The organism is Bartonella vinsonii subsp. arupensis OK-94-513 (genome assembly GCF_000278235.1).
GTDB lineage: Bacteria > Pseudomonadota > Alphaproteobacteria > Rhizobiales > Rhizobiaceae > Bartonella > Bartonella arupensis.
This window is the reverse complement of the sequence record NZ_JH725037.1, coordinates 161,069-218,739: the sequence shown is the minus strand read 5'-3', so window position 1 is coordinate 218,739 and position 57,671 is coordinate 161,069. Positions and strand designations below refer to the sequence as shown.

At 37.6% G+C, this 57,671-nt stretch carries 48 protein-coding genes and 1 pseudogene (1 of these 49 cut by a window edge); 25 read left to right on the top strand and 24 right to left on the bottom strand.

Annotated elements, in window-relative coordinates:
- The 9 genes from ME1_RS00940 to ME1_RS00900 form a co-directional block, all read left to right on the top strand.
- Positions 1-351, top strand: the 3' portion of a protein-coding gene (locus ME1_RS00940; RefSeq protein WP_004862176.1) for a nicotinate-nucleotide adenylyltransferase. The gene continues 243 nt to the left of window position 1, outside the view; 351 of the gene's 594 nt are visible here — the last part of the coding sequence; the start codon falls outside the window, past its left edge; it ends in the stop codon at positions 349-351.
- 42 nt (positions 352-393) lie between these two features.
- On the top strand, positions 394-837 hold the full coding sequence (gene rsfS / locus ME1_RS00935) for a ribosome silencing factor (RefSeq protein ID WP_004862175.1): 444 nt from the start codon (positions 394-396) through the stop codon (positions 835-837).
- 1 nt (position 838) lies between these two features.
- Complete coding sequence (gene rlmH, locus ME1_RS00930; protein WP_004862172.1) at positions 839-1,321, top strand: 23S rRNA (pseudouridine(1915)-N(3))-methyltransferase RlmH; 483 nt, start codon at positions 839-841, stop codon at positions 1,319-1,321.
- 96 nt (positions 1,322-1,417) lie between these two features.
- A complete protein-coding gene (locus tag ME1_RS00925) occupies positions 1,418-2,704 on the top strand; it encodes a murein hydrolase activator EnvC family protein (protein ID WP_035008991.1) in 1,287 nt (428 codons plus the stop codon).
- The gene (locus ME1_RS00920; protein ID WP_004862170.1) at positions 2,694-4,004 is read left to right on the top strand and encodes a S41 family peptidase; all 1,311 of its coding nucleotides are present in this window, start codon (positions 2,694-2,696) and stop codon (positions 4,002-4,004) included. The genes ME1_RS00925 and ME1_RS00920 overlap by 11 nt, the downstream gene beginning before the upstream one ends.
- 34 nt (positions 4,005-4,038) lie before the next feature.
- Complete coding sequence (locus tag ME1_RS00915) at positions 4,039-4,557, top strand: RNA pyrophosphohydrolase (protein WP_004862168.1); 519 nt, start codon at positions 4,039-4,041, stop codon at positions 4,555-4,557.
- A gap of 116 nt (positions 4,558-4,673) precedes the next feature.
- On the top strand, positions 4,674-5,234 hold the full coding sequence (locus ME1_RS00910) for an invasion associated locus B family protein (protein ID WP_035009112.1): 561 nt from the start codon (positions 4,674-4,676) through the stop codon (positions 5,232-5,234).
- Positions 5,235-5,582: 348 nt separating this feature from the next.
- Positions 5,583-5,876 carry a YggT family protein gene (locus ME1_RS00905; protein WP_004862164.1) on the top strand — a complete coding sequence of 98 codons (294 nt, stop codon included), beginning with the start codon at positions 5,583-5,585 and terminating at the stop codon, positions 5,874-5,876.
- A 24-nt stretch (positions 5,877-5,900) separates the two neighbouring features.
- Positions 5,901-6,218, top strand: coding sequence for a DUF167 domain-containing protein (locus ME1_RS00900; RefSeq protein ID WP_004862163.1), 318 nt, complete (start codon positions 5,901-5,903; stop codon positions 6,216-6,218).
- A gap of 40 nt (positions 6,219-6,258) precedes the next feature.
- On the opposite strand, the gene ppa is transcribed toward ME1_RS00900, so the two are convergent.
- The 3 genes from ppa to mgtE form a co-directional block, all read right to left on the bottom strand.
- Positions 6,259-6,789, bottom strand: coding sequence for an inorganic diphosphatase (gene ppa / locus ME1_RS00895; protein ID WP_004862161.1), 531 nt, complete (start codon positions 6,787-6,789; stop codon positions 6,259-6,261).
- 67 nt (positions 6,790-6,856) lie between these two features.
- Complete coding sequence (gene typA / locus ME1_RS00890; protein ID WP_004862159.1) at positions 6,857-8,683, bottom strand: translational GTPase TypA; 1,827 nt, start codon at positions 8,681-8,683, stop codon at positions 6,857-6,859.
- Positions 8,684-9,655: 972 nt separating this feature from the next.
- Complete coding sequence (gene mgtE / locus ME1_RS00885) at positions 9,656-11,032, bottom strand: magnesium transporter (protein WP_004862157.1); 1,377 nt, start codon at positions 11,030-11,032, stop codon at positions 9,656-9,658.
- A gap of 354 nt (positions 11,033-11,386) precedes the next feature.
- On the opposite strand from mgtE, the gene ME1_RS00880 reads away from it, so the two are divergent.
- Positions 11,387-13,411 (top strand): M3 family metallopeptidase, encoded by a 2,025-nt coding sequence (locus tag ME1_RS00880; protein ID WP_004862156.1) that lies wholly within the window; start codon positions 11,387-11,389, stop codon positions 13,409-13,411.
- Between the two features lie 154 nt (positions 13,412-13,565).
- Here ME1_RS00880 and ME1_RS00875 read toward each other — a convergent pair whose 3' ends face one another.
- Both ME1_RS00875 and ME1_RS00870 read right to left on the bottom strand, forming a co-directional pair.
- Positions 13,566-14,633 (bottom strand): SGNH/GDSL hydrolase family protein, encoded by a 1,068-nt coding sequence (locus ME1_RS00875; protein ID WP_004862153.1) that lies wholly within the window; start codon positions 14,631-14,633, stop codon positions 13,566-13,568.
- Positions 14,634-14,648: 15 nt separating this feature from the next.
- Positions 14,649-15,905: a lytic murein transglycosylase gene (locus ME1_RS00870; RefSeq protein ID WP_004862152.1), complete on the bottom strand. Its 1,257-nt coding sequence runs from the start codon at positions 15,903-15,905 to the stop codon at positions 14,649-14,651.
- A gap of 275 nt (positions 15,906-16,180) precedes the next feature.
- Between ME1_RS00870 and galU the strand changes: the two genes are divergently transcribed.
- Positions 16,181-17,071, top strand: coding sequence for a UTP--glucose-1-phosphate uridylyltransferase GalU (gene galU, locus ME1_RS00865; RefSeq protein ID WP_035009110.1), 891 nt, complete (start codon positions 16,181-16,183; stop codon positions 17,069-17,071).
- A 41-nt stretch (positions 17,072-17,112) separates the two neighbouring features.
- Positions 17,113-18,105 (top strand): KpsF/GutQ family sugar-phosphate isomerase, encoded by a 993-nt coding sequence (locus tag ME1_RS00860; RefSeq protein WP_004862148.1) that lies wholly within the window; start codon positions 17,113-17,115, stop codon positions 18,103-18,105.
- 527 nt (positions 18,106-18,632) lie between these two features.
- On the opposite strand, the gene omp10 is transcribed toward ME1_RS00860, so the two are convergent.
- Positions 18,633-18,992, bottom strand: coding sequence for an outer membrane lipoprotein Omp10 (gene omp10 / locus ME1_RS00855; RefSeq protein WP_004862145.1), 360 nt, complete (start codon positions 18,990-18,992; stop codon positions 18,633-18,635).
- A gap of 253 nt (positions 18,993-19,245) precedes the next feature.
- Between omp10 and ME1_RS00850 the strand changes: the two genes are divergently transcribed.
- The 3 genes from ME1_RS00850 (at position 19,246) to guaB (ending at position 24,222) form a co-directional block, all read left to right on the top strand.
- The gene (locus ME1_RS00850; protein ID WP_004862143.1) at positions 19,246-20,625 is read left to right on the top strand and encodes a sigma-54-dependent transcriptional regulator; all 1,380 of its coding nucleotides are present in this window, start codon (positions 19,246-19,248) and stop codon (positions 20,623-20,625) included.
- A 376-nt stretch (positions 20,626-21,001) separates the two neighbouring features.
- On the top strand, positions 21,002-22,573 hold the full coding sequence (locus ME1_RS00845) for a phospholipase D family protein (protein ID WP_004862142.1): 1,572 nt from the start codon (positions 21,002-21,004) through the stop codon (positions 22,571-22,573).
- A gap of 149 nt (positions 22,574-22,722) precedes the next feature.
- Positions 22,723-24,222, top strand: coding sequence for an IMP dehydrogenase (gene guaB, locus ME1_RS00840; RefSeq protein WP_004862140.1), 1,500 nt, complete (start codon positions 22,723-22,725; stop codon positions 24,220-24,222).
- Between the two features lie 158 nt (positions 24,223-24,380).
- Here guaB and ME1_RS08035 read toward each other — a convergent pair whose 3' ends face one another.
- A complete protein-coding gene (locus ME1_RS08035; RefSeq protein WP_196792789.1) occupies positions 24,381-24,530 on the bottom strand; it encodes a hypothetical protein in 150 nt (49 codons plus the stop codon).
- A 521-nt stretch (positions 24,531-25,051) separates the two neighbouring features.
- Here ME1_RS08035 and ME1_RS00835 point away from each other — a divergent pair.
- From ME1_RS00835 to ME1_RS00825, 3 genes are all read left to right on the top strand, one after another.
- The gene (locus ME1_RS00835; RefSeq protein WP_004862137.1) at positions 25,052-26,338 is read left to right on the top strand and encodes an RsmB/NOP family class I SAM-dependent RNA methyltransferase; all 1,287 of its coding nucleotides are present in this window, start codon (positions 25,052-25,054) and stop codon (positions 26,336-26,338) included.
- A gap of 133 nt (positions 26,339-26,471) precedes the next feature.
- Positions 26,472-28,028 carry a glutamine-hydrolyzing GMP synthase gene (guaA, locus tag ME1_RS00830; RefSeq protein ID WP_004862135.1) on the top strand — a complete coding sequence of 519 codons (1,557 nt, stop codon included), beginning with the start codon at positions 26,472-26,474 and terminating at the stop codon, positions 28,026-28,028.
- A 195-nt stretch (positions 28,029-28,223) separates the two neighbouring features.
- On the top strand, positions 28,224-28,946 hold the full coding sequence (locus ME1_RS00825; protein ID WP_004862132.1) for a glycerophosphodiester phosphodiesterase: 723 nt from the start codon (positions 28,224-28,226) through the stop codon (positions 28,944-28,946).
- Between the two features lie 265 nt (positions 28,947-29,211).
- Here ME1_RS00825 and ME1_RS00820 read toward each other — a convergent pair whose 3' ends face one another.
- The 7 genes from ME1_RS00820 to ME1_RS00790 form a co-directional block, all read right to left on the bottom strand.
- Positions 29,212-30,258, bottom strand: coding sequence for a sn-glycerol-3-phosphate import ATP-binding protein UgpC (locus tag ME1_RS00820; protein WP_004862130.1), 1,047 nt, complete (start codon positions 30,256-30,258; stop codon positions 29,212-29,214).
- Between the two features lie 2 nt (positions 30,259-30,260).
- Positions 30,261-31,112: a sn-glycerol-3-phosphate ABC transporter permease UgpE gene (gene ugpE / locus ME1_RS00815; RefSeq protein WP_004862128.1), complete on the bottom strand. Its 852-nt coding sequence runs from the start codon at positions 31,110-31,112 to the stop codon at positions 30,261-30,263.
- Positions 31,113-31,122: 10 nt separating this feature from the next.
- Positions 31,123-32,007, bottom strand: coding sequence for a sn-glycerol-3-phosphate ABC transporter permease UgpA (gene ugpA / locus ME1_RS00810; protein ID WP_004862127.1), 885 nt, complete (start codon positions 32,005-32,007; stop codon positions 31,123-31,125).
- Positions 32,008-32,113: 106 nt separating this feature from the next.
- Complete coding sequence (gene ugpB, locus ME1_RS00805) at positions 32,114-33,439, bottom strand: sn-glycerol-3-phosphate ABC transporter substrate-binding protein UgpB (protein WP_035008987.1); 1,326 nt, start codon at positions 33,437-33,439, stop codon at positions 32,114-32,116.
- Between the two features lie 1,032 nt (positions 33,440-34,471).
- On the bottom strand, positions 34,472-35,407 hold the full coding sequence (locus ME1_RS00800; RefSeq protein WP_004862123.1) for a metal ABC transporter solute-binding protein, Zn/Mn family: 936 nt from the start codon (positions 35,405-35,407) through the stop codon (positions 34,472-34,474).
- Position 35,408: 1 nt separating this feature from the next.
- Positions 35,409-36,290 (bottom strand): metal ABC transporter permease, encoded by an 882-nt coding sequence (locus ME1_RS00795; protein ID WP_035008986.1) that lies wholly within the window; start codon positions 36,288-36,290, stop codon positions 35,409-35,411.
- A gap of 3 nt (positions 36,291-36,293) precedes the next feature.
- Positions 36,294-37,046 (bottom strand): ABC transporter ATP-binding protein, encoded by a 753-nt coding sequence (locus ME1_RS00790; protein WP_004862119.1) that lies wholly within the window; start codon positions 37,044-37,046, stop codon positions 36,294-36,296.
- Positions 37,047-37,735: 689 nt separating this feature from the next.
- On the opposite strand from ME1_RS00790, the gene nrdH reads away from it, so the two are divergent.
- The 4 genes from nrdH to nrdF are packed head-to-tail and all read left to right on the top strand — an operon-like array spanning position 37,736 to position 41,476.
- Positions 37,736-37,960, top strand: coding sequence for a glutaredoxin-like protein NrdH (gene nrdH, locus ME1_RS00785; protein WP_004862118.1), 225 nt, complete (start codon positions 37,736-37,738; stop codon positions 37,958-37,960).
- Positions 37,960-38,358: a class Ib ribonucleoside-diphosphate reductase assembly flavoprotein NrdI gene (nrdI, locus tag ME1_RS00780; protein WP_004862115.1), complete on the top strand. Its 399-nt coding sequence runs from the start codon at positions 37,960-37,962 to the stop codon at positions 38,356-38,358. The genes nrdH and nrdI overlap by 1 nt, the downstream gene beginning before the upstream one ends.
- On the top strand, positions 38,340-40,490 hold the full coding sequence (gene nrdE, locus ME1_RS00775) for a class 1b ribonucleoside-diphosphate reductase subunit alpha (RefSeq protein ID WP_035008983.1): 2,151 nt from the start codon (positions 38,340-38,342) through the stop codon (positions 40,488-40,490). Before nrdI ends, nrdE begins: the two co-directional genes overlap by 19 nt.
- A gap of 11 nt (positions 40,491-40,501) precedes the next feature.
- Positions 40,502-41,476 carry a class 1b ribonucleoside-diphosphate reductase subunit beta gene (nrdF, locus tag ME1_RS00770; protein ID WP_004862111.1) on the top strand — a complete coding sequence of 325 codons (975 nt, stop codon included), beginning with the start codon at positions 40,502-40,504 and terminating at the stop codon, positions 41,474-41,476.
- On the opposite strand, the gene prmC is transcribed toward nrdF, so the two are convergent.
- The 4 genes and pseudogenes from prmC to secA form a co-directional block, all read right to left on the bottom strand.
- Positions 41,473-42,339, bottom strand: a complete 867-nt coding sequence (gene prmC, locus ME1_RS00765) for a peptide chain release factor N(5)-glutamine methyltransferase (protein ID WP_004862109.1) — start codon at positions 42,337-42,339, stop codon at positions 41,473-41,475. The genes nrdF and prmC overlap by 4 nt on opposite strands.
- The gene (gene prfA / locus ME1_RS00760; protein WP_004862106.1) at positions 42,332-43,411 is read right to left on the bottom strand and encodes a peptide chain release factor 1; all 1,080 of its coding nucleotides are present in this window, start codon (positions 43,409-43,411) and stop codon (positions 42,332-42,334) included. The genes prmC and prfA overlap by 8 nt, the downstream gene beginning before the upstream one ends.
- A 180-nt stretch (positions 43,412-43,591) precedes the next feature.
- Positions 43,592-44,091 (bottom strand): annotated as a pseudogene (locus tag ME1_RS00755) (Fur family transcriptional regulator).
- Positions 44,030-46,747 (bottom strand): preprotein translocase subunit SecA, encoded by a 2,718-nt coding sequence (gene secA, locus ME1_RS00750; protein WP_004862102.1) that lies wholly within the window; start codon positions 46,745-46,747, stop codon positions 44,030-44,032. The pseudogene ME1_RS00755 and the gene secA overlap by 62 nt, the downstream one beginning before the upstream one ends.
- A 419-nt stretch (positions 46,748-47,166) precedes the next feature.
- Here secA and ME1_RS00745 point away from each other — a divergent pair, with 419 nt between their 5' ends.
- The 3 genes from ME1_RS00745 (at position 47,167) to mutT (ending at position 50,035) form a co-directional block, all read left to right on the top strand.
- Positions 47,167-48,120 carry a peptidylprolyl isomerase gene (locus ME1_RS00745; RefSeq protein WP_004862100.1) on the top strand — a complete coding sequence of 318 codons (954 nt, stop codon included), beginning with the start codon at positions 47,167-47,169 and terminating at the stop codon, positions 48,118-48,120.
- A 129-nt stretch (positions 48,121-48,249) separates the two neighbouring features.
- Positions 48,250-49,488 (top strand): bifunctional glutamate N-acetyltransferase/amino-acid acetyltransferase ArgJ, encoded by a 1,239-nt coding sequence (gene argJ, locus ME1_RS00740; RefSeq protein ID WP_035011662.1) that lies wholly within the window; start codon positions 48,250-48,252, stop codon positions 49,486-49,488.
- Positions 49,489-49,621: 133 nt separating this feature from the next.
- A complete protein-coding gene (mutT, locus tag ME1_RS00735) occupies positions 49,622-50,035 on the top strand; it encodes an 8-oxo-dGTP diphosphatase MutT (RefSeq protein WP_004862096.1) in 414 nt (137 codons plus the stop codon).
- A gap of 472 nt (positions 50,036-50,507) precedes the next feature.
- On the opposite strand, the gene ME1_RS00730 is transcribed toward mutT, so the two are convergent.
- From ME1_RS00730 to ME1_RS00705, 6 genes are all read right to left on the bottom strand, one after another.
- Entirely contained in the window at positions 50,508-51,374 is an 867-nt protein-coding gene (locus ME1_RS00730) for a C40 family peptidase (RefSeq protein ID WP_004862094.1), read from the bottom strand.
- Between the two features lie 163 nt (positions 51,375-51,537).
- Positions 51,538-52,905: a leucyl aminopeptidase family protein gene (locus ME1_RS00725; RefSeq protein WP_004862092.1), complete on the bottom strand. Its 1,368-nt coding sequence runs from the start codon at positions 52,903-52,905 to the stop codon at positions 51,538-51,540.
- Positions 52,906-53,603: 698 nt separating this feature from the next.
- Positions 53,604-54,392 (bottom strand): hypothetical protein, encoded by a 789-nt coding sequence (locus ME1_RS00720; RefSeq protein ID WP_004862090.1) that lies wholly within the window; start codon positions 54,390-54,392, stop codon positions 53,604-53,606.
- A 75-nt stretch (positions 54,393-54,467) separates the two neighbouring features.
- Complete coding sequence (locus ME1_RS00715) at positions 54,468-54,980, bottom strand: hypothetical protein (RefSeq protein WP_004862088.1); 513 nt, start codon at positions 54,978-54,980, stop codon at positions 54,468-54,470.
- An 84-nt stretch (positions 54,981-55,064) separates the two neighbouring features.
- Positions 55,065-55,850, bottom strand: a complete 786-nt coding sequence (locus ME1_RS00710) for an LbetaH domain-containing protein (RefSeq protein WP_004862087.1) — start codon at positions 55,848-55,850, stop codon at positions 55,065-55,067.
- Between the two features lie 1,401 nt (positions 55,851-57,251).
- Positions 57,252-57,671: type ISP restriction/modification enzyme (locus tag ME1_RS00705; protein ID WP_004862085.1), on the bottom strand; the 420-nt coding region annotated here is incomplete at its 5' end.

Below are 57,671 nucleotides of genomic sequence, written 5' to 3'. Positions count from 1 at the left end.
CAGGCGATAGGCAGCAAAGTATCAGTAGATACAATTTCTTATATTCTTACACATTATCGCGGAGTCCATTTTGTGTGGGTGATGGGGGCAGATAGTTTTGCAACGATTCATTGTTGGTGTCGATGGCATGATATCATCTCTATGCTTCCTGTTGCGATTGTTGATCGTCCTTTTGCGCATATACCAGCACTTTCTTCTCCTATGGCACAGATTTACCGTTCTTTTCGTTTAGATGAGAGAGAAAGTATACGATTGCCTTTTATGAAACCACCGGCTTGGACTTATTTGCATGGACCTTTGTCTTTTCAATCTTCAACAAACCTTCGTTTAAAGGAGAATGATTTTTCTTGAATATTTTAGAAGATTCTGCTTCTCTTTTTTTTATATTATCAAATGATAAGAAAGGATATTGGTCTGGAAAACGTTGCACAAAAAAGCTCTTACGGTATTGTATCTGCGACAGAAAAAAAAATCTTTTCTGCCAGTGAGGGTCTTGAAATTATTCTCAAGAGTTTAGAGGATATGAAGGCAGAAGATATCATCTCCATTGATATTCAAGGTAAATCATCTTTGGCTGATTACATGGTGATAGCTTCAGCCCACTCACAACGTCATATAACTGCTGTTGCTGACCATTTGTTACGCACTTGGAAAGACAATGGGTATGGTGTTGCAAAGGTAGAAGGGCTTGTGGGAGGTGATTGGGTATTGATTGATACAGGTGATATCATTGTCCATCTTTTTCGTCCAGAAATTCGTCTCTTTTACAATTTAGAAAAAATGTGGCTTGCTCCAGATTTAAACAATACAAAGTCGGTTCTCTTTGGAGATCATTAACATGCAAATTTCTATTTTTGCTGTTGGGCGCATGAAGAAGGGAGCGGAGCAAAAGTTGGTTCACCATTATTTGGATCGTTTTTCTAAAAGTTCTGGAGCTGTGGGATTTCATTTTAAAAAACTACAGGAGATATCAGAAAGTCGTGCTCAGACAGCATGTCAGCGTATGGAAGAAGAGGGGAAAAAGCTTATCGCTTTTTTGCCTGAGAAGTGTCAATTAATCGTGTTGGATGAGCGTGGACAGTCGATTTCCTCATCTGCTTTTGCTGAAAAATTGGGGTTTTATCGTGATGAAGGTGTCCGTGATCTTATCATTGCTTTAGGAGGGCCTGATGGGCATAATGATCAGATAAGAAATCGTGCTGATTTTCTTTTGTCTTTTGGTTTGATGACGTGGCCGCATCAAATTGCGCGCATACTTCTTACAGAACAGCTTTATCGTGCTGTAACAATTGCAAGCAATCATCCATATCATCGTTTTTAATCTTTTTGTGCAATTTTTAGCACCTATTGATATATTTATTAATATTGTTTTAGCGGACATCATTTAAAGCATCGCTAGTTTATGCGATGATGCTGAATGGTTGGGCAAATGAAGAAGCTTCTTCATAAAAAGATGCGACATTTATATGAGGAATGCGTGATATTTGTTGTGCTGTTCTTGAGTATTATGGGCGGATGCTTTTCTGTATCGCATGCTGAAGATACAATAAATAATGTAGAAGCAGCACATAAAGCGTTGATAGAAACTCACCAAAATATTTCACTCTCGCGTGAGCGTGTTATTTTTCTTACGCGTCAAGTTGAGCGTTTAAAAAAAGATCAGCATGCTTTGAGTGATGCACTCATAAAAGCTGCTAAAGCAGAACGTGCAGCAGCAAATGATATTGCTGAAAGAGAAGAAAAACTAAAAAAAATGATAGAACAGCGGGTACAAGTTCATAAAAATTTGAAAAATAGGCGTGCTGAATTTGCTGAAGTACTTGCCATTTTAGAACGCATGGGATTAAATCCACCTCCTGCTCTTTTGTTGCGGCCCGAGGATGTGTTAGCTTCTATACACAGTTCTGTTTTATTAGGGAGTGTTGTATCTCAAATGCAGGAAAAAACGCAGGCTTTAACAGAAAGTCTGAAGGCATTGACCACTTTAACCAATTCAATTGCTGCGGAATACACAGCATTAAAAAAGAATATGCAAAATCAAGCAGAACAGCGAAAGCGTTTAGAACTTTTATTAGATAAAAAAGCACAATTACAAAAAAAGTCAGAAAAAGAACTGACAGAGCAGAAACAAAAAAACATTATTCTTGCTAAAAAAGCACAGTCTTTAGAGGAATTGATTTTAGAGCTTGATCGACAATCAAAGCTTAATTCTGATACATCAATACAGGTAAAGAAAAATTTACAATTATTAGAGCAGTCCAATTTTGAAAGCCGAAAAGGCTCTTTACTTTTACCTGTTTTGGGAAAACGCGTGCAACATGTTCATAATAGTTCGCAGATGACACGCTTTGGTGAGATGATTGAAACAGAAGCATCAGCTATTGTTATATCACCTTCTGATGCTTTTGTTGCTTTTGCTGGACCATTTCGTTCTTATGGACAATTAATTATTCTCAATGTTGGGAGTGGTTATCATATTGTTCTTATTGGAATGTCGAGAATCAATGTTACTCAGGGGCAGTTTGTTCTTGCAGGTGAACCTCTTGGAACGATGGGAATGCAATTTATTGCGAACAGTGTTGCATTGGATATAGGCAAAACTGCTCCAATGCTTTACATTGAGTTTAGAAAACAGGGGAAGCCTGTAAATCCAACTCCTTGGTGGCGTACTGAAAAAACAAGAAGGAACCAAAATGATTCGTAAAGTTATTCTTTTGGTCGCTGGGGTATTTCTCGGCGCCTGTTCAATGATTATGGTGCAGTCTGTTGCTGCCAATAACGAAGGTGATGTGTACAAAGATCTAGCCATATTTGGCGATGTCTTTGAACGCGTACGTATGCAATATGTGACGGTTCCAGATGATAAAAAACTTATTGAAAATGCTATCAATGGGATGCTGACATCGCTTGATCCCCATTCTTCTTACATGAATGCGCAAGAAGCCAAGGAGATGCGAGATTCTACAAAGGGAGAATTCGGGGGGCTTGGTATTGAAGTAACCATGGAAAAGAACTTAATTAAAGTTGTTTCTCCAATGGATGATACACCTGCTTCAAAAGCAGGTATTTTGGCAGGGGATCTCATTTCAAAAATCGATGGTGTACAGACGAATGGTCTAACATTGAATGAAGCTGTTAGTAAGATGCGGGGTGCTCCTGGAACACCAATTACGTTGACAATTATTCGTTCTGGTGTTGATAAGCCACTCGAAATTAAGGTTGTTCGTGATATCATCAAAGTAAAGGCGGTGAAATATCGTGTTGAGGATGATATTGGGTATTTAAGAATTATTCAGTTTTCTGAACAGACTTTTGGCAATCTTCAGGCTGCTATTAAAGATGTTCAGTCGAAAATTCCTCAAGATAAGTTGAAGGGATATGTTCTTGATTTGCGGCTTAATCCTGGTGGTCTTTTAGACCAAGCTGTGAGTGTTTCGAGTGCCTTTCTTGATAAAGGTGAGATTGTATCAACCCGTGGGCGTAAGAAGAGTGATGTGACGAGATTTGATGCTAAGCCGGGGGATATCATCAATGGAAAACCTCTCATTGTGCTCATTAACGGTGGTTCGGCAAGTGCTTCTGAAATTGTTGCAGGTGCTTTACAAGATCATCGTCGTGCTACAATTTTAGGGACGCAGTCTTTTGGTAAAGGATCTGTTCAAACGATTATCCCCTTAGGTGAAAATGGTGCTTTACGTTTAACAACAGCACTTTATTACACGCCGTCTGGTACTTCAATTCAAGGAACTGGGATCACACCTGATATTATTGTAGAGCAGCCGCTCCCTGAAAAATATAAAGGCTATGATGTAAAGATTGGTGAATCTACATTAAAGGGACATATTAAAGGGAAGCGGGAAAACAATAAAGGGTCCGGATCAGCAGCTTTTGTTCCACAGGATCCCAAGGATGATGTACAATTGCATGAAGCTTATAAGTTGTTACGGGGTGAAATGGCACATGCAGCATTTCCACCAGATCCTCATAAAGATATTTTAAAGTAAGGAAGAATATGCGGTTTATGCTGGGGATAATTGGATGAATGATGCAGTGATTAATTTAAAAACTCTTCCTTATCGGAAAGGTGTTGGGATTGTTGTGTTTAATCATGCAAGTAAAGTTTGGGTTGGGCGCCGTTTAATGACGCCCGCTCATGCCGATACTGAGATGTCTCACCGTTGGCAACTTCCTCAAGGAGGGATAGATGAGAATGAAGAGCCATTAGATGCAGCACGTCGTGAACTGTACGAAGAAACGGGCATCCGATCTGTAAAGTTGATTAAGGAAGCAAAGGATTGGTTCCATTATGATTTTCCACAAGAACTTGTTGGGTGTACATTAAACAATAAATATCGCGGACAAATACAAAAATGGTTCGCTTTTCAATTTACAGGTGATCTCTCTGAAATTACAATTAATCCCCCACCAGATGGTAATAAAGCAGAATTTGACCAGTGGAAATGGATTGATTTGGAAACTCTTCCTTCAATTGTTATTTCTTTTAAAAAGTGTGTTTATAGGAGAGTCGTCAACGAATTTCGAGGTAGCCTTAGGTGATTATAAAAGCTATATAATTATAGAAAGCTTTTTTTTATTAAGAATGCTTTATGTTATATCTACTATTAAAAGATAATAAACGTGTTTCTCTTTTATGTAAAGAACTGGAATATAAAATGAAAAAGTTATTTAATTTACTTATAGTCTTTACTCTTTTGAGTATTTCTTCTGTAGCCTTTGCAACAGGTTCAAAGTCTACTGAAACAAAAAATGCAGCGGCTACATTGCCAAATGGCGCTTCTTCTTTGGCTGAAACCTACGGCTTGTGGACTATTAATTGTGGTATACAAGAGGGAAAAAAAGTTTGTTTCATGCACCGCCAAGAGGTAAATGATCAGGGGCGTGTTGTTGTGGCTATGAATGTTATTCTCAATGCTGATGGTGTGGTATCTGGTAATTTAACGGTTCCTTTTGGCATTTTGGTTTCTAAGCCTGTTCGTTTACAAGTCGATGAAGGAAAAGCTGCTATCGAAACCGGTATTCGGACTTGTGTACCAGCAGGTTGCATTGTTCCTATAGTGTTTGATAAAAATCACGTAGCGGCTTTACGTGCTGGAAAGCATTTGAAATTGGCTATGACGATTGCTGCTCCAGGCGAACCACCTTTGAATGATTTGTTCGTTCAACTGAATGGTTTTAGCAATGCTCTTAACCGTTTGACTGCTTTGCAGAAGTAATTGTAAAATATAATAAAGGCGGCCTTTAAAGGCCGTTTTTAGTTTAAATATTTTTTATAACGTGTTTACGGTTAAAAACGTAATTATTGTATAAAGAATGTTCAGAAATTGTTTGAAAATTTTCTGGACCGTTCCCTGTTGCTTTTATTTTGATAAGCTATTCTTTGTTTCTCATATTTGTTTATCAGGTATCATCACTATAATATAGAGGTGAAGAATAGCGATGTTTAGATTTTCCATTCATGGGAAAAAGAACGCTGAAGTATAAAAGCATTATTCGATAAACAGATTTATTTTAATGATAACTCTTACGCTCTTCTGTTTTTTTAATTGAAAGAGGAATAAGGCATGGTTTATGCATTACTTGAAGTGATTGATCTCATTTTCAGTATTTATATTGATGTTTTAATCGCAAGTGTTATTTTTTCTTGGCTTTATGTATTTAATATCATAAATGCACGCAATCGCTTTGTTGTTTTAATAGGAAGATTTCTGCATCAGCTTACGGAGCCAGTTTTAAGCCGTATCCGGCAGTTCTTGCCAAATCTTGGAACAATTGATATTTCGCCTATTGTAGTGTTTATAATTATTTATTTTATTCGTACTTTCATGTGGCGCGCTTATGCAGGCATGTATCTATAAAAATGCGATATGAGATGAATGAAGATGTTTTATCAAGATGACACTCATGGCTTGATTCTATTTGTTCATCTCACTCCAAAGGCTTGTGCTGATCGAATATTGGGGGTTGAGTGTAGGGATGATGGAAAGCAGTATTTGGCTATACGCCTTCGTGCTGTACCTGAAGATGGAAAAGCAAATAAAGCTCTCATTAAATTTTTAGCGAAGCAATGGAAAATTCCATCTTCTTGTATTTCTCTGAAATGTGGCAGCACATCTCGTTACAAGCAGCTTCATTTTTCAACACACTTGGAAGAATTAAAACAGATATGGAAATCCTTAGAAAATAAGACTGCAAAATAAAAGCCTATTTTAAAAAACAGGCTTTATTCTTTGATAAGAGTTATATTTCTTTATTACGCTCAATAGCTTGTTTAATCAGTTCACGCGCAAAATCTTTATCACGCCAACCTTCAATTTTGGCCCATTTTCCAGGCTCAAGATCTTTGTAATGCTCAAAGAAATGTTCAATTTGCTTTAATGTGATTTCAGGAAGATCTGTATAGTTATGAATATTGATATAACGTTTTGTTAATTTTGGAGTAGGGATAGCAATAATTTTTTCATCTTTACCACCATCATCTTCCATAATCAGAGCACCGATGGGGCAAACATTAATAACGCAACCCGGAATAAGTGGACGGGTGTTACAGATAAGAACATCAATAGGATCACCATCATCTGAAAGTGTATGGGGAACAAAGCCGTAATTTCCTGGATAAACCATTGATGTATGAAGAAAACGATCAACAAATAACGCTTCTGATTTTTTGTCCATCTCGTATTTTATTGGTTGACCACCAAGAGAGACTTCTACAATGACATTGATATCTTCTGGTGGATTTTTACCAACGGGGATTTCCTTAATATTCATGTAAATATCCTTTCCGGAGTATGATTAAGCTAGTATAATGGCGTATTTAACTGAGACAGTCACAAAATTAGTTTGAGACTGTGGCGCGTGTTTTTTCAAAACGTTTGCGTTCATTGGGATCGAGATACAATTTGCGTAAACGAATATTTTTAGGGGTCACTTCTACCAGTTCATCATCCTGTATCCATGCTAGAGCTCGTTCTAGTGTCATTTTAAGGGGAGGGGTTAATTTTACGGCTTCATCTTTTCCAGAAGCGCGCATGTTGGTTAACTTCTTTCCCTTTAAAACATTGACTTCTAAGTCATTATCACGTGAATGAATGCCAATAATCATACCTTGATAGACTTTAACACCGGCATCAATTATCATAGGCCCACGGTCTTCAAGATTAAAAAGAGCATACGCGACAGATTCTCCGTTATCATTTGAAATCATAACACCATTGACACGGCCATTAATGTCCCCTTTATAAGGTTCATAAGCATGGAACAGACGATTCATAATGGCTGTACCACGTGTATCAGTTAAAAGCTCGGATTGGTAGCCAATGAGCCCTCGCGTTGGTGCATAAAAAACAAGACGGACACGATTTCCTCCAGAAGGGCGCAATTCAATCATTTCACCTTTACGTTCAGACATTTTTTGCACAACAGTCCCAGAATATTCTTCGTCTACATCGATGACAACTTCTTCGACTGGCTCAAGAGTTGTTCCGTTTTCATCTTTTTGCATAACAACCCGTGGACGCGAAACACTAAGCTCAAATCCTTCACGGCGCATATTTTCAATGAGAACTGCAAGTTGCAATTCTCCTCGTCCTGAAACATAGAAAGAATCTTTATCAGCCGATTCTTCAATTTTAAGAGCTACATTGCCTTCTGCTTCTTTTAACAAACGATCACGGATGACACGGCTTGTTACTTTATCACCTTCCGTTCCTGCAAGGGGGCTATCATTGACGAGAAAGCTCATAGTAACAGTGGGAGGATCAATTGGTTGAGCGGTGAGAGGTTCGTTGACCGTGGGATCACAGAAAGTATCCGCAACGGTACCTTTTTGTAGACCGGCAATTGCTATAATATCACCGGCAACACTTTCTTCAATAGGCTGTCGTTCCAACCCACGAAATGCCAAAATTTTTGAAATACGCCCAGTTTCTAAAAGCTTTCCATCTTGCCCAAGAACCTTGACACTTTGATTGGGCTTTATAGAGCCTGAATGAATACGGCCTGTAATAATTCGCCCAAGAAAAGGATCTGCTTCAAGAATAGTTCCGATCATACGAAATGGTCCTTCTGCTACACTAGGAGAAGGGACATGGCGCGTTACAAGATCAAACAAAGGGCTCAATCCTTGATCTTTTGGTCCTTCAGGGGTTTCTGCCATCCATCCATCACGGCCTGAGCCATAAAGAATAGGAAAATCAAGTTGTTCATCGGTTGCATCAAGAGCAGCAAAAAGGTCAAAAACCTCATTGATAACTTCATCAGCTCGTGCATCAGCACGGTCAATTTTATTGATAGCAACAATTGGGCGTAAACCCACTTTCAATGCTTTTCCAACAACAAATTTTGTTTGCGGCATTGGGCCTTCAGCAGCATCAACAAGTACAATTGCTCCGTCAACCATGTTCAAAATACGTTCAACTTCTCCACCAAAGTCAGCGTGACCTGGTGTATCAACAATGTTAATTCGGGTGTCTTTCCAAACCACAGATGTTACTTTTGCTAGAATTGTAATTCCGCGTTCTTTTTCAATGTCGTTTGAATCCATCATACGCTCACTGGTACGCTGGTTATCGCGAAAGTTCCCTGATTGTTTGAGAAGCTCGTCTACGAGTGTTGTTTTGCCATGGTCAACGTGGGCAATGATGGCGATATTGCGCAATTGCATAAATTTTCTTCTTTTCGTTTAATGAGATTTCATTTGAGGTAACGTCTTTGCGTTCCTTACCTTAACTATTACAAAACCTTTTACATGTTTTTTTATAATTTTGGAAGGGGGGAGAGAAAACAATTAAATCAATTACTGTTTCTTAGAAATAAGGGATTTCATGATTATTGTTTCCATTACATTTTTTGAAGCATTATTCCTGATTTTTATGACCTTTTTACGATCTGCATTTTTGTATAAAAGGTTTTTGATGTTCTGTTGGTTTGAAAAAAGCCCATTTTTTTGAGTATGGGGATATTTCATATGAGTTTTGTACTAGAAAAATGAAGAATGTAATTTTGCTCGTTTATAATAAAATTTCTCTCTAATAACTGTTATCTGTAAATCAATGTTAAAATTCAATGAAGTCATGTATTACAAGATATTGATTTATAATAATAAAGTTATAATTTTTTTTGTAAGTGAGAGTGTTAAATACAAAGAATTGTTTCTCATTTATACCCCTTTTGTTATGAAGCAGAAGAAATCACTTCTTTGCAGCGTACATAGAGAGATTGATGTGTGAATAAAATTCGTTTGAAAAAAGACGGGATATGCTTTCATAAAGAACCACTCTGAATACAAGAGTAATTATAATACTAGAATTTTGCAAATAGAGTGATGATATTTTCTTATACTTATCTCTTCTTACGTTGTATTTGCTCGCATATTTAAACAGTGTATTAAACGATTATGAGATTTTTTCTAAGACTGTTTTATAGATACGCTAAACTCTTTTTTGCCTTTTGATTCGTCATTAAAAAGTGCTCACTTCTTCATAAGAAGAGTATTCTAAATAATAAATTGTGATAGTCTTTAAGGGTCTTATTTAAAGTGTGTGATGCTATTTATGTTTAAAAAAACTTAGTATGTTGCATAGTTATGTCTACAGAGCAGAAATTCTAAGTTGCATGGGATGTGTTTTTTTCCATATTAGAGGAGAGTTCCAGACAGAATAAAAGAGGCAACAGAAAAATAGATCACAATTCCCATAACATCCACCAAAGTTGCTACAAGAGGAGCTGAAGCACTTGCTGGATCAAATCCAAAACGTTTAAGGATAAAGGGAAGCATGGAGCCGGATAAAGAACCAAAAGTGACAATCCCAACTAAAGCTGCACCCACTGTTATGGCAATAAAAATCCAATGCTCACCATAGTTGTAAATACCGAGTTCTTGCCAAAGAGCAATACGCATCATTCCAATAATTCCAAGTAAAAGGCCAAGGGATATTCCTGCTGGAATTTCACGAAGGATAATTTTCCACCAATCTTTAAGTGTGAGTTCACGTAACGCTAAAGCGCGAATAATAAGTGATGTTGCTTGAGAACCAGAGTTTCCTCCCGAACTCATGATAAGAGGAATGAAGAGTGTGAGAGTAATGACTTTTTCAAGTTCTGTTTCGAAATATTGCATAGCGCTTGCTGTGAGCATTTCACCAAGAAAAAGTAATGCGAGCCAACCACCGCGTTTTTTCATCATCCCTAGAAAGTTGATCTGCATATAAGGCTTATCAAGAGCTTCCATACCTCCGAACTTATAAGCATCTTCACTCATTTCATCAACCATTGTATCAAGTACGTCATCGACTGTTACAATACCAATGACATGATTACTATCATCAATAACCGGTACAGAGAGAAGATCATGGCGCTGAAAAAGACGAGCAATATCTTCATGATGTGTAAAGGGAGATATTGTAATGGGTGTGTCATGTGTAGAGACATTGAGAATTTGATCATCAGGTGAGGCAAGGATAAGGTTACGCAGGGAAACAGCTTTAAGAAGAGTGCCTGTTTTAGGGTCAATGACATAGCTTGTATAAACTGTTTCACGTGTTCGTTCAACATCACGAATGTGATCCAATGTTTTTTTTACGGTCCAGTTTGCAGGGACAGCTATAAACTCTGTGGTCATGAGTGCACCTGCTGTATGATCAGGGTAACTCGTAAGTTTTTTCAGTTCGGCGCGCGTTAAAGGCTTGAGCTGTGCATAAAGCTGCTTGCGGGTTTTTTCATCCATTTCCTGAAAGACATCGGCAGCAGCATCAGCAGACATGCCATCAAGAATTTCAACGGAACGCTTCACAGGAAGAAGTTCAAGAATAGCAGCTGGTTGCTCAAGTTCTGGCTTATCAAACAATTCAATGGCATAATCAAGAGGTAAAAGGCTAAGAATAGCTACACGTTCCATGATATCCAGATCATTGATGATATCAATCGAGTCAGCAAAATGATAATTTTTTAATTCTTCGGCGAGAACTTCAGGAGAAGAATTTTTGAAGTCGAAGGTCGTTTTAATTTCAGTCATAACAAAGTACCTTCCGAAGGATTGGAGAATTATAAATTCAGATCATGGATTAGGATAAAACACAAGTTATAGAAGATTTTAAAAAAAGTCCTCCCCGATTGCACTTCTCCAATTGTTAATATTTGAAATAAAGTCAAGGATAGATTGCAGGTTATAAACAATTTCATGAATCAGACATGTAGAGCTTCTCACTTTTGTTTATCTCCTAATGATAAAAATATTCTTTATTTCTGCTCTTAAGAGAGAGGTTTGAAAGGCATTTTTGAAATTCACTAAATAGTTTTAGTATATTATCAATTTGTGTCGTAAAGGTAATGATTATACATTAAATTTATAATGGAGATAGAGAGTATTATGACAAAAGCAGCTGTGCTGGACTGGAAAGGATTTTCAGGACTTCCTGATTTTTCTTCAATAAGAGATGAGGATTTTAAATCCGCTTTTGAACAGGCCCTTCAAGAAGCGGAAGAAGAGCTAGAGGCGGTTGCAATTGTGCAAGAACCACCAACGCTTGAGAATTTTTTGCAACCTTTTGAGCTCTCTGGCAAAGCGCTTGATCGTATATGTTCAATATTTTTCTTGCGTTCAGGTGCGCATAGTAATCCATTGATTCAGAAGTTAGAACAAGAGTTTGTTGTAAAGCTTTCTCATTATTCTTCGAAAATTATGATGGATGCACGGATATTTGCAAAAATAGACATGCTTTATAAACAGTCGCAGCAAGGTATGTATGATAGTGAGACAAAACGTGTACTTGAATTATGGTGGAAAAAGTTCGTTTGTAATGGTGCAAAACTTGATGAAGATGGTAAAAAACGGCTTGTAGAGATTAATGAGAAGCTTGCTTTTTTAAATGCTACTTTTGGCCAGCATGTCTTAAGAGATGAATCTGAATGGATTTTATTTTTAGAACAAACAGATTTGTCTGGTTTGCCTGATGATCTCATTGCTTCAATGAAGGAAATTGCGCGCGAAAGGGGGCATGAGGGAGCCTATGCATTAACATTTGCACGTTCAATTATTGATCCTTTTTTGAAATTTTCTCATCGTCGTGATTTACGTGAAGTAGCATTTAAAGCTTGGTCCAAACGTGGTGAAAATGGTAACGAGAATGATAATCGGTCGATTATTTTAGAGATTGTTGCTCTTCGTGATGAGAAGGCTAAATTGCTAGGATATAAATCTTTTGCAGATTTAAAACTCGATAACACCATGGCTAAAAGTATTGATGCGGTTATGGATTTGCTTACCCCTGTATGGGAACGGGCAAGATCTAAAGCTTTGAGTGAACAAATTGAATTGCAAAATTTTGCACACAATCAGGGAAGCAATGAAACTTTAGAAGCTTGGGATTGGCGTTATTACGCTGAAAAGCTTCGCGCTGAAAAATTTTCTTTCGATGGATCTGAAATTAAATATTATTTTCAACTTGACCGCATGATTGAAGCGGCTTTTGGTGTGGCAGGAAAACTCTTTGGCATTACATTTGAAGAAAAAAGTGCTGTTACACTTTGGCATCCTGATGCACGTTTGTGGGAAGTAAGAAAATCCGATGGAAGCATACTTGGGCATTTTATTGGTGATTATTTTGCACGTTCTTCAAAACGTTCTGGCGCGTGGATGAGTAGTTTACAATCGCAGCATAAATTGAATGGTGGACAGAAGCCTATTATCTACAATGTTTGTAATTTTGCTAAGCCACCCAAAGAAGAGGTTGCGCTTTTATCACTTGATGATGCGCATACGCTTTTTCACGAATTTGGCCATGCGTTACACGGTTTGCTTTCTGATGTCACATGGCCTTCTGTTGCAGGAACATCGGTTTCGCGCGATTTTGTTGAACTTCCTTCTCAACTTTACGAACATTGGTTAACTGTACCAGAGGTCTTAAAATCTTATGCTACGCATACAAAAACAGGGCTTCCTATGCCACAAGCATTGATGGATAAAGTGATAGCGTCACAGACATTTAATGCTGGTTTTTCTGCGGTTGAATTCACTTCATCGGCTCTTGTAGATATGGCTTTTCATCAGGGAAAAACGATAACTGATTCAATACTCTTTGAGCATCAAGAATTAGAAAAGTTGCAAATGCCCAACACAATTATCATGCGGCATCGTCCTTCACATTTTACGCATATATTTTCAGGAGATGGTTATGCTGCTGGTTACTATTCGTATATGTGGTCAGAAGTACTTGATGCCGATGCTTTTCAGGCTTTTGAAGAAACAGATGATGTTTTTAATTCAGAGTTAGCTAATCGTTTAAAGTGTTTTATCTATTCTGCTGGAGGGAGCCGCGATCCAGAGGAGCTTTATAAAGCTTTTCGGGGGCGTTTGCCTTCACCAGAGGCAATGATGAAAAAACGTGGACTGTAATCAGGGACAACGGTATGGTGTGCGCTATACCGTTGTTATAATCTTTTCTGTGGTCGAGATTTACGTAATTTTCAACCTGTCATGACCTATGAACGGAGGATTTTCATTAGTTTTGAATTTGTAAAAAAATGAAGACTCTGTGTTTGAAAAGACATTAGGGGAAAGAAAAATTATCGGCTCGGTCTTTTTGATAACCATTGAGCGGAACCCATAATCTTTCAATGAAGCTTTGGTCTATTTTGTGAAGCAAGCCAGTATTTTGTTGTGCCATGTCATCGAGGCTCATTGCGGCTTGGCGTTCAATAGGGTGCGATTTTTGTGTAAGCTTTGAAGTGTTGATATTGGTTAAAAATGAATTCTCATCAGAAGATGTCTGAGTATTTAAAATATTTTCCAATTTTTTTTCTAAATAAAAGGCAAGTTTTTTCTTTCCTTCAGAGGTAAAATTGATACCATCATGGGTGCGTAATCTAACGACTTTTCCATTTGCATCATAGCTTGAAAAAGAAAATTGACCTTGTCCATCAGTGAAACCGTCCCAAATATCGACAAAATATCCTCCTCTTTCTTCTATTTCTTGTTTATAAAGTTCATTAAAAATTTTCATTTTTTGTGTCAAATTATCATTTCTGAAAGCAGGTTGTCCCATCCATATCCACGGTTTTCCCGAATTATGAAGGCTTTCGGCGATTTCAGTAATTCTTTGCTTGTAGTTTTTTATCCATTCTGGCTCATTCGTATTAAATATGCCCTGAGGCGTTGTGATTGGTTGGTTATCATTTGCACCTATTACCATGATAATCGCATTGGGTTTATTTTTCTCAATGAGTTCAGAAATATTATTTTTCCAAAAGGTCTGATCAGTTCGGACTAAGCCAGAATCTGAGATTGTATTATTTATAATGATGATATTGTTCTTATCGGTAAAAAACTTCTTAAGTGCATCAGCAACAGCAGAAGCTACAAAATCCCCTAGGACGAGAACACGTTGCGCATTTTCTTCTTTTAGTTTTTGTACGGATTTTTGTGTTATAGTTTTTTTTTGTGGTTTATATCTCTTTTGTTCTATAATTTGTGGGTGTTGTTGTGGTTGCACTTGTTTGTTATGTTCTAACAACCATTTAAAAAAGTTTGTCGCTTTGCTTGAAGAGGGTTGCATAACGCTTACAGCGAAGAGAGAGAAAAACAGGAAGATTAAGTGTATAGAGCGGAAATAAGTCAAACACTTTACTCCAGATTATTGTTTTCGCAGAACAGAAAAAACTTCAGGGCTTGGATATCCATCTGCCTTTAAACCGTGGTGTAGCTGAAAAGCTTTAAGTGCTTTTCGAGAGACTGTACCGATTTTGCCATCAACTTCTCCTTTATAATAGCCAAGTGCCTTTAAGCGAGATTGCAGTTCTTTACGCTCATGGAAAGTAAGGGGCGGAAATGGTCGTTGCCAATCTTGAACCAATTTAGGATGTCCAGAAATACGGCTTGCGAGAAGGGCAACAGCGAGAGCATAACGATCTGCATTATTGTACCGTTTAAGCACAAAGAAATTTTTTGTGACTAAAAATATAGGTCCTTTTGGGCCATCTGGGTATTTCAATATTGCTTGTTCAGATGATGAAGGCAAGGGCTGCCCATTTGCCTGTTTTACACCTAGCTTTGCCCATTCTTCAAAGGAATGCCAATCCTCAGGGAGATTTTTTCCTTGTGGCAATTTAATTTCTACTCCCCAAAGGAGGTCAGGTTTCCAACCATTCATGTGGAGAAGATTAGCAGCAGTTGCGAGAGCATCTGGAACAGAGGTCCAAATATCACACCGTCCATCCCCATCCATGTCAATGGCATAAGTGAGATAACTGCTTGGAATAAATTGCGTATGTCCCATTGCTCCGGCCCAAGATCCAATAAGTTGTGCGCGTGTAATTTCTCCACGTTGAAGAATTTCCATGGCAGCAATGAGTTGTGTGTGTGCGTATTTTGCACGTTTTTGATCAGCATAGGCTAGAGTTGCAAGTGAGCGAATGGTATCACGCATCACACCTTTATTGGCTAAAATTTTTCCATAATTGCTTTCCATTGACCAAATAGCTAAGAGAATATTACGGTCTACACCAAAACGTTTTTCAATTTGAAGAAGCCAGTTTTTCCATTTTTTTGCTTGGTGTTGTCCTTCCAAAATTGCAATATCATGAACACGATTATCGAAATAGTTCCATGGATGATCGATAAATTCTGGCTGGTAGGCAGCTTTTTCTAAAACTTCTGGATCAATTGCCTTGACGGTTTTAAAAGCCATGTCAAACGTAGCAGGTGAAATATTGTGAGCGAGAGCTGTTTTTTTAAATTCTTTAATCCAGTTTTTAAAACCACTATCTGCTTGTAGAAATGATGCAAAAAACATTAAAAAAGCAGAAAGAAGAGCGGCTAAACCTATGATAAGAGTTTTTCGATTTATCGATTTTTTGAGAGAGGAGAAAGTTTTAGATTCTGTTTTTTGCATTTTAAATTCCCCTCAATATTTGAGTATTTTGATTGTGCAAGAACTTCACTTTTTTATTTGGTGTTATCAACGATATTATCAAATGAATAAGAAAGGTTGAAACGGATTGTTTATTTTGAAGGAACACTTACAATAAATTATCGTATTCTTGCATCTCTTTCCTGTCTATTATATTAGCAATTAAAAAAATAAGATACCTTTTTTACTATTTAATAAAAACATATGTTAACTGAAATCAGTAGGTTATATGTTTCATGAGGAGCGAGAGGGTGAGAGTGCGTAAAATCCGGAAAGCAGTATTTCCTGTGGCTGGTCTTGGTACACGTTTTCTTCCAGCAACAAAAACAATTCCTAAAGAAATGTTAACAGTTGTTGATAAGCCTATTATCCAATATGTTGTAGATGAGGCACGTGAAGCTGGTATTGAGCATTTTATTTTTGTTACGGGACGCAATAAAGCAGTTATTGAGGATTATTTTGATGCGCAAGTTGAGTTATATACAACTCTTGCTGAGCGTGGCAAAAGAGAAGAGCTTGAACATTTACACGGTTTACAACCTCCACCAGGTACAACTTCTTTTACGCGCCAACAACAGCCTTTAGGGCTCGGGCATGCTCTTTGGTGTGCACGTGAATTAGTTGGGAATGAGCCTTTTGCTTTGTTGTTACCAGATATGCTTATACAAGCTAAAAAAGGTTGCCTTTCTGAGATGATCAATCTTTATGAGAAAACCGGTGGGGGGAATATTATCGCTGTTCAAGAGTGTAATCCTAGAGAAGCGCATAAATATGGTATTGTTGGAAAAGGCGAGCAGATTGCCAACGGTTTTCAAATCACAGAAATGGTAGAAAAACCAACAAAAGGCACAGCGCCATCGAATTTGTATATTAATGGACGTTATATTTTGCAACCAGAAATTTTTAATATTCTTTCCAATCAAGAACGAGGAGCAGGAAATGAAATTCAATTAACAGATGCGATGGTGCAGCTTTCAAAAGAGCAAGATTTTTTTGGTTTTCAGTTGGAAGGGCGTACCTTTGATTGTGGTTCTAAAGTTGGTTTTATTGAAGCCAACGTTGCATTTTCTTTAGCACGTGCTGATATGTATAGCCAAGTTTCTCTCTCATTAAAAAATTTACTAGAAACCATTAAAGTTGAAAAATGATGTAGATCTCTTGTTTAATTTCATTTATATCAAATTCGATTATGACAATACAAGCTCCTCATATGGCTTTACGGGGCGCCATTTCATCGGCGCTTAAAACACTTGCGAGTGAAAAGCAAGGGCTTGAAGCTCTTGAAGCAGCTCTACTTGGAGATCTTTCTTCATCTTTTGAAGCTGCTGTCCAAACCATCAGAAATGCTAGTGGACATGTGGTGATTACTGGTCTTGGGAAGAGTGGTCATATAGGTACAAAAATTGCTGCAACTTTAGCTTCGACGGGGACACCTGCTTTTTTTGTGCATGCTGCAGAAGCCAATCATGGTGATCTCGGTATGATTGGATCTGATGACGTTATTCTTGCTTTGTCATGGTCAGGGGAAACTTTGGAATTAAGTGGTGTTATTAATCATGCTGCGCGTTTTCGTACACCTCTTATTGCTATGACATCGGGTGAGAATTCTGTATTAGGGCGACAAGCTGATATTGTGCTCTTGTTGCCAAAGATAGAAGAGGCTTGCCCCCATGGTCTTGCTCCTACCACTTCAACAGTAATGCAATTGGCAATGGGAGATGCATTAGCTGTTGCTCTTTTAGAAATGCGTGGCTTTACTGCAACGGATTTTAAAATTTATCATCCTGGTGGTTCTCTTGGTGCAAGCCTGAGATATGTGCGTGACATTATGCATGAAGGTGATCGTATTCCTTTGGTTGTCCAAGGGACAACAATGATCGAAGCAATGAATGTTTTGGTCGAAAAACATTTTGGTTGTGTTGGTGTTGTGAATCAGAATGGTGAATTAATTGGGATTGTGACTGATGGTGACCTTGCACGTAACATTCACTTTAATTTATCAAAGTTTAGTGTTGATGAGGTGATGACGAAAAATCCTAAAATTGTGGAGCCAAATACACTAGTTGGTGCTGCGACTGCTTTTATTAATGATCATCATATTGGCGCCTTTTTCGTGGTTGAGAATAAAAAACCGGTAGGCATTGTTCATTTTCATGATCTTTTGCGCATTGGTGCTGCGTAATTTGGAGAGTCCATAAAAATAAAATTTTGTTTCAGGGTAAAAATAAATTCAACAAATAAAAAGGCAAGATTTTATTGGAGGAAGAAGTTGATTTATTATGATAAATCAGTGTGATTGCACTTTGCAACACAACCCCGAATATTGTAGAATTTTCTCCTCATAACCTCCTCATATTGAATCCAAGTCAAATCACTTGCGTGCACGTTATAAGCGGAATTGATGTGTGGCAAAAACTATTTAGAAAGGGAATAAATATGCCTCTCATGAATCGCCTTAATGCACAAGCTATCGCAACATTGGGAGCTGGTAAATATAATGATGGTGCTGGCCTGTACAGCCACTTTATTAATGTTTCTTAGAAAAGATGGTTGTCTTATACATATCCATGATATCTACAAGTTTTTCTAGTAAAGGGTTGTAGGAGTGTCTTTGCTTAGTTTTGAAAAACTTCCCTCCAGAGAACAAATTATCACCTCCTGATATGAATGTATTCACCATTCTAAAAGCGGTTATGGTTTTTCTTTTATTTAAAATTTTCTCGTAAGAGAAAATTGGGTTCCTATATGTGATGTACAGAAAAGATGTGTTACATCACGTGATATCATACAACTTACTCGAGATATTGTTCCACGGAGAATGGAACGTATTTCGATTTCTATATGTTGGGCACTAACATAATTATATGTGCCTTCAGATAGTTTTTCTTCTGTATCTGCTGCACGCGTTTCAAAAACACCATCGCGGAAAGAAGAAATAATACCATTTTCATCAACCCATTTACCATCAATTCCAGTTGGTGTATTTTGGCTATAATATTGCGAAAAACCACAGGCGCCTAATACTAAAGCGGTAATTGTAAGACATAAAATACGGTAGGTATGTTTCATTTATTTACTCTATATTTATATTATATTACTTTCTAGCCTTTATAACATTGTGAAATTATTCTCTGAGTCAATATAAAAAATTTGATGAAAATCAATGAAAAAGCAAAAAAATAGAAAAAAATGCCTTAATGTTGTATTTAATTAACAGCTTGGTAAAATTTGTAGCTGAGACACAAGAGGCAAAATATTTTTTATGATTTACAACAATTTTTACATGAAGCCGTTTAGTAGTTTCAAAGGAGATTATTAAATTATGGTTGGTCCCATTCTTGTTGCGAGTGAAGATTATGGAAGACGTATAGAACTTTCTGCTATGCTCCGAGGTTTTGGTCACCGTGTCATTGAAGCAGAAAATGGTCTCCGTACGATTGATCTTTTACACAGACGTAAAAATATTGTGCTTGCACTCCTTGACGTTGCTATGAGCGATTTGAGTGTAGGTGATTTGATTAAAATGATTAGAGTCGCTGGTGTGTCTGTTCCTATTGTTGTAATAGCACAACAAGAGAATCAAACTTTACTTCAGAAAGCTTTAACAGCTGGAGCTATTGATTATTGGATTCATCCAGTGACATCATTACGGTTGAGAGTTACTTTGGATACTCTTTCCCTGATTTCTGCATTAGAGCGTGAGGTTTGTTATATTCGGCGAAAAAATGAGAATCATTTGCGGTTTTCTGACCTCTTTATAAAAAGTAGGGCAATGCAGATTGTTTTGGAACAATCTAGGAAAGCAGCTTCTTCTTTACAGAATCTTTTGATAGAAGGTGAAAGCGGAACTGGTCGTGAGACATTAGCCCGCATTATTCATCATGAAGGTTTATTATCGGAGGGGGATTTTGTTCGCTTTCAATGTTCAGCCATCGTTGATCCAGAGGAAGAAAATCGCCAGTGGTTTAAAGAATTTTTACCATTGGTTTCTTCTCTTGAGAAGGGAACGCTTTGCCTGTGCGATGTTGATCGACTCGAACCCATACAGCAAAAGCGTTTTGCAAATTATCTTCAAGAGAGGGCAAAGGCAACAAAGAACAATGTCCCTTCTTTTCGTATCATAGCTATTTCGACATCGCGGCTTTCAGATCTGGTTAAAGAAGATTATTTTGCGCGTAATTTATTTGAACAGCTTTCTCAATTATCGATTAGTGTTCCTGCTTTGCGGGAATTGAGGGATGATTTTCCAGAGCTTACACAACGTTTGATTGACCACATTATTACAGAAACAGGGCGATCACATGTTCATGGCTTAGCAGGATCAGCGCTCTCATTGCTTATGCAGTATGATTGGCCTGGTAATCGGGATGAACTTGAGAATTTTCTCTTTCGAGCGGTTTTACTGAGTGAAGGACCATTGTTAACTGTTCGGGATTTCCCCCAATTAATGGGGAATCCACTCATAACTGTTCCAAATATTATTGAGAGTAATGTTCAAGAAGATTATGAACAAGAATCGATACAATTTTTAAATGCTGATGGGCATGTGCGCACTTTTGCAGAGATGGAACATGATATTATTGAGAAAGCGATTAAACATTATAAAGGACATATGAGTGAAATTGCTCGTCGTCTGCATATTGGTCGTTCTACGCTTTATCGAAAAACAGAGGCATTAAAAGTACAAAAAAGCCAAGAATAGAAATAAGATCCACGATAAAATTTTCTTTATAAGAAGCATAACTTGAAAAAGTAGAGTGATTTTGACTTTTGAAAGAAATGTTGTTTATTGTAAGCTTGAATATTAGAGATGACTTTGAAAACGCAATTAAGCGTTAATTTTATTTGATAGAATTATTTTTTAACTCTCTTTATCTTGTTTAATTTCTACGACTTTAGCTAAATTTACATTTTTAGAACTGAAAATAAAACTCTATAATCATTTATATTGAGTTTATATTCTCTTAAGCAAGAGATGGTATACTGTCTGTGGTGTGATTAAAATAGGATTATTGATTTTAATGTTGTGTTCGTATCGATGATGGTGCGATGGCTTAAAAATGGGAAGTTGATCCTCTTTGACTCTGTTACAGATTATTATTGGTTTTATCGTATTTTTTTTTGTTGCGTCTCTGTTGGCGATTTACACATATGGACGTTTTGTTAAAAACGCTAGGGGGGAATGTTCTTATGCGTTGACTGTTAAGAAAGATGAGACCAAGTTTGATCGTATAGTGAGTCAATTAGCAGAAGAAACAGATGGATTAGGAGTTGATAAAGACGCTCTTTCACTCATCATTAGCAATTTGGATGCTTTTTGTGTTCGTGCAATAGGGGCAGCACAGGCTGGGCGTAGCCTTGATCTGATGTATTATATTTGGGATGATGATTTAACAGGGCGCTTGTTGTTAAGTGAAATAGTAGAGGCGGCTGATCGTGGGGTTCGGGTACGCCTTCTTTTAGATGATATTAATGCTCAAGCACGTGATCCAGCTTATATTGCGCTGGATAAGCATCCTCAGATTGAAGTGAGAATGTTTAATCCAGGGCGATCACGCAAAGGTGGTTTACGTCGTGGTTTAGAGATTATCTTACGGGCAATTACTGTCACGCGCAGAATGCATAATAAAGCTTTTATTGTGGATGGCCGAGTCGCTTTTGTTGGAGGACGCAATCTTGCAGATTCTTATTTTGATGCTGGTGAAAAATCACATTTTCGAGATTTAGATCTGATGCTTATCGGTCCCTCGGTTAAAAAAGTGGAAACCATTTTTGATGACTTTTGGAATAGTGCTGTAGTTTTACCGATTCACACTTTGGTTGCTCCTAAAAGTGCAAGTGACCTTGGCTATTGGAAGGATAAATTACGCAATTTCCGTGATTCTAAGATTGCAAAGATTTATTTAGATTATGTCAAGGAGCATATTAATTTTGACTGTTTTATTCAGACAGGCAAGCGATTATTTGTAGCAGATAAAGTTGTAGTGCTTTCTGATCCTCCAGAAAAAGCATTGCGTAAAAAAGCAGGCAATTGGCTCATGAAGGCACTCTCACAGGTTATTGGGGATGCCAAAGAAACAGTTCAGATTACATCGCCTTATTTTGTTCCTGGTAAGCTAGGTACGCAGAATTTTAGCAATTTGGTTTCAAAGGGAGTTGATGTCAAAATTCTTACGAATTCCTTAGCAGCTACTGATGTGGCATTGGTGCATGGTGGTTATATACCGTATCGTAAAGCATTATTAAAAAGTGGTGTTAAACTTTATGAGTTAAAACCGGATGGAAACACTTATGGATTGCGACTCTTTCGATCAAGTAGGGCAAGTTTGCACACCAAAGCTTTTTTAGTTGATCGTAAAACTGCTTTTATTGGATCTTTAAACTTTGATCCGAGATCAGCAGCACTGAATACGGAGATGGGCATTCTTTTTGAATGTGCACCGATTACAGCGCGGTTAGATTTGCTTTTTTCTGAAGAAACGACGGGTGAAATGAGTTATCATCTTCGTCTTGGTGATAATAACCGTATTTATTGGGATTTCATTGAAAACGAAAAACAGCATAGCACCGATTATGAGCCAGAAAGCAATTTTTGGCGTCGCACATTTACCAAAATAATAAGTTGGTTACCTATTGAATCACAATTGTAGATTTTATAAACTATAATTGAAAAATTATTTTTATTTTTCTTTTCATTTTTTTTGTAGCATGGCATAATTCTTTGCCAATCCGCAACCTATGAGAACCGCAGTTGTTTTTACAGCACCGTGCGGTGTTTTGTTATAAAAGGAATTTGGCTATGGCAAAGATTGTTGAAACAAGGACAGGTGCATTGGCATTGACTTTTGATGATGTGCTTTTACAGCCTGGACATTCTCTTGTTATGCCCAGCCAAGTGGATCTGAGAACGCGTATTGCAGCTGATATTAACCTAAATTTGCCATTGCTTTCTGCGGCGATGGATACCGTGACAGAATCGCGTTTGGCAATCGCTATGGCTCAAGCTGGTGGTCTTGGTGTTATTCACCGTAATATGTCTCCTGCAGAGCAAGCTGAAGAAGTTCGTCAAGTTAAAAAATTTGAATCTGGTATGGTTGTTAATCCAGTAACAATTGGACCAAATGCAACACTTGAAGAAGCAAAAGCTTTGATGCGTTCTCATGGTATTTCAGGTATTCCGGTTGTTGAAAGGGGCGCCCAAGGTGAGACTGTTGGACGGCTTGTTGGCATTTTGACGAATAGGGATGTGCGTTTTGCATCGGATCCAAAACAAAAAATTTATGAATTAATGACGCATGAAAATCTGATTACAGTGCGTGAAAATGTTCAACTCAATGAAGCAAAATATCTTTTACATCATCACCGTATTGAAAAATTATTGGTTGTGGATGAACAAAATCGCTGTGTTGGCTTGATAACAGTTAAAGATATTGAAAAAGCACAATTGAATCCTAACGCGGCCAAGGATTCCCAAGGTCGTTTGCGTGTTGCTGCTGCCAGTAGTGTGGGGAATGATGGAATGGAGCGGGCTGAACGACTCATTGACGCTGGTGTTGACGTGCTGGTGATTGATACAGCACATGGGCATTCTCAACGTGTGCTGGAAACTGTTGAACGAATTAAGAAAATGGCGTTTTCTCCAGCTATTATTGCTGGTAATGTAGCGACTGCTCAAGCAACACAGGCGTTAATTGATAGTGGTGCAGATGCGGTAAAGGTTGGTATTGGTCCTGGTTCTATTTGCACAACACGAATTGTTGCAGGTGTTGGTGTACCTCAACTTGCAGCCATTATGAATGCTGCAGAAGTTGCTGAAAAAGCGGATATTCCCGTCATTGCTGATGGTGGGATCAAAGCTTCTGGTGATTTTGCTAAAGCTTTAGCAGGTGGGGCTTGTGCTGCTATGATCGGTTCTCTTTTAGCAGGTACAGATGAAAGTCCAGGTGAAGTATACCTTTATAAAGGGCGGTCTTTTAAAGCCTATCGCGGCATGGGATCAGTAGGGGCTATGGCGAGAGGATCAGCAGATCGCTATTTTCAGGATGAAGTACGTGATGAGCTTAAATTGGTTCCTGAAGGTGTAGAGGGTCAAGTGGCTTATAAAGGTCCCATAGCATCAGTTCTACATCAGCTTGCTGGTGGGTTGCGGGCTTCTATGGGATATGTTGGGGCAAAAGATTTAACAGAGTTTCGTGAGAAAGCAACATTTGTGCGTATTACAAATGCTGGGCTTCATGAAAGCCATACACATGATGTTGCTATCACACGGGAGAGTCCAAACTACCGAGGTCCTGTTTGATCTATAAAAGCTTAGAGCTATTGGGCATGGTATGAAGTCTTTTGAAAAAATGAAGAAAGACTTCTGTTTTTTTGTAATTTGCTTTTATAATTATAGAAGAGAAAGAATTGGAGTATAAATCTCCAATTCTTTTCCGAGGTTATGTGAAATGAAGGGAATTAGCTTTTTGTAGTCTTCCGCCCCGTCTTTGACGCGCGTTGGCGAGTGTTAGCCTGATCACCTTGGATGGATTTCTTTCCATTGTTTGAGGGTGATGTATTGTTACGGCTTTTAGATGAAGTTGTTTTCCCATTATTGTAAGTGTTCATTATTTTCTCCTTTTAAATTACCTGGCTTGAAATGCCAGTACAGTGAAAACGGTCATGCCAAATAGTGGTTCCAAGCGTTTTCTAAAAAGTTAATATTTTATCGAGGATAAGATGGATGGATTAGCCTTAGCAGAAGTGTTTTTCACCTTTTTAGAAAGAGAACGTTTTCAAGATGTGAAATATTTGTTGGCTCCTGCTGTTTATAGAGAGCTATGAAAACTTAATTTACCAAAGAATAAGGGGGTGTTGGTTTTTACGGAGATATATTGAAAGAGAACTTTAAGGATACAAGCTGTTTTGTAGTATCAAATAAGGCATATGTATTTTAGAATGATGGGAATGTAAGTGGAGATACCATGCAATAATGAATTTGAAATGTTATAAAAAAATGAGATCAGAATCATTCAGCTTCCAATGAAAGTTTGGCATGATTTTGAAAAAAATTCATTGGCATTGAGAAAGATAATTTTGTTTTTGCTTATATTGTTTAGAGTCTTGTAAAACTTCAATGGGAGAAATGAATGCGCTTAGGTGGGCGTTTGCGGGCAGCGATAGATATTCTACAAGAGATAGAAACGCGGCGTTGCTCAGCAGGTGAAGTTTTAAAATCTTGGGGGCTTTCTCATCGCTTTGCGGGAGCAAGTGATCGTGCAGCAATTGGCACAATTGTCTATGATGTTTTAAGACGGCGTCATTCTTTACAATGGCGTATGGAGAGTAATGATGTACGGGATATTGTTTTCGGTACCTTGTTAGATACTGGAAAAATGACAATTGCACAAATTGATGATGAATTAGAAGGAGATCGATTTGCACCACAGCTATTAGGGGCTAGGCAGCGTCAATCATGGCAAAAGCAGCAATTAGTTGATGCACCAGACTATATTCGTGGTGATATTCCTCAATGGTGTCAAGCGCATCTTGTGCCTTTATTTGCTGATAATTGGGTCACTGAAGCTGCTGCGTTAGCAACGCGCCCTTCTTTAGATTTACGTGTGAATCGTTTGAAGGCAACGCCAGAGAAGGTGCTTAAAGAACTCGTAAAAACCAAAGCTCAACCATTGTCATGGTTTCAGCAAGCTTTAAGAATTGCACCGATTGAAAAGTTTGAGCGTCATCCCAATGTTCAGATGGAATTTGCTTTTCAAAATGGATACTTTGAAATACAGGATTTGGGGTCTCAGATTGTTGCTTATCTTGTTGAGGCAAAAGGAGGCATGCAGGTCTTGGATTATTGTGCTGGTGCTGGTGGAAAAACGTTAGCTTTAGCTGCCAGTATGAAGAATCAGGGGCAAATTTATGCTTATGATTCAGATAAAGCTCGTTTGGCTCCTATTTTTGATCGTCTTCGACGTGCTGGTGTTCGTAATGTACAGCCAAGAGAGAATGTGGCAGAATTACAGCCATTAGGTGGACAGATGGATATAGTCTTACTAGACGCACCATGTAGTGGTACAGGAACATGGCGGCGGCGGCCAGATGCGAAATGGCGTTTGACGTTAGAGCAGGTAAGACAACGCCAAATAGAACAGAAGGCTATTTTGAATGAAGCTGTAAATTATCTTAAACCAAATGGGCGTTTAGTTTATATTACATGCTCTCTTTTTGTAGATGAAAATGAGGAACAAATTTCCCATTTTCTTCAACGGCATTCCGATTTTCATTCTATAAATATGCGTGCACTTTGGCAAAAACATTTTAGTTTTTCGCCTGTGCAGCCAATTTTTTCAAATTATGGACTTACCTTATCACCAGCAACGACAAAAACAGATGGTTTCTTTTTATCTGTGTTGCAAAAAAAACATTGAGACATATTTTTCGCATTTTTTATCTTAAATTTTACGAGAAAAACTTTTTTCTCAAGTGAATAGGCTTGTGAAAAAAGAAAGATTGAATAATAAATCACATTGGTTCTTTTTTACAATTATTGATTGGTTTTTTATGAACATCTCACATCCAGACACCGTTCTTATTATTGATTTTGGTTCACAAGTTACACAACTTATCGCACGTCGGGTGCGGGCAATGGGTATCTATTGTGAAATTGTTCCGTTTCAATTGGCTTTAGAAGGCATAAAACGGACAGTGCCTAAAGCTGTTATTTTATCGGGGAGTCCTTATTCAGTTATTGATGATGGTTCGCCGCGTGTTCCAATGGAAATTTTTGAAATTGGTGTTCCAATTCTTGGTATTTGTTATGGCGAACAAGTCATGTGTGTTCAGCTTGGGGGAAAAGTTGAAGCTGGATATGAGCGTGAATTTGGGCGTGCTTTTTTGGAAGTGCAGGAAGAGAGTGCACTTTTTGATGGTGTGTGGGAAAGAGGTTCTTGTTACCAAGTATGGATGAGTCATGGGGACCGTGTGACGGTTTTACCAGAAGGTTTTCGTGTAATAGGAACCTCAAAAGGCGCTCCCTATGCTGCTATTGCCGATGAAAAAAGACGCCTTTACGCAGTGCAGTTTCATCCTGAAGTTATTCATACACCGGATGGTACAAAGCTTTTGCAAAATTTTGTTTTTAAAATCTCTGGTCTTAAAGGTGATTGGTCAATGGCTTCTTATCGTGAGCAAGCAATTGCTACGATACGACAAAAAGTAGGAAAAAACCGTGTAATCTGTGGTCTTTCAGGTGGTGTAGATTCATCAGTTGTGGCGGTACTCCTTCATGAAGCAATAGGAGATCAACTAACATGTATTTTAGTAGACCATGGGTTGATGCGTAAAAATGAGGCTGAAGAAGTTCTTACATTGTTCCGAGATCATTATAATATAGAGCTTATTCATGTGAATGCTGCCAATATGTTTATTGATGCTCTAGAAGGGGAAACAGATCCAGAGAAAAAGCGTAAAACGATTGGCCGCCTTTTTATTGAAGTTTTTGAAGAGGAAACTAAAAAGATTGGAGGCGCAGAATTTTTAGCGCAGGGCACGCTTTATCCAGATGTCATTGAGAGTGTTTCAGTAGTTGGTGATTCAGTTACCATTAAAAGTCACCATAATGTAGGCGGATTACCGGAACGGATGAATATGAAACTTGTAGAGCCGTTGCGTGAGCTCTTTAAAGATGAAGTCCGTTCACTAGGGCGGGAATTAGGATTACCTGAACAGTTTATTGGCCGTCATCCTTTCCCAGGTCCCGGTCTTGCAATTCGGTGTCCAGGTGCAGTGACACGTGAAAAATTAGAAATTTTACGTGAGGCAGATGCCATTTACCTTGAGGAAATCCGTAAAGCTGGCCTTTATGACGAAATTTGGCAGGCTTTTGCTGTTCTTCTTCCTGTTCAGACTGTTGGTGTGATGGGTGATGGGCGCACTTATGAATTTGTTTGTGCTCTTCGTGCGGTTACATCTGTAGATGGAATGACCGCTGACTTTTATCCCTATAATATGGAGTTTTTAAGCAAAACAGCGGCACGCATCATTAATGAAGTAAGGGGGATTAATCGTGTCGTGTATGATGTAACTTCAAAACCTCCTGGTACGATTGAATGGGAATGATTGAAATAAAGTTCAAACCTTTTAAAGAGAGTATTGTTTAAAATTTGATATTCGAGAAAATATGCAGCAGAAGAAATTTTTTAAAAAATTATTGTTTAGAATGATTTTTAGAAATTATGATCTGATTTTGTATAGGCCAATATTGTTTAAAAGTGAGACCGGTATTGTTTAAAAATAAGAAGTGTGAAGTTTTGTATGTCTGAGAAAAAAATTGTTGCACATCGTGGTGGAGCCCATCTTTATCCTGAAAATACGCTCTCAGCATTTCGTCATGCAATTGCATTGGGAGTTGATGAGATTGAGTGTGATGTTCATCTGCTTAAAAGTGGTGAAGTGGTTGTATTTCATGATTTTCGTCTAGAACAATTGGTTGGCAAACCAGGATATATTCATGATATTGATAACGAAACACGCAAACAACTTTGCATCAAAGGAAGTAGCGAAGCTCCTCCTTTATTAGAAGAGTTGCTTGATCTTTTAGTACCAACCAATGTTGCATTGCATCTTGAAATTAAAACATGCGGTGAAATTGAGCGTGAAACGATTTTATCCAAAAAAGCGCTTGCGTTAATAAAAAGTCGAAATTTAGCAGAACGGGTTTCTGCAATCAGTTTCGATCCTGCAAGTCTTCATCCTTTTATTGAAGCAGGAATCACATCTGGCCCATGTATTGATAGCTTTGAAGGTGATATGTACCATCATTTTTCTGAGTGGAAAAAAAGGGGGTATTCTGACCTGAGTTTATATGGCTCCATTGTCTCACGGGACTTTATTGAAGCTGCGCTTGATGTTGGTTTTACTGTGGGGGTATGGACAATCAATGGGCAGGCTCGGTTATCGCATTGGCTTGATATGCCTGTACATTATATTACAACAGATCAACCCGATTTGGCTTTACAATTGCGTACACAACGATAAAAGGCATGCCTTTTGTCGTTTGTCATGACTTTTGGGTATCAAAATCGATTTTGACGAAATTCTCACTGAATGGTAAAAATATGTATAAAAACAATGAATTATCGCGTATTTCTTCTTAATCGCCCTTCTTCTCACTGAGTACAAATCTTTCTATCAAAATATATTTCTATCATACAAAAGAGTTCTTCTTCCTAACAAATAAGGTTAAGAGGAGAACAGCAACATTTACTGAATGTAGCTTATAAGATCAAAGCTCTCATTCTATTTACTGATCATTTGTGCGTTTTCCAGTGGTTTTATTAAAAGTATGAAAGTTTTGATAAGCAACAGTGAAGCTTAGCTTGTTACCATAGTCATTTGTGAGACGCTCTTTTATTTCAGTGGTAAAAATGTTGCCATTCCATCGTGTTACAACATGGCAACCTGTCCCGACAGGCTTGATAAGTTCAATTTGTGTGTGAAAGACAGGCCCTTGATCTGGATGTTCTCCCAGCAAGATTATTTCTGGTCTGAAGGCCAAAAGATCAGTTTCTTTACTATAAGACAATGAATGACCTAAGTGCTGTTCTAAGATATGGCGATCAAGAAAGTTCATAGGAGGAGAACCAATAAAATCAGCAACAAACGTTGTTGCTGGACAGTCGTAAATTTCCATTGGCGTTCCAATTTGCTCGATAGCCCCTTTATTCATGACAACGATTCTATCAGCCAGTGTCATCGCTTCTAGTTGATCATGGGTAACATAGAGGCTCGTTGTACCCAATGAACGTTGGAGTGTTTTTATTTCAATACACATTTGTGCACGCAATTTTGCATCAAGATTTGAGAGAGGTTCATCAAAGAGAAAGACACGTGGTTGACGAACAATCACACGCCCCATTGCAACACGCTGCCGTTGTCCTCCTGATAATTGTCGTGGTTTACGATCAAGAAATGGCTCTATTTGCAACAGTTTTGCAGCGTGTGTGATACGTCTATTAATTTCATCTTTAGGTGTTTTACGATTTTTAAGACCATATTCTAAGTTTCCACGAACTGTCATATGGGGATAAAGCGCATAATTTTGAAAAACCATAGCAATATCGCGATCGGCTGGCTCACGCTCATTGATACACTCGTTATCAATAGAGAGTTCACCTGAAGTGACTTGTTCAAGTCCTGCAATGATGCGTAACAGAGTTGATTTTCCACATCCTGAAGGACCAACAAGGACAAGAAGCTCACTATCGGCAACAGTTAGGTTTAAATCGTCAATGACCAGAATGCCGTTTTCATACTGTTTTTTTATATTCGATAACCGGATTGTGGCCACAATTATTTCTCCGTTTCAATAAGGCCTTTGATAAAAAGCCGCTGCATGCAGATGACGACAAGGACAGGCGGCACCATGGCAACGACCGATACTGCCATGAGGATATTCCATTGAGGATCATGCTGAAGTGATTCTACGATAAGTTGTTTAAGAATAATAAGAATAGTTTGATGGTTCTGATCAGTTGTGACGATAAGAGGCCAGAGATACTGTATCCATCCATAAATAAACATAATGATAAATAAAGCGGCAATATTACTTTTGCTGAGAGGGAGAAGAATATCTTTAAAAAATTTAAATGGTCCTGCACCATCAACACGAGCAGCTTCTAAGAGTTCATCAGGAACAGTTAAAAAAAACTGACGAAATAAAAATGTAGCAGTTGCAGATGCAATAAGTGGAATAATCATTCCACCATAGGTATTTATCATACCTAATTGTGCAACGACTGCGTATGTTGGAATAATACGAACTTCAACGGGAAGCATCAAAGTGACAAAGATAAGGGCAAAAGCAGTTTTTCGGAAAGGAAAACGCATATAAACAATTGCATAAGCAGATAAGAGGGAAATAATAATTTTTCCAATACTAATACCAAGCGCCATAATGAGCGAATTCATTAAAAGAGGCCAGAGATTTGGAAGTCCGAGCTGCACAAGCCCATCACCAAAGATTGTTTTATAATTTTCTATAGCATATTTTCCCGGTAAAAGAGGAAGTGTTCCTGAGCTAAATGCTGCTGAGCTATGGGTTGATGCAATGATAGCAACATAAACTGGAAAGCAAATAATAATAATACCAACAATAAGAACAAGATGAGTTAGAAATTTTAAAATAGGGCGCTTTTCAACCATAATTCGCTTCCTAATATTGTACGCGACGTTCAATCCAGCGAAACTGAATAAACGTTAAAACAATAACCATCAACATCAACATTGTTGATTGTGCTGCTGATGCACCGATTATTTGATTTTTAAAACCATCGTCATACACTTTGTAAACGAGAGTACTTGTTGCCCGCGCAGGACCTCCAGAGGTAATATTATCAATAATACCGAATGTATCAAACATAACATAATGAATATTGACGATGAGAAGAAAAAATGTTGTCGGCGAAATTTGTGGAAAAACTACGGTCCAAAATCGTTTAAAAGGGCCAGCACCATCAATTGCTGCTGCTTCTATTTGGGAACGTGGAACAGATTGGAGGCCTGCAAGAAAAAAGAGAAAATTATAGGAGATCTGTTTCCAACTGGCTGCAATCACGATAAGGATCATTGCTTGAATGCCATTAATACGATAATTCCATATAATACCTATTTTCTCCAAAAGAAAAGGGATAACTCCAATGGTTGGATGAAAGATAAATAACCATAAGATACCTGCCAATACTGGAGCAACGGCATAAGGCCAGAGTAAAAGTGTTGTGTAGGCCTTTTTTGCACGGATGACGCGATCAACACAGACAGCTAAAAGAAGTGATATCGACATTGAAACAACAGTGACCGAAATAGAAAAGACTGCAGTTGTGAGAAGTGATTTCAAATAAGCAGGATCAGAGAGGATTGTCACATAATTTTCAAAACCAATAAAAGTTGTTGTAAATCCAAAAGGATCTTCACGCTCGAAAGAGGATTTTATTGCTTGAGCAGCAGGCCAAAAGAAAAACAAAAAAGTCACAAGGAGCTGAGGAAAAAGCAGCCCATAAGAGAGTAGACTATTTTTGAAATATGCGTGTTTTTCTTGCATTCGTTGGGCTCTTTAAATACAGAGACTTTAGAAAGGTGAACAAAAAAGAACTAAAAGGACTTAACTGTTTGGTTAAATTTTGATATCTAATGATGATAGTAAAACCTTAACGATTGGCTTTTTCAAATTCACGTAAAAGCTTATTACCACGTTCAACGGTTGCATCTAATCCATCTTTTGGTGTTTTTGATCCGCTAAGGACAGCTTCTAATTCCTGATCAAGAATGGAGCGAATTTGTGGTAAATTACCAAATCTTATACCCTTTGAATTAGCAGTTGGTGGGTTGAGAGTGATCTGTTTAATAGCAATATCCGCACCAGCATTTTTATCATAATAATGCTGTTTTTTGCTTAATTCATAAGCAGCCTTTGTTGTGGGAAGATAACCTGTGATCTGGTGCCATTTAGCTTGATTATCTGCTCTCGAGAGATATTTAAGAAAAGCGGCTGCACCAGCATATTCTTCAGGGGTATGACCTCTTAGAACCCAAATAGAGGCACCACCAATAATGGAATTTTGTGGAGCACCTTCTACATCACCATAATAAGGGAGCTGACCAAATCCAACATTGAATTGCGCTTCGGAAAGAATTCCTGCACGAGATCCTGAAGATTGCATAAAGATAGCGCAATTTTGTGTCATAAACATGGGTGTTGCATCTAATGCTCCAGCTGGACCTCCATAGCGAAAAATGCCTTGATCAGACCATCTTTTAAGGTCTGTCCACATACGCACTTGGAGAGGACCATTAAAGGTGAGTTTTGAATCAAGCCCATTAAAACCATTTTCTTTTGTTCCAAAAGGCACATTGTGCAATGCTGAAAAATTTTCTATACCAATCCATTGAGATGCATAAGACATTGTAAAGCCACAACTCGCCGCTTTAGTTTCAAGAATTTTTTGGGAGAAGTTTTCTATATCTTGCCATGTTTTAGGCGGTTGGTTTGGATCAAGACCTGCTTTTTTAAAGATATCTTTATTATAATAAAGGATTGGGGTTGAAGCGTTGAACGGCATAGAAAGCATCCGTCCCTGAACATCAGAATAATAACCACTGATAGCAGGCAAATAATCAGCAGGATCGAATTCTTGTTTCGTATCAGCCATAAGTTGATAAATCGGATAAACGGCGCCTTTGGCGGCCATCATGGTTCCAGTACCAATTTCATAGATTTGGGCAAGGACCGGTTGTTGCTTTCCACGAAATGCTGAAATGAGCGCAACCATACCTTCCTCATATTCACCACGAAATGAAGGAACAACTTTGTAATCAGACTGACTGGCATTAAAGTCGTTAATGAGACGCTCTGTTTGTTTTCCTAACTCACCGCTCATAGAATGCCAAAAGCTAATTTTTGTTTGTGCAAAACTTGCAGTCGCCATGCTGATAGCAGCCATAAATGCTGTTATAGAAAGATAAAAACGACTCATGGTTCCCCCTTTCTGAAGTGATAGAACACAGGTTTCACCTAGATTTATAGTATTACACATGAATACGCCACGACAATTTTATTTCAGAAATATGTTGATTCATTTAAACAGGAACCATCAAAAGGTCAAACGAATTTGTTGATATCCGCATTTTTCCTTTGTGAGAGTTATCTTGAGTTGACAGGTCCTATCTTGTAAACATCTGAAAAAATCCAAATGGCTTAAATGAGAAAAGCAGAAGAGAAGAGTGAAGGATACAGACAATAAATGTCATTCAGTTATAGCTATGGCGGTATTTGAATTTACTTTTTTCGAGAGAGCGTTTTAGTTTTTGTATTCTTGACCTTATATTTTGGGCGCGATAATTTCGGGAGATTTTTTTATATTCCAATTGTGTGAATGCCTCCCAATGGAGATTTTTCATTTATTGAGAAGTTATTGCTTTCTTACACTCTTAAAGGGTTCACAAAATTATGCTTTGTATTTATGTTTTGGAAGCTGCCTAGCAAGTTTTGACACTTAGAATGAAGGAAATTATTTTTGGGTGTTATCAGTATTCTTGGTCTATAATCAAAGTAGCTTGAATCACGATTTATGAAGAGTTTCTATAGGAAAAATGAAGAACTTATTCATGCAGGTGATGTTAGTTTTAGGGGTGAAGAACAATTTTAAAAAATGTATCATTACGCTAATTTATTTTGCTAACACTTGTTTGACGGATAACTCGTAAACTTTTAAAATCAAGACTTAAGAAACTAAAATAAAAAACACTTTAATGATCGTATCATTTAAATTGTTTGCCATTAATATTACTATAGCATGTTGGATTGTTTATGTTTTTTCCAATTTCATTATAAGTACAACAGAGTAATAAAATCATCCATAATCTTGTTTATTTTATCATTTCTTTGGTATTATTTCCTATTCATAAATTATTTCGGTACCGAAAAGTGATTGAGCATGATTGGTAACATTGTATAAATTCTAACAGCTATGATTTTACTCATTTTTCTGTTCTTTTGTAGCTTTATCTTAGTGTTTTGTGATCGCATCGATAATGGTATTCACATTATGTTCCATCATATTGAGATAAGTTGCAGCAGGCCCATTTTCGTCCGACAATGCATCGGAATATAGTGTTCCACCAATTTTCAAACCTGTTTCTCTTGAAATCTGTTTTATAAGGCGAGGATTAGAAATGTTTTCCACAAACAGTGCGGCTGCTTTATTCGCTTTAATTTGTTTAATAAGTTTGGCAACATCAGCTGCGGTGGCTTCAGTTTCTGTTGAAGCACTTTGAGGTGCAAGTATAATGAAGTCGTATTCTTGAGCAAAATAGCCAAAGGCATCATGAGATGTGATAATAACACGCTTATCTTTGGGGATAGTAGCAATCTTTGTTTTAAGGATTTTTTGGGTTGCTTTTAGCTTTTGGATGTAGGCTTCAGAATTTTTTCTATAGCTTGTACAGGATTGTTGATCGATTTTACAAAAAGCAGTAGCGATATTTTTGATATAGATTTCAACATTCGGGATAGTTTGCCAAGCATGTGGATCAGTATCGCTGTGGTGGTGATGCTGTTTTGCACTCTGCTCTTTATTTTTAATTTCGAGAGGAGAAATATTGTTACTTACTTCGACAAGAAGCGCTTTTGTATCACTTGCTGTGATAAGGCGGTTAATGAAACCTTCTAAATGAAGCCCGTTGATGAAAATAATATGAGCTTTTCTAAGGATTTTGGCATCATGAGGGGTAGGCTCATAGGTGTGGGTGTTCGCATTGCGGCCGACAAGAGTGGTTATAGAAATATGATCTCCTCCTACATTTTTTACTAAATCTGCAAGAATAGAAAAGCTCACGACAACTTTAATATTATTATGGGCAGAAGCAGAAAATGGAAAAAAGGCAAGCAATACAAGCAATAAGAGAGTTCTAAGCAGAAAAAATTGTTGAATAAGTTTAGGCACATTATTTCCTTAAGGTGAAGAGGGACGTATAAAAGAGATGAGGAAACCGTGCCACAATAAAGCCGCGTGGACTTACTAAGCAGGAAAGAAGATAAATAAACCCTGCGGCAATAATGATAGAAGGACCAGAGGGAAGAGACAGGTGAAAAGAAAGCAATAGCCCACAGATGCTCGCTATGATTCCTAAGAGAATAGAGAGTATGCAGATGGGACCTAGACGCGAAAGCCAAAAACGAGCTGTAATAGCTGGAATCATCATAATGCCGACAGAAAGTAATGTTCCTAGTGATTGGAAACCGCCAACCAAATTCAGCACAACAAGTCCGAGTAGTAATATATGAACATATTTACTCAGTGGAGAAAGTGACTTAAAAAAGAGAGGGTCAAAGCTTTCTAATACGAGTGCGCGCCAGAAAATATACAGACTGCACATTGTAATTAGCATTATAACGGTGATGAGCAAAAGAGCTTGTGTATCAAGTGCAAGTACTGAACCAAATAAGAGATGAAGAAGATCAATCGCTGAATTTTTAAGTGAAACAAGAATGACGCCTGCTGCGAGTGCAATAAGATAAAAGACGGTCATTGATGCGTCTTCTTTTTGAAAGCTATTTCGTGAAATCAACGCGGTTGCTAAAGCAACAATAACACCAGCTAAGATGCCGCCAAGAGTCATAGATATGAGCGAGAATCCACAAAAGAGAAAAGCAGCTGCAACACCAGGAAGAATGGCATGGGATATAGCATCTCCTATTAAACTCATTCCGCGGAGCATCAAAAATACACCAACAGGGCAAGCACTGGTAGACAGCAAGACTGAACCAAGAAGGGCACTTTGCATAAAATGGAAATCAATGAAGGGAGCCAGAAAAAATTCGTACAAGTATTATAACCTAACAGAGCAAGAATCATTGAGAGGAAAATGTGGTTTTAGAGTGCTAAGACGAAAAGAGTTGGATGTGAGAGGTGATGTAACGTGATGAATGGTGTCATCGAAAAACTGTGTTGTTTCTCCATAACAAGCGTTTTGTCTGTTAATTTGAATCATTTGTGGAAAATATTCTTGCACAACGAGGGGATCATGGAGTGCTGTAAGAACTGTTCGTCCTTGTTGTTGCCAATGTGTGATCAAGGCAAGAAGGTCTTTTTGGGTATTACGATCTACACCATTGAAAGGTTCATCAAGCAATATAATATCAGCATCTTGTACAATAATACGTGCAAATAAGGCACGTTGTAATTGTCCACTTGAGAGTGTATCCAGTGAACGGGATGCAAGTGTCGAGAGCCCAACCATTTCAAGTGCATTCTGAATTTTAGAGTAATAAGGGCGCTGGTTTTTCCATAACCCACAAAAAGACCATAATCCCGTTTTTATAAGTGCTTCTACATCAATTGGAAATGTTTGATCTATATCACATTGTTGTGCAAGGTAAGCAATCTGGCTTTTCTTCCGTTTTGTGATTTTACCTTTGAGAGGTTTAATCAATCCGGCGATGGCTTTCAGCAATGTAGATTTTCCGGCACCGTTATCACCCATTATTGCTACCAACGAGCCGGCTTTTAAATTTGCTGAAAAGTTTTTTATAGCTATCCTGCTCCCATAACCTAATGTTGCACTATCGAAATGCAGCCCCATAATTTATACCACCTTTGATTATTGATCTCCGAAAGTTATGTAATAATATAACGTCTGTCAACAAAATGTTATATTATTACATATATTTTTTAAGGTCGAAAATTTCAGTGGGAAGATCGTGGAAAATTCAAAATAATGATTGAATTTTTCTTGACGAAAGAGAGTGCTTGTATACTATATATAGTATCAAAATGATTGGTGATTCTAAATAAGCACAAGTGAGGGTGTAGTGTTTCGTTTGGCGTCTAAGTTATCTCCATAATGTGATTGTAAAGAGTTTATTGACCAAGAAGAGGGCGATGTTTCTATAGGCATGTCTCTCTCGGGGGAATTTCCTTTCGTTTTTGTAATTGATTTTTGTCGTGAAAGAGTAGAGCTGAGCTATGAAGAAATGGCTGCTGGGGCTTTGTTTTTTTGAGACATTAGAAGGGAATTGTAATGCAAGCAAAAGATTGTTTTATAAGAGGGGACCATTTAAGTTGTAGAATAATCATTTATTCTCACCATAATTTTTTAAATGTTTGATGGGAATTTCGTTATGTTAAGGAAGCTATGTGTTATCGAACAAGATTTGAGTCCTATGTGTTTGTGTACAATTGCTATCTTTTGTTGTTCTTGAGTTATCTATAAAATTGCCAGAATTAATCCTTTGTGGGTTGATTTTTTTGAAAATGTGAAAGTTGAAAAAAATGCCTATCACTATTTATAGCAAACCATCTTGCGTCCAATGTGATGCTACGCGTCGTGCCCTTGATGCTAAAGGCATTCATTATCGGGTTGTGGATATTTCCCGTGATGAACAAGCATATATTTTTGTTCAATCTCTGGGATATCGTCAAGTTCCTGTCGTAGTTTGTGGTGAAAATCATTGGTCTGGTTTTAGACCAGATATGATTAGTGGTCTTTGTGTTTAATGGGACTTATTGTTTATTATTCGAGTGCAACGGGTAATACTGAACATTTTGTCTCTCAGCTTGGTCAAAGACTCTTCAAGATTGATAAAAGAAAACCGTCTGTGCTAGTTGATGAGCCTTATGTGTTAGTTGTTCCTACATATGCAGATGGTGAAGGGAGAATGGCTGTTCCAAAAGCAGTTATTCGTTTTCTCAATGAGGTAGAGAATCGCAAATTAATTCGTGGTGTTATTGGTGGTGGGAATCGCAATTTTGGTCGTTATTATAATTTAGCGAGTAAGATCATTTCTGAAAAATGTTTTGTGCCTTGCCTTTATCGTTTTGAGCTACGTGGAACTGATGAAGACGTTATTTGTGTAAAGAAGGGATTGGAAAGATTTTGGAAACAATCGATATAGAACAATCGCAGAAATCAGGACAGATCATGGATTATCACGCATTGAATGCAATGCTTAATCTTTATGATGAAAATGGTCATATCCAATTTGATATGGATCGGCTTGCTGCGCGGCAATATTTTCTCCAGCATGTTAATCAAAACACGGTTTTTTTTCACAATCTTAAGGAAAAAATAGACTATTTGATAGAGGAAGGTTACTATGAAAAAGCTTTGTTTGAGCTTTATGATTTTTCTTTTATCAAAAAACTTTTCAAACGTGCTTATGCATTTAAATTTCGTTTTCCTACTTTTTTAGGCGCATTTAAGTACTATACCAGCTACACACTGAAGACTTTTGATGGGAAGCGTTATCTTGAGCGTTATGAGGATCGTGTTTGTCTTGTTGCTCTATATTTAGCACAAGGGAATAAAGCTCTTGCTGAGATTTTTTTAGATGAAATTATTACAGGACGTTTCCAACCAGCGACCCCTACATTTTTGAATGCAGGAAAAAAACAACGGGGCGAATTGGTTTCGTGTTTTTTATTGCGTGTTGAAGACAATATGGAATCGATAGGTCGTTCAGTCAATTCAGCTTTGCAACTTTCGAAACGTGGCGGAGGTGTGGCACTTTGTTTAACCAATTTGCGGGAGGCAGGGGCACCAATCAAGCAAATAGAAAACCAATCTTCAGGTGTATTACCTGTGATGAAACTTTTAGAAGATTCTTTTTCTTATGCCAATCAACTTGGAGCGCGGCAAGGGGCTGGTGCTGTTTATTTACATGCACATCATTTAGATATTATGAAGTTTTTGGATACAAAGCGCGAGAATGCTGATGAGAAAGTCAGAATTAAAACTCTTTCGCTTGGTGTGGTAATACCTGATATTACTTTTGAACTTGCACGTAATAATGAGGATATGTATCTGTTCTCACCTTATGATATTGAGCGTGTTACAGGGAAATCCTTTAGCGACATTTCTTTGACGGAACATTATCGTTCTTTTGTTGATAATGCAAAGATTCGTAAAAAGAAAATAAGTGCACGTGTTTTTTTCCAGACATTAGCGGAAATTCAATTTGAGTCTGGTTATCCCTATATTTTATTTGAGGATACCGCCAATCGAACGAATCCGATTGCAGGCCGCATTAGTATGAGCAACTTATGTTCAGAAATTTTGCAGGTGAGTGAGGCGAGTGAATTAGAGACAGATTTAACTTATCGCACTATCGGAAGTGATATATCCTGTAATCTTGGTTCAATGAATATTGCCAAAGCAATGGAAAGTCGTGATTTTGGTCAGACAGTGGAAGCTGCTGTTCGTGCTCTTACTGCTGTTTCTGATATGAGTGATATTGCGTGTGTGCCTTCTATTGCGAAAGGCAATGCTGAAAGTCATGCGATTGGTTTAGGACAAATGAATTTGCACGGTTTTTTAGCGCGTGAACAGATTTATTATGGATCCCCAGAAGCGATTGATTTCACCAATATCTATTTTTATATTGTGACATATCATGCAATACGGGCTTCCAATTTAATTGCACGCGAACGTCAACAGGTATTTGCGGGATTTGAGAAGTCAGCTTATGCAGATGGCCGTTTTTTTGCAAAATATCTTGAGAAAGAATGGAAGCCGCAATTTGCGATTGTACAGGAGCTTTTTGCGCGTAATAATATTGTTATACCAGACCAAAAGGATTGGCAGGAACTCAAGAATTTAGTGGTTGAATATGGGCTTTATAATCGCAATTTGCAGGCTGTTCCTCCCACAGGCTCTATTTCTTATATTAATCATGCGACATCTTCTATTCATCCGATTGCTTCAAAGATTGAGATTCGTAAAGAGGGAAAAATTGGGCGCGTTTATTACCCCGCTCCTTATATGGACAATACGAATTTGAATTTCTATCAGGATGCTTATGAGATTGGCCCTGAAAAAATTATTGATACCTATGCTGCTGCCACACAGCATGTTGATCAAGGTCTTTCATTAACGTTGTTTTTTCCTGATACTGCTACCACGCGTGATATTAATCGTGCGCAAATTTATGCTTGGAAAAAAGGTATAAAGAGTATTTATTATGTACGATTACGGCAAGTGGCGTTGAGTGGAACGCAAGTGGATGGCTGTGTTTCATGTAGTCTATAGGAGATCATCATATGACGAAGATTACAACCAAAAATCCTGTTGTTTGTGCTGTTAATTGGAATAGATTGCATGATGAGAAAGATCTTGAAGTATGGAATCGCTTAACTGGAAATTTTTGGTTGCCTGAAAAAGTTCCACTTTCTAATGATATTCCTTCTTGGTCAAGTTTGACGGAGGAAGAACGCAAGCTAACGATTCGTGTTTTTACAGGATTAACGCTCCTAGACACGATTCAAAATACCGTAGGAGCCATTTCATTGCTGGCTGATGCGATAACAGAGCATGAGGAGGCTGTTTTGACGAATATTGCCTTCATGGAAGCAGTTCATGCACGTTCTTATTCTTCTATTTTTTCCACCCTATGTTCGACAGTAGAAGTTGATGATGCGTTTAGGTGGTCAGAAGAAAATGTTCATTTGCAGAAAAAAGCAAGATTAGTGCTTGAGCGTTATGAAGCAAATGATCCACTTAAGAAGAAAATTGCTTCGACTCTATTAGAAAGTTTTTTATTTTATTCTGGTTTTTATTTACCCATGTATTGGGCAAGTCGCGCTAAATTAACAAATACAGCGGATCTCATTCGGCTTATCATTCGTGATGAAGCTGTACATGGTTATTATATAGGCTATAAATTTCAATTGGGGTTTGCAAAACTTGATGAAGCCAAAAAGCAAGAAATTAAAGATTTTGCTTTTAATTTGCTCTTCGATCTTTACAATATTGAATGCAAGTATACTGAAGATCTTTATGATGCACTTGGATTAACAGAAGATGTTAAAGTTTTTCTTCATTATAATGCAAACAAAGCTTTAATGAATTTAGGTTTTGAAGCTCTTTTCCCCCCTGAGGTTTGTCGTGTTAATCCCGCTATTTTAGCAGCTTTGTCACCAAGCTCTGATGAAAATCATGATTTTTTTTCAGGAGCTGGCTCTTCTTACGTTATTGGCAAGGCGGTTGCTACCACGGATGATGATTGGGAGTTTTAATGATTGCGTGTAAAAAGAAGTGCGCGGGGTATATCATTTAGATCTTTACGCATTTCTAAACACTGAAAGCCATTTTTTTCAAATAGATTGCAAACTTCTTTTTCTTGAGAGTAACCAATTTCGACAGCGACAAAACCTTTTGTGTTTAAGTAATTTGCCGCTTCATGAGAAAGTTTTCGATAAAAATCAAGACCATCTTTTCCACCAACTAGAGCGCGCAATGGATCATGAAGACGCACTTCCTTTGCAAGGTATTGAATATCTGCTTCCGGAATATAAGGTGGGTTAGAAATAATAAGATCAAATTGATCTGTGACAGAATTAAACCAATCACTGAGTAGGGGGGTAAAGCGGTTTAACACTTCCGCATTCTTTGCGTTTTTTGTAGCTGTTTTGAGAGCATCTTCAGAAATATCGACAGCGGTTGCATAGGATTGGGGAATTTGTTTAAGAATCGCAATTGCAATGGCACCACTGCCTGTTCCCATATCAAGGATTGTTGTTTTTCTTGATTTTTCTTCATGTTTTTTGAGAAGCGGTAAAACGAGATCCACGAGCGTTTCTGTATCAGGGCGTGGTTCTAACGTATCTTGAGATAATGCGAAAGATATGCCATAGAATTCCCTTTTTCCGATAATACGATAAACAGGCTCTCCAGAAATACGTCGTTGTATAGCGCGTTCTAATTGTGTGATTTGCTCAAAAGAGAGGCATAAATCTGGTTGAGAAATTCTATCAAGCGTATTTGTACCTGTTACCAATTCAACAAGTATTTTTGCATCAAGATTAGCTTCAGAGATTCCTTGAGTGCACAATTTCTCTTGAGTTTTCCGGATGATATTGTTGAGAGCATGATCATTCATTATTATCCATTTCCGTTAGGAGCGCTGTTTGATGATTAGATATAAGTGCATGAATAAGTTCCTCGAGATCTCCTTCCAAGATACGATCAAGTTTATACAAAGTGAGATTAATGCGATGATCAGTGATTCGTCCTTGAGGGAAATTATAGGTACGAATACGTTCTGATCGGTCACCAGAACCAACTTGGTTTTTACGGGATGCTGATCGTTCACTTTCCGCTTTTTGTCGTTCGATATCGAATAAGCGCGCACGTAAAATTTGCAGTGCTCGTGCACGGTTTTGGTGTTGAGATTTTTCTGCTTGTACAACCATAATTCCTGTTGGAATATGTGTGATACGAACAGCTGAATCTGTTGTATTGACATGTTGCCCTCCTGCTCCAGATGCGCGCATTGTATCAATACGAATATCTTCCGAACGAATTTCAATATCAATTTCTTCAGCTTCTGGAAGCACTGCAACGGTAGCAGCCGATGTATGGATACGTCCACTTGTTTCTGTTTCAGGGATACGTTGTACACGATGAACACCTGATTCAAATTTCAGTTTAGAAAAGACACCTTTTCCTGAAATCGTTGCAATAATTTCTTTATATCCCCCAACTTCTCCCTCACTAAGTGAAACGACCTCAACTTTCCAGTTATGAGAAGCAGCATAACGTTCATACATGCGAAAAAGATCACCAGCAAAAAGCGCTGCTTCTGATCCGCCTGTTCCTGCTCGAATTTCAACAATGGCACTTTTTTCATCAGCAACATCTTTAGGCAAAAGAAGAATCTGGAGTTCTTGCTCAAATTGTTCTATTTTTTGATGTAATAGTGGTAGCTCTTCTTGGGCGAGGTTACGCATCTCTATATCTGTTAGCTTGTCATTGATTATAGTTTCTAGTTCTGTAATTTCTCTGTACAGAGCATTTAATGCGCGTATGGGACTAACAATTGGCTGTAATTCTGCATATTCAGAAGCTAATTTTACATATGTTTCAGCATTTGGGCTTTGAGCCATTTGGCTTTCAATTATTTCAAAGCGTTTTTCAAGCTGTCTCATACGATCTTTTGGCAAAGAAACCATGATTATATTGGCCTAATTTATTATAATATTGGTAATTGATTACTTTATAGCATTAGCTAAAAGAGGGTAATAAAGCAGAAAAACTTTCTTGCCAATGAAAACTATAAGTTTTGAAGGTAAACTTGTATAAAATTCGATTTATATGAAGAGCTTTTTGATTATACATACAAAATTAGCTCTTTAAGAGTTATGTTTTTTTCCATAAAGTTCAAGACGATGGTAAATAATATCATAGCCCAGAGATTTGGCAATTTCTTCTTGCAGCTTTTCAATGATATCAGAGTGAAATTCGATAACTTGCCCAGTTTCCACATCAATGAGATGATCATGATGATGCCCATCTGCTTGCTCAAAACGAGACGGGCCACCACTAAAGGTATGACGATGAATTTTCCCATTTCCTTCTAATATTTTCATGGTACGGTAAACGGTCGATAGCGAAATACTCGAATCTATTTTGTGGGCGCGTTGAAAAATTTCAAACGCGTTTGGGTGATCATTTGTATCAATCAAAATATCGAGAATAATACGCCTTTGACGCGTTACTCTTAAACCTGCAGTGCGTAATTCTTGCTCATAATTTCGCTTCTTATTCATCTTCTTAATTGTGTTTGTTGTTCAAACAAAAGCTCCATGACAATGTTTGTATTTTTTCTCTGAACCACAAGGACAACGTTCATTACGTCCAACTTTTCCCCATGTAGTAAAATCATTAGGGTCCCGGTCTTTCGGATCAACAAACTTATTCTCTTGTGAGCGCGTCCATAAAGTTGAGCCACTTTCCTTGCCTTGATCGTTAAAAACAGAAGAATTAGTATTGCTTTGCTCATCTATGAGTGGCTCTGTGGGCTGTTGCACGATTTCAAAACGCATGAGCTTAGAAGTAACGACTCGGCGTAAATTTATAAGCATAGTTTGAAAAAGTTCAAATGACTCGGTTTTATATTCGTTGAGTGGATCCCGTTGCGCATAACCACGAAAACCAACGACAGAACGTAAATGATCTAAACTTACCAGATGTTCACGCCATAGTGTATCAATGGTTTCAAGTAACATGGCTTTGTGAAAATAAGCCATTACTTCTGGAGAGTAGCGTTCAGTACGTTCGTTTTCAAGTTTGGTAACAGCATCTGATATGCGTTCTAAAATTTGTTCTTCAGCAATTCCATCTTCTTTTGCCCATTCTTCTATCGGAAGCTCCAGATTGAAGAGTTGGTGAATTTCCTCTTGTAGAGCTTTCACATTCCATTTTTCAGAATAAGTTCCAGATGGAATATAGGCTTCTACGAGATCTTCAATCACCTCATTGCGCATTTCAAGGATCATATCTGTTAAATCATTTGCATTCATGACTTCCATACGCTGTTCAAAAATAACTTTGCGTTGGTCATTCATGACATCGTCATATTTTAACAAATTTTTACGGATTTCAAAATTTCGTGCTTCGACTTTTTTTTGCGCTTTTTCGAGGGCTTTATTAATCCACGGATGGGTAATAGCTTCATTTTCTTTCAATCCAAGTTTTTGCAGCATGCCATCCATACGGTTTGAGCCGAAGATACGCATAAGATCATCTTGAAGAGAGAGAAAGAATTTTGAGCGACCAGGATCACCTTGGCGACCGGAACGTCCACGCAGCTGGTTATCAATACGGCGGCTTTCGTGGCGTTCTGTTGCAATAACATAAAGACCACCAGCAGCTAGTGCTTTATCTTTAAGATGTTGAACATCTTTTTTGATTTCTTCAATTTTAGTAGTCCGCTCTAGCCCATCAGGCATATCCTGTAATTCTTGTCGGATACGCATTTCGACGTTGCCACCAAGTTGTATATCAGTACCACGACCAGCCATGTTGGTTGCAATTGTTAAAGCTCCAGGAACGCCTGCTTGCGCAATGATGTATGCTTCTTGCTCATGATAGCGGGCATTTAAGACTCTAAAATCAGTAATACCCTCTTTTCGCAAACGTTCTGCTAATTGTTCTGACTTTTCAATAGAAGTTGTGCCAACAAGAATAGGTTGTCCTTTTTCGTGCGCTTGACGGATATCACGTACAATAGCACGATATTTTTCTTCTGCTGTTCGATAGATTTCATCATCTTCGTCAAGACGCTGTACTGGTAAGTTGGTAGGAACTTCTACGACTTCAAGACCATAAATATTACTGAATTCTTCAGCTTCTGTTGTGGCAGTTCCAGTCATTCCGGACAGTTTTCTGTACATACGGAAATAGTTTTGAAAAGTGATAGACGCTAATGTCTGATTTTCTGGTTGAATAGCAACATGCTCTTTAGCTTCTAGAGCTTGATGAAGTCCTTCAGAATAACGCCGTCCTGGCATCATACGACCTGTAAATTCGTCGATGATAACAATTTCATCATTGCGAACAATGTAATCCTTGTCTCGGACAAACAGCTTATGAGCTTTTAGCGCGTTATTGACATGGTGGACGATAGAAACATTTTCTATATCATAAAGACTTTCACCTTTAAGATACCCAGCTTGTTCAAGCATTTTTTCAATTTTTTCAGTACCGACTTCAGTAAAAGTTGTTGTTTTTTGTTTTTCGTCTATTTCATAGTCTTCTGGAGTTAAGGCAGGAATAAATGTATCAATAAGGTTATAGAAGTCGGTACGATCTTCTAGAGGACCAGAAATAATAAGGGGGGTACGTGCTTCATCAATAAGGATTGAATCAACTTCATCAACAATTGCGTAATGATGTCCACGCTGAACCATTTGACTACGATCAAAGGCCATGTTGTCACGCAGATAATCAAAGCCCAATTCGTTATTTGTTGCATAGGTAATGTCACATGCATAGGCTGCTCGGCGGGCATCATTATCAAGATCATGCAAAATCACGCCCGTTGTTAATCCTAGAAAACTGAAAATTTTCCCCATTGTTTCTGCATCACGACTAGCAAGATAATCATTTACCGTAACGACATGAACACCTTTTCCTTCCAACGCATTGAGATAAATTGGCAGAGTTGCCATTAATGTTTTACCTTCACCTGTGCGCATTTCAGCAATGCCACACTCATGGAGCACCATTCCACCAATGAGCTGTACATCAAAAGGACGCATATCATAAACACGTTTTGCTGCTTCACGAGCAGTTGCAAAAGCTTCTGGTAGGAGTTGATCAATGTTTTCACCTTCGGCAAGGCGTTTACGAAACACATCAGTTTTTTGACGCAGTTGCGCATCACTTAATTTTACGAATTGCTCTTCCAAGACATTAATTTGTAAAACTTTTTGGCGAAGAACCTTGAGACGTCTCTCTTGAGCTGAACCAAAAAATTTACGTGCAAAGACACCTAAACCGACCATCTCTGGTCCTTTCTTTTAATTGTTATCACTCTTATTGGGTCGTTCATATGCCATCCCCGTGCTTGCAACCCCCAAGGCATTTCATATAATTAAATGCAAATGGTACCATTATACTTGTTGGTGTGCAATTTTTCACTCTAATTGTAAAGTAGAGATAAGAGGCGAAGCGCACTGTGTCAACTTTAGTAATGCTGTTTATTTGACACAATACAAAGTAATTTAGGATATAATATGTCATTTCTTTATATTATCACATTTTGCATGCGCATAAGATGGGATAGGATAAGCTGAGATAAAAGGGTAATTTTATGCTTTTTAAAATAAAATTACTCATTTATTTATCTGTATTTAGAGATTAAAATGTTACAGTAAGAAAAATGAGAATCTTGAACCGACCTTCATTTCTAAGGAGTTTATTTATGAAATTCAATTTTATCACGCTGTTTTTGACATCAACTTTATTGACGAGTACGAGTTTAGGGGTGGTAGCCCAAGAAAATTTGAATTCACCGTCGAATGATTTAAAGACTTTGGAGAAAGCTTCTGAAAAAACAGTTTCTCCCTCTCATGTTATGGCGGTTGTTGATGGGAAGAATATTACAGTAGGGCAATTGGATGAATTAGCGCTTGAAATCAATCCTAATTTAGCGCGTTTTCCTGATGAACAACGCCGTGTAATGGTTTTAAAAGCTTACTTGGATATGCAGGCGCTTGCTAAAGCAGCAAAGAGCAAGGGTATCGATAAGACTGAAGCTTACGATAAACGTATGGCAGTTATGCGTGACAATGTTCTTCAGCAGCTTTATTTTAAACAGACAATTGTTGATCAGATTTCAGATACTGATTTGGAAGCCCTTTATAATAAAGAAGTGGCTGCTTTGCCTAAAGAAGATGAAGTTAAAGCGCGTCATATTTTAGTGAAAACAAAAAAAGAAGCAGAGGCTATCATTAAGCGTTTAAATAAAGGGGAAAATTTTGAGGAAATAGCTAAAAAGAGTTCAACAGATGGCTCCGCTGCTGTTGGGGGAGATCTTGGTTATTTCAGCCATGGTCAAATGGTCAAGCCTTTTGAAGATGCTGCATTTGGCTTAAAAGTTGGCGAATACACTAAAAATCCTGTTGAAAGCCCTTTTGGTTGGCACGTTATTAAGGTGGAAGATCGTCGTTTGAAACAACCTCCTGTATTTGATGATGTTAAAGAAATGTTGCGTACACAGTTAATAAAAGAGCGCTACCAAAAACTGATTGCTGATTTGCGCAGTAAGATAGATGTGAAGTATCCTGATCCTAATGTTTTAAAACTTATGCAATCGCTTAATCAGAATGGGACGCCGTTTCCAAATGCAGCATCTGATGAAGAAGATACGGAATAGCAAGGAAGAAGAAGCGGATAGTATCTTTACTTAGTGATTTGGTAGGTCTATTCCATTCAAAAAGCTTAGTAGTTTTTTGTGAGAGATCATGTATCTGCAATCATTATCTGTTTTTATGGAAAACGTGCTGTGATTTCTAAAATATCTCCTTTGTCTCCCACAAACATACAGGAGCTTCCACCGTTATCTGGTGTGCGAATAGCAACAGCTGAAGCTGGGATTAAATATAAAGGTCGTACAGATCTTCTTTTTATCATATTTGATGAGCCAGCAAGTGTGGCAGGTGTTTTTACGCGTTCAAAATGCCCGTCAGCTCCTGTAGAACATTGTCGCGCATCGCTTTCTCATGGGGTTGCTAGGGGAGTTGTTGTTAATTCGGGGAATGCGAATGCTTTTACTGGACGCAAAGGAAGGCATACAACAAATGAAATCATGTATGCAGCCGCAAGCGCTTTGAAGGCTAAAGAAAATGAAATTTTTATAGCTTCTACCGGTGTTATTGGTGAGCCGATGGATGCTTCTTGCGTTGTGAATCTTTTACCAACTATGGCGGCAACCGCAGAGGAAGGAAACTGGTTGGAAGCGGCAAAAGCCATTATGACAACTGATACATTTCCAAAACTTTCTACACGCAGATTTGATTGTGGAGGAGAGACTGTCACCATTAATGGGATTGCAAAAGGTGCGGGTATGATTGCACCAGATATGGCGACGATGCTCTCCTTTGTGGTGAGTGATGCAGATATTTCTTCGGATATACTTCAATCTATGTTATCAGAAGCAGTCCAAGGGTCTTTCAATTCGATTACTATTGATAGTGATACTTCAACATCAGATACATTGATGATGTTTGCCACAGGCAAGGCAAAGAGAGATTTGCCACCTCTCACGAGTAAATCCGATCCGCGTTATGAGGTGTTCTCAAAGCAATTGAGTGCGCTTTTGCATGAACTTGCGTTACAAGTTGTTTGTGATGGTGAGGGTGCTCGTCATTTAATTGAAGTTAATGTGACTGGTGCTACAACAGAGAGTTCGGCTAAAACTATTGCTTTCTCAATTGCAAATTCACCGCTTGTAAAAACAGCCATTGCTGGTGAAGATGCTAATTGGGGACGGGTGGTTATGGCTGTTGGTAAAGCAGGTGTTGAAGTCGACCGTGATCTCTTGACGATTTGGTTTGGAGATCATCGTTTGGCTGTAAATGGGGAACGTGATCTTGAGTATTGTGAAGAGACAATAGGTGCTTACATGCGAAGTAAGCACATCACAATTCGCGTTGATATTGGTTTGGGCAGTGGTAAGGCGACAGTTTGGTCTTGTGATTTGACGAAAGAGTACGTTATGATTAATAGCGATTACAGAAGTTAATTGATGCACCATAAATTTGACATTGGATATTTGTACATTTTTTAGAGAGAACTAGGTATTTAAATTCTTCCATCTTGGAGTAGAGGGCGTTATAGAAGAGAGGTTATCCTTACTATTCCTAGTGGAGAGTGATATGCATAGAAAAAATTCACTTCTTCTTGTCGTTGCATGCGCATTGTTGGATCAAGATAAGCGTGTTTTGCTTACAGAACGCCCTCAAGGAAAATCATTAGCTGGTTTATGGGAGTTTCCTGGAGGAAAGGTTGAAAAAGGTGAAACTCCAGAAGAGTCATTGATTCGTGAATTAAAAGAAGAACTTGGTATTTATGTTCAGGAAAATAACTTATTACCCTTAACATTTGCAAGTCATACTTATGAAACATTTCATCTCTTAATGCCGTTGTATCTTTGTTATCATTATGAAGGTTTTGCGCAAGGACGAGAGGGACAAAACTTAAAATGGGTTTTTATTGGTGAACTTGATAAATATCCTATGCCTGCTGCTGACAAGCCATTGGTTCAGGTATTAAAAAAACTCCTTCTTTAATAATATTTGTGAGGAGAAAATACTGCTTACAAATCAGAGGTTTCTGTTTCATGAGATGTTAATGATAGATTAGATTTAAGAAGATTCTTTCGCAGAAAATTTTTTCTAGTTTTTCTTTTTTATGTGATCAAGTACTTAATCATTGTTATGACATACCTTTAATATATATTATAAATCAACGTGTTGCGTTTAGCACGGAATATTTTAATAAAAACTATTCAGTAAACAAGTTACGATTTTTTCCAATATTTCCAAAATCTGTGAATGTTGACAAAGGTTTTAATGTCGAATGTGAGGTCTAAGACCAAGTAATTAAGCCTATTCAACATAAATAATTTTGTGAAGGTACTTTTCTTTCATATGAGATCAGAAATTAGTTACGGTTTACTCCGTTATAAAAATTCAAAGCGAACTCATGGAAAAATGTAATACCGGAGTTATTTTTCTCTCATGCTTATATCAAAAGCACGTACTATATTCCCAGTGTGGGACGGCGTTTTTCTATAGGATATCGTTGATATTTTTGAGCAATACGTGTAACTGCTTTTTCCAGTGGTTCAACCATAACATCCATAGAGGAACCATTTGCATGAATGATATTTTCATGATCAACCATAATAGCAGCATGACCTTTCCAGAAAATCAAATCACCTCGTTGAAGTTTATCATTGTCTGAGAGTTGATTTCCTATAGTTTTTTGTTGCATGTCAGTATCACGCAAAACCACATGACCAGCCATTATCATAGAAAGCTGGATCAGTCCTGAGCAATCAATTCCAAAACCACTAGTTCCACCCCAAAGGTAAGGTGTATGGACCAACATTTCAGCAACCGTAACATAATCTTTACACACTTGGCCAATTGGACTGAGATGATTGCTAATAATTGCTTTCCCGCTTTCAAGTATAGAATACTTGGTTTCACGAACTTCAATTTCATCAACAACGCTTACCTTACTTCCTATGGATAAAGCACATTCTACTGGTCCACGTAAGTCAGCTTGGAAATATTGAAAAGTACGTGGGGCTGAAACAACATGTGTTTGTTTTACGGTTGATGTGCAAAGCGCTTTTGTATCAATATAGCCAACATAGCCATCTTTGAGAGATTGTCCCCACGACATAACTTCCCCGTGTTCAAAAATGCGAAGTTCTTCTCCTAATAAGCACTCTGTTTGCATTTCACTTTTTTTACTATTTTCTTTAAACAGTCCAGCAACAGGTATATTAACGCGTCTTATTTCACCTTCCACAAAACGCTGAGCTGTAACTTCTTTTTCAAGACGTTTGTCTGCTAGATCATCTCTGAATGCATGCAACCTAGGATCTTTAGAGAACATTTTTCTTACCTTTTATTTTTTGTTTTTTACCTTTAAATGGGCTCACGATAATCGATATTGGTAGGATTTTTATCCTCAAATAAATTACAGAACACAATTAAAGATGAAGAACAATCGCCCTTAAATCTCCATAGTTATCTATTTATATGTTGTTTATTTTGTGTCAATTTTTAAAGAGGTTATAAAGAGCACGAATAACTTGTGCGGAACCACCGACAGGGAAGCCTGGTTTTTCTTTTGAAACCCACCCATAAAGGTCAAAATGCGCAAAATGTTCGGCTTTTTCAACAAAAGAGTTCAGAAATAAAGCAGCAACTACAGATCCAGCAAAGTTATTTCCACTTATATTATTAAGATCAGCAAATGGTGATGATAACATTTCCTGATAAGGTTTCCAAAGTGGCATTTGCCAAAGAGGATCTGAAACAGAATAAGCAGATTGAGAAATTTGTTGGGCCCATTTTGAATCATTGCAATAAAATGCGGCAAGATCTGGTCCTAATGCTATACGTGCTGCTCCTGTTAAAGTCGCCATACAAAGCATGAATTGTGGACTTTCTTCATCACCATAGGCAAGCGCATCAGCAAGAACAAGCCGACCTTCAGCATCTGTATTACCAACTTCTATACTTAAACCTTTACGACTTTGGAGGATATCGCTCGGTCTGTAAGCATTGTCAGAAATTACATTTTCAACGGCTGGAATCAAAACACGTAAACGAAAAGGTAATTTGGCATCCATAATAAGTTTAGCCAACCCCAAAACATGTGCACTCCCTCCCATGTCTTTTTTCATGAGTGACATGTTATGAGCTGATTTAATATTGAGACCTCCAGTATCAAAGGTTACACCTTTGCCAACCAACGTTATTTTAGGATGATTTTCTTGTCCCCAGTGTAGATCAATGAGTCGTGGTGCAATGCTGCTAGCTCGTCCTACGGCATGGATCATTGGAAAATTATGTGTTAAAAGCGCATCTCCACAAATACTTTGGACATCAGCATCGTAAGCTTTCCCCAATTGGCGTGCTTCTTCCTCGAGGGTATCAGGGTTCATATCATTGGCTGGAATATTGATGAGATCACGTACAAAAAAGACGGTTTTATAAATCCGTTGAAGTTCATCAAAATCAATCCTATCGCTTACATAGAACGATAATGATTTGGAGGAAAAATTTTGACGATAGCGGTTGAATTGGTAACTTCCAAATGCCAATCCAAGGTAGCTATTTATTTCATGGGAGGCTTCTCCTTCTAAATGCCAATGTCCAGCAGGAAGATTTTTAGCGAGAAGCCCTGTGATAAAAGGTTCATCACCATTGCCAAGCCCAAATAAAACTTTTTTCAACTGCCCATTTTCGTGAGGAATGAAGAGTATTTGTCCTGCTTTACCGATAAAATCATTAACTTTCATCCATGTTGTTGTTGATGCATCAAGCGATAACTTAGCAAGATCTTTTTGGTTTACTAAAAGTATGGGAAAGCTATTATCAACGCGTGTTGCGCTAAAATGAATGTGATGTGAGTCCATATTGATGCATCCCATATCCTGTAAAAATACAATAAATTCAATAAGTTATTGGTATTTATTTTATTTAAATCCACTTCAGAATCCACACTTTTATGCACGATTCAATTGAACATTTTTTATAAACAATAGCCATCTATAAACAAACCATAAAAAGCAAATCATGATGCGAATATTATAACGCATGTGAGCATTCAAATGAAATGAAAAGCAGATATCATTCATAACATCTCATAAATTTTATGATACGTTTTTATCATAAAATAAATCGCATTGTTAAAACGCAATTGAATATAAGAGTTTGTTTAAATGCAAAGATTTGAAATGTTTTCTTTTGAAAGGGATTAATCCAAATTTGGATTGGCTAATTTTACTCACCTCAAAAATGAGGGCATTGTTATGAATACGTTTCAAAAGAGGTTTATAATCATCACAGAGCTAATAGGCTTTTTTCATTCAAATGTGATGATCTAAAAGAGCGCTTTCAGAAGCATTCATTTATCTTATTTTGGATAAGTTTTTATAAAGAGAATAGAGAACTTGTAATATGATAGGTTCTGTATATATGCATTTGCTATTAGCTTCTTTTGTACTAAATCATGTTAATACCTCCATTTAAAAGCCGCGTCATATAAATTGTAAATTGGCACGGCTTTCTTTTTTTGCATTAACCCATAAAAAGCGCCCCCCGCGTTTGTTGATTATTCCTTTGTTTCAATTCTTTCAATAATTTCCATCAGAATATCACTTTTAGAAACTTCTTTATTTTGGGGAACCTCTTTAACCTTACTTTGTCGATTGAGTTTTGCACGTCCACAAACACGCCCCCAGACCTTGACAGTATGAGTAACCTGAGCTTTTTCATAAACAGAGCCATAAATTTCAGCACAGCCACTCACTTTTGCATAGTCATAAACCTTGCCATAAATTTTTGCACGGTTGTTAATAACAGCATGCCCATAAACATGCGCATAATTAAAAAGACAGGCAGAACCTGAAACCTTGGCATTGCCATAGACCCTTGCATATTCAAAAAGATAACTATTATGAGAAAGATGCGCATTGCCATAAACATGGGCTTCAATTGAAACGCGACTATTGCCATAGACACGAGCCTTGCCATAAACATACCCAGATACAGAGGCATTGTTATAAACCAGCGCATTGTCATATATTTGTGCATATTGAGAAATGAAAGCCTGATCACAAATTTGTGCATTACCATAGACTTGACCACACACTTGAGACTGATGACGTATTTTTGCATTCTCAAAAACACGAGCATGTCCATAAACCCATGCATCATCATAAACCCAGCAATTGCCATCATGAGAGAGGTTGATTTCCTTTTCAATAAAGCCCCCAAGGTCACCCGCCTTGACATCATCAAAATCTCTTAAAGCACGAATGCGATAAAGCTTGGTAATTTTTTGTGTCATTTTATCTTTCAATTGTTTCATTTCATTTGTTAATTGGTATTTTTTAGACATAACAAACGCCTCACAATTTCGATTGTGAAAAAAGTTGAACGGAAAATTTGAGAGAAAGGGGCGCCCCGCAGCACCCTAGATGTTTAAAAAGGCTTTATTCCGTAGCCAGATAATTCTTATTTCATTATGGGAAAGCTGCTCTACATAAGCTCTTGTTTTAATATCATCACTTGTCTTTTCTAAAATCATAATCATGCCGTGAAGATTGGCATTTTCACAAACATGGAGATGATTTATCACACGGGCATGATCATAAATTCTTGCATTACCATAGACATGAGCATGATCAAAAATGATAGCCTTTCCAAAAACGCATGCCTTTCCATAAACATAACCAGCGATAACAGAGTTATTAAACACCTTGGCATCTTGAGAAACATGACCAGGGTTTAAAACCAGAGCATCACCATAAACCCAGCAGTTGCCATCATGAGAGAGGTTCTTTTCATTTTCAATAAAACCACCCAATTGACCCGCCTTGACATCAGAAAAGTTTCTTAAAGCTTTAATGCGATATAATATACGATTAGCAAAGAGACGTGTTTCATTTGTTAATTCATATTTTTTAGATACAGTTATAGTGGACATAGGTTATTCCCTAATCTAAATAATTGCTAAAATTTGAATGAAAGGGTTTGGAAAGTAGGCGCCCCGCCGCGCCCGTGGTGTTAATTAAGCAGCGTCTTTTATAGACTGATCATCACCACAAATATCATCACGAATTTTTACACGGCTATTAACCACGGCGTTGCCATAAATTTTTACATGATGATCGATATTTGATTTGCCATAAACCTTTGCATTATCATAAATTCTTGCCAAGCAGCCAACGCGCGCCGAGCCAGAGACCTTTGCATTTCCATAGACGCTTGCATAATCCTTAATCCACGCATTGCAAAAAACATGCGCATTACCATAAATATGCGCCCACACATAAATGCGTGATTTTCCATAAACATGAGCGTTGCCAAAAACATAACCACAAACATGTGCACACTCATAAACACGGGCGTTATCATAAACCTTGGCACCATCGGCAATAGTAGCGTTATTACTCACAACGGCATTGCCATAGACATGACCACAGACCCTAGCGTTATCGTGAATTTTTGCATTTTCATAAACATGAGCTTCATAATCAAAAACCCATGCCTTTCCATTTACAGTAGCATTGCCATAAACCTTGGCATGTCTAAAAACTTTAGATTCTTGATAAATTTTAGCATTCTCATAAAGCTTGGCATTCAAAAAAACCGCGGCATTGTCATAAACCCAGCAATTGCCATCATGAGAAAGGTTCTCTTCATTTTCGATAAAACCACCAAGGTCACCCGCCTTTACATCATCGAAATCCCTTAAAGCCCGAATGCGGTGCAAAGTAATTCCTTCAAAAGTGAAGTTTTCAGTTGTTAATTCATATTTTTTGGATGATGTTTTTTCATTAACAATAGCTTCCATAGCTAGTGTCTCCTTGTAGTAATAAAAGTTTTGAATTGACACCACTAAGGGCGCCGGGCGCTCAAAACACGGCTACAAGTCCGTTGTTACGCTTTTCCCTCGAAAGGGTCTTGTATGGCGTAACCACACCCGACAGAATCTTAATATACTAACAAGAGCATAAAAGACAGCCAGTTTTTATAAATGGGAGAGGCTGTTTCGTAACCTATCCGCTTGTAGATTAGTGTTTTGATCACTTGATTATTTATATACCAAAATACGTATTTATTGTCAATTATATTTTGCTGTTTTTTGTATTTTTTTATGATTATTTTTTATCATATTGTGTATAAATATGCGTCATGTTCTTATAAATATTTTCTGTTTTATTGCGTTTATTTGACTCTATATTACGCAATTTCGTTATTTTTCTCTTTTAAACTTCATAATAACTAAAAACGCTGCTCATGATGCGTATTTTTAACTTTATAAATCATGGTTATTTTTATTGAATGCCTTGTGAATATTTTTGTGAATTTTCTTATAAGACGTTTGTAATTTAAACAGCTTTAATAGAGATCGCATCTTCATAACCAGCGCTTTTCATTCAAATCTATAGTTTTGATTCATTCTCTAGAGAAATCGCATCATTTTTATATAACAAAGGATAATATGATCATACGGTTTTTATCTGTTATAAGAAGATCTAAAGATACCTATTGAATTCTTATATCCTTATCAAAATACCTCTTAAGGGGCTTTTGTCTCTTGTCAGTGATTATCGTTGATTTACCCCCCCCCTCTATTAAAAAACTTTTAGATAAAAGACAAAAATGTTATATTTCAATATGTTAGTGTATTATTTAGAAATAATCAGTGCTAATAAGATGATTTATAGAGACAATTAATGATATCAATTGATCAAAACTTGTCAGTATCTGTCTAAAAATTTAACTGACAACATTTATGATTTTGGTACGTGTTTAAATCATGTTTTATGAGAGGACATATGGTTCTTTAAAGCTTTTCAAAAGACAAGAGATGGTTATGAGAAATGCTATCAAAACTTTTATAGCTTATTAGTTTTGAGGGTGTCATAATGTAAAGATAAAAACATTCATATTTCTCTTTAAAGAGAACGTTTGAAAGATATGATGGCATCATCTTAAATTGCGCGTTAATCTTTTAAAGGCAATGTAAAAAAATCTCATTCTGTTTAAGATGGGATTTCTTAACATTCTTAAAGCAATCCAAATGAAAGTGTTTAAAAGTGCAAGACTCCTTTTTTTAGAAGATCGCATGGTAAATCATTCCTTTTAAGAGTGTACATAATCAACTTAACAAGGGAGTATAGATATAAACTCTATACCCCTTGTAAGATGTGCATACCCATCATGTGAAATGTGAGCATGCTTTATAAGACTATTCAGTTTCCCTTAATTCCAATTTGGGGAGGCTCTTAACAATCTTCATTGTTTCTAAACTTACAGTAATAACCCTTTGAAATAATTCCAATGGATAAGCAGGGTTGCCAATGGTTTCAAGCGCATAGCAATTGGCATCATTCACAATGCCACTCTTTTTATCAGTCTTTACACATTGCCGACCCATAACCCATTCAAGAGCGGGTCTACCATTTACGATATATTCATAAGCTTCAAGAGGAATATCTGTTATTGTGATATTGCTGTTGTAAATAACAGTGGTTTTATCCTTTTCCTTACCATTCCCAGCAAATTTCATTTCTGTAACATAGTAAAACTTTTCAGGATTAGAAATATCTGTAAGTTTAGGGTCACCTTTTTTAAAGGTCACAGGATAAGGTTCTACGCTTTCATAATT

What these genes read in the sequence shown, in the direction of transcription:
- rsfS (WP_004862175.1), top strand. Translation starts at nt 394, where the DNA reads ATGATAAGAAAGGATATTGGTCTGGAAAACGTTGCACAAAAAAGCTCT.
- rlmH (WP_004862172.1), top strand. Translation starts at nt 839, where the DNA reads ATGCAAATTTCTATTTTTGCTGTTGGGCGCATGAAGAAGGGAGCGGAG.
- ME1_RS00925 (WP_035008991.1), top strand. Translation starts at nt 1,418, where the DNA reads ATGGTTGGGCAAATGAAGAAGCTTCTTCATAAAAAGATGCGACATTTA.
- ME1_RS00920 (WP_004862170.1), top strand. Translation starts at nt 2,694, where the DNA reads ATGATTCGTAAAGTTATTCTTTTGGTCGCTGGGGTATTTCTCGGCGCC.
- ME1_RS00915 (WP_004862168.1), top strand. Translation starts at nt 4,039, where the DNA reads ATGAATGATGCAGTGATTAATTTAAAAACTCTTCCTTATCGGAAAGGT.
- ME1_RS00910 (WP_035009112.1), top strand. Translation starts at nt 4,674, where the DNA reads ATGAAAAAGTTATTTAATTTACTTATAGTCTTTACTCTTTTGAGTATT.
- ME1_RS00905 (WP_004862164.1), top strand. Translation starts at nt 5,583, where the DNA reads ATGGTTTATGCATTACTTGAAGTGATTGATCTCATTTTCAGTATTTAT.
- ME1_RS00900 (WP_004862163.1), top strand. Translation starts at nt 5,901, where the DNA reads ATGTTTTATCAAGATGACACTCATGGCTTGATTCTATTTGTTCATCTC.
- ppa (WP_004862161.1), bottom strand. Translation starts at nt 6,789, where the DNA reads ATGAATATTAAGGAAATCCCCGTTGGTAAAAATCCACCAGAAGATATC.
- typA (WP_004862159.1), bottom strand. Translation starts at nt 8,683, where the DNA reads ATGCAATTGCGCAATATCGCCATCATTGCCCACGTTGACCATGGCAAA.
- mgtE (WP_004862157.1), bottom strand. Translation starts at nt 11,032, where the DNA reads ATGACTGAAATTAAAACGACCTTCGACTTCAAAAATTCTTCTCCTGAA.
- ME1_RS00880 (WP_004862156.1), top strand. Translation starts at nt 11,387, where the DNA reads ATGACAAAAGCAGCTGTGCTGGACTGGAAAGGATTTTCAGGACTTCCT.
- ME1_RS00870 (WP_004862152.1), bottom strand. Translation starts at nt 15,905, where the DNA reads ATGCAAAAAACAGAATCTAAAACTTTCTCCTCTCTCAAAAAATCGATA.
- ME1_RS00860 (WP_004862148.1), top strand. Translation starts at nt 17,113, where the DNA reads ATGACAATACAAGCTCCTCATATGGCTTTACGGGGCGCCATTTCATCG.
- omp10 (WP_004862145.1), bottom strand. Translation starts at nt 18,992, where the DNA reads ATGAAACATACCTACCGTATTTTATGTCTTACAATTACCGCTTTAGTA.
- ME1_RS00850 (WP_004862143.1), top strand. Translation starts at nt 19,246, where the DNA reads ATGGTTGGTCCCATTCTTGTTGCGAGTGAAGATTATGGAAGACGTATA.
- guaB (WP_004862140.1), top strand. Translation starts at nt 22,723, where the DNA reads ATGGCAAAGATTGTTGAAACAAGGACAGGTGCATTGGCATTGACTTTT.
- ME1_RS08035 (WP_196792789.1), bottom strand. Translation starts at nt 24,530, where the DNA reads ATGAACACTTACAATAATGGGAAAACAACTTCATCTAAAAGCCGTAAC.
- ME1_RS00835 (WP_004862137.1), top strand. Translation starts at nt 25,052, where the DNA reads ATGCGCTTAGGTGGGCGTTTGCGGGCAGCGATAGATATTCTACAAGAG.
- guaA (WP_004862135.1), top strand. Translation starts at nt 26,472, where the DNA reads ATGAACATCTCACATCCAGACACCGTTCTTATTATTGATTTTGGTTCA.
- ME1_RS00825 (WP_004862132.1), top strand. Translation starts at nt 28,224, where the DNA reads ATGTCTGAGAAAAAAATTGTTGCACATCGTGGTGGAGCCCATCTTTAT.
- ugpE (WP_004862128.1), bottom strand. Translation starts at nt 31,112, where the DNA reads ATGGTTGAAAAGCGCCCTATTTTAAAATTTCTAACTCATCTTGTTCTT.
- ugpA (WP_004862127.1), bottom strand. Translation starts at nt 32,007, where the DNA reads ATGCAAGAAAAACACGCATATTTCAAAAATAGTCTACTCTCTTATGGG.
- ugpB (WP_035008987.1), bottom strand. Translation starts at nt 33,439, where the DNA reads ATGAGTCGTTTTTATCTTTCTATAACAGCATTTATGGCTGCTATCAGC.
- ME1_RS00790 (WP_004862119.1), bottom strand. Translation starts at nt 37,046, where the DNA reads ATGGGGCTGCATTTCGATAGTGCAACATTAGGTTATGGGAGCAGGATA.
- nrdH (WP_004862118.1), top strand. Translation starts at nt 37,736, where the DNA reads ATGCCTATCACTATTTATAGCAAACCATCTTGCGTCCAATGTGATGCT.
- nrdI (WP_004862115.1), top strand. Translation starts at nt 37,960, where the DNA reads ATGGGACTTATTGTTTATTATTCGAGTGCAACGGGTAATACTGAACAT.
- nrdF (WP_004862111.1), top strand. Translation starts at nt 40,502, where the DNA reads ATGACGAAGATTACAACCAAAAATCCTGTTGTTTGTGCTGTTAATTGG.
- prmC (WP_004862109.1), bottom strand. Translation starts at nt 42,339, where the DNA reads ATGAATGATCATGCTCTCAACAATATCATCCGGAAAACTCAAGAGAAA.
- prfA (WP_004862106.1), bottom strand. Translation starts at nt 43,411, where the DNA reads ATGGTTTCTTTGCCAAAAGATCGTATGAGACAGCTTGAAAAACGCTTT.
- secA (WP_004862102.1), bottom strand. Translation starts at nt 46,747, where the DNA reads ATGGTCGGTTTAGGTGTCTTTGCACGTAAATTTTTTGGTTCAGCTCAA.
- ME1_RS00745 (WP_004862100.1), top strand. Translation starts at nt 47,167, where the DNA reads ATGAAATTCAATTTTATCACGCTGTTTTTGACATCAACTTTATTGACG.
- mutT (WP_004862096.1), top strand. Translation starts at nt 49,622, where the DNA reads ATGCATAGAAAAAATTCACTTCTTCTTGTCGTTGCATGCGCATTGTTG.
- ME1_RS00730 (WP_004862094.1), bottom strand. Translation starts at nt 51,374, where the DNA reads ATGTTCTCTAAAGATCCTAGGTTGCATGCATTCAGAGATGATCTAGCA.
- ME1_RS00725 (WP_004862092.1), bottom strand. Translation starts at nt 52,905, where the DNA reads ATGGACTCACATCACATTCATTTTAGCGCAACACGCGTTGATAATAGC.
- ME1_RS00720 (WP_004862090.1), bottom strand. Translation starts at nt 54,392, where the DNA reads ATGTCTAAAAAATACCAATTAACAAATGAAATGAAACAATTGAAAGAT.
- ME1_RS00715 (WP_004862088.1), bottom strand. Translation starts at nt 54,980, where the DNA reads ATGTCCACTATAACTGTATCTAAAAAATATGAATTAACAAATGAAACA.
- ME1_RS00710 (WP_004862087.1), bottom strand. Translation starts at nt 55,850, where the DNA reads ATGGAAGCTATTGTTAATGAAAAAACATCATCCAAAAAATATGAATTA.